This window comes from Blastococcus aggregatus (genome assembly GCF_900221005.1).
Lineage (GTDB): Bacteria > Actinomycetota > Actinomycetes > Mycobacteriales > Geodermatophilaceae > Blastococcus > Blastococcus aggregatus.
In genome coordinates this window covers 170,686-227,578 of record NZ_OBQI01000005.1, presented here as the reverse complement: position 1 = coordinate 227,578, position 56,893 = coordinate 170,686, and the positions used below count along the sequence as shown (strand labels likewise).

The window sequence follows — 56,893 nt, the reverse complement described above, 5'->3', positions numbered from 1 at the left end:
ACCGGAAGCCGCGCTTCGACCGCGACCTGCTGGAGCGCTACGGCAAGGGCCTCATCGCGACCACCGGCTGCCCCTCGGGCGAGGTCAACATGTGGCTGCGGGCCGGCAAGGAGGACAAGGCCAAGCAGGCCGCGGCCGACTTCCAGGACATCTTCGGGAAGGAGAACTTCTACGCCGAGCTGATGGACCACGGCCTGTCCATCGAGAAGAAGACCCGCCCGGCGCTGATGGCGATCGCCAAGGACCTCGGCATCCCGCTGCTGGCCACCAACGACCTGCACTACACGCACAAGGAGGACGCGCAGGCCCACGACGCGCTCCTGTGCATCCAGACCGGTTCGCGGCTGAACGAGACCAACCGCTTCCGGTTCAACGGCGACGGCTACTACCTGAAGAGCGCCGCGGAGATGCGCGCGCTGTTCCCCGGCGAGCTCTCCGTCGCCTGTGACAACACGCTGCTCGTCGCCGAGCAGTGCGAGGTGACCTTCACCGAGGGCGCCGACCTGATGCCCCGCTTCCCCCTGCCCGAGGGGGAGGACGAGACCTCCTGGTTCATCAAGGAGGTCGAGCGCGGCCTGCACAAGCGCTACCCGGGCGGCATCCCCGACCACGTGCGCAAGCAGGCCGACTACGAGACCGGGATCATCTGCCAGATGGGCTTCCCGGGGTACTTCCTCGTGGTCGCCGACTTCATCAACTGGGCCAAGGACAACGGCATCCGCGTCGGTCCCGGCCGTGGCTCGGCCGCCGGGTCGCTGGCCGCGTTCGCCATGGGGATCACCGACCTGGACCCGCTGGCCCACGGTCTGATCTTCGAGCGGTTCCTCAACCCCGAGCGCGTCTCCATGCCCGACGTCGACATCGACTTCGACGACCGCCGCCGCGGCGAGGTTATCCGGTACGTGTCGGAGAAGTACGGCGAGGAGCGGGTCAGCCAGATCGTCACCTACGGGACGATCAAGGCGAAGGCCGCGATCAAGGACGCCGCCCGCGTGCTGGACCGCCCCTACTCCGTCGGCGACGAGCTCACCAAGCTGATGCCCCCGGGTGTCATGGGCAAGGACATCCCCCTGTCGGGGATCTTCGACCCGGCCCACCCCCGGTACAAGGAGGCCGCGGAGTTCCGCGCCCGCTACGAGTCCGACCCCGGCGCCGCCGAGGTCGTCGACCAGGCCCGCAAGCTCGAGGGCCTGAAGCGGCAGTGGGGCGTGCACGCCGCCGGTGTGATCATCGGCCGGCACCCGCTGATCGACAGCATCCCGCTGATGCGCCGCGAGGCCGACGGCGCGATGATCACGCAGTTCGACTACCCGACCTGCGAGACGCTCGGGCTGCTCAAGATGGACTTCCTGGGCCTGCGCAACCTGACCGTCCTCGACGACGCGCTGCGCAACATCGTGCTCAACGGCAAGGAGCCCGTCGACCTCGACGAGATCAGCAAGGACCTCACGGACAAGGCGACCTACGAGCTGCTCGGCCGGGGCGACACCCTCGGCGTCTTCCAGTTCGACGGCGGCCCGATGCGCTCCCTGCTGCGGCTCATGCGGCCGGACAACTTCGAGGACATCTCGGCCGTCGGCGCGCTGTACCGGCCCGGGCCGATGGGTGCGAACTCGCACACGAACTACGCGCTGCGCAAGAACGGCCAGCAGGAGATCACGCCGATCCACCCCGAGCTGGCCGAGCCGCTCGAGGAGATCCTCGGCCAGACCTACGGCCTGATCGTCTACCAGGAGCAGGTCATGGCGATCGCGCAGAAGGTCGCCGGGTACTCGCTCGGCAAGGCCGACCTGCTGCGTCGCGCGATGGGCAAGAAGAAGAAGTCCGTGCTGGACGCGGAGTTCGTCGGCTTCGAGGCCGGCATGACGGCCAACGGTTTCTCCGGCGCGGCGATCAAGACCCTCTGGGACATCCTCGTCCCGTTCGCCGACTACGCCTTCAACAAGGCGCACTCGGCGGCGTACGGGCTCATCTCGTACTGGACGGCCTACCTCAAGGCCAACTACCCGGCCGAGTACATGGCGGGGCTGCTGACCAGCGTCCAGGACGACAAGGACCGACGGCCGGTCTACCTGGCCGAGTGCCGCCGGATGGGCATCAAGGTGCTCCCGCCGGACGTCAACGAGTCCTCCTGGGACTTCACCGCCGTCGGCACCGACATCCGCTTCGGGCTGGCCTCGGTGCGCAACGTCGGGACCAACGTCGTCGACTCGATCGTGAAGGCGCGCGAGGAGAAGGGGGCGTTCAAGGACTTCCCCGACTTCATGAAGAAGATCGACACGGTGGCCTGCAACAAGAAGGTCATCGAGTCCCTCGCCAAGGCCGGCGGCTTCGACTCCCTGGGCCACTCCCGCCAGGGCATCGTCGCGATCCACGCGCAGGCCGTGGACTCCGCGATGGGGCTCAAGCGCAAGGAGGCCGAGGGGCAGTTCGACCTGTTCGGCAGCTTCGGCGAGGGGGACGCCGCCGAGGACCCGTTCGGCAGCGCGCTGGACATCGTCATCCCGACGGCCGACTGGTCCAAGAGCGAGCGGCTGGTCTTCGAGCGCGACATGCTCGGCCTGTACGTCTCCGACCACCCGCTGCACGGGGTCGAGCACGTGCTGGCCCAGAACGCCGACACCGCGATCGCCGAGATCAACGCCGGCGGGGTCGAGGACGGCGCGAACGTCACGATCGCCGGCATCCTCACCGCCGTCTCGCCGCGCACCAACAAGCAGGGCGCGCCCTGGGCCATCGCCACGCTGGAGGACCTCGAGTCCGGCATCGAGGTGCTGTTCTTCCCCAAGACCTGGGCCGAGGTCTCGGAGAAGGTCGTCCGGGACCAGATCGTGGTGGTCAAGGGCCGGATCAGCCGGCGCGACGACCAGCCCTCGCTGTTCGGCTCCGAGGTGACGCTCCCCGAGATCACCGAGGGCCCGCGCGGCCCGGTCCTGGTGTCGATGGCCGCCGCCCGCTGCACGCCGCCGGTGGTGGAGCGCCTGCGCGAGGTGCTGGGCAGCCACCCGGGCACCACCGAGGTGCAGCTCAAGCTGGTCAACGGCAGCCGGGAGACCGTGCTCCGGCTCGACCAGGGGCTGCGGGTCCGCCCGAGCACGGCGCTCATGGGTGACATCAAGGCGTTGCTCGGCCCCACCAGCGTCGCGCTGCTGTGACCACCCCGCCGTCCGCGCCCGTCCTGCGCGCCCGCGCCGTGCCGCCGCCACCGTCGGCGCGCTGGCGGGGCCGCGAGGAGCTGCGGGCCGACCTGCGCCCGGCGGCCTGGCTGGTCCTGGCGCTGGCGGGGGTCGGCGTGCCGGCCGGGCTGGCCTGGTGGGCGCTGGCCCCGCGCGCGGACTTCCGGATCACCGAGGACGGGCCGGTGGTGATCGGCTCGCCGTCGTCGGAGCTGCTGGTGGCCGACGACGCCGTCTTCGTCCTGGTCCTCACCGTGGTCGGGCTGCTCGCCGGCGGAGCCGCCTGGAGGATGCGCCGGCAGCGCGGCGTGGCCCTGCTGGTCGCGCTCGCCCTGGGCGCGACCGCCTCCGGGGCGATCGCCTGGCTGGTCGGCGAGCTCATCGGCGAGGGGCCGACCCGGGAGCAGCTGGCCGACGTCGGCGGGACGGTCACCACCGGGCTCGACCTCGGCGCCACCGCCGCGCTGGCCGTCGCGCCGTTCGTGGCGCTGCTCGTCTACGTGCTGGGCGTGATCATCAACGCCGAGGACGGGCTGGGCCGTCCGGCGCCGGAGCCCTCAGCCGTGCCCGCACCGGAGGGCGCGGTACCGCCGGTCAGTTGACGGTCATGGGGGTGGCGAACCCCTGCAGCGGCGCCGGAACCGCGCCCAGCTCGCGCAGGAGCGTCAGCTCACGGCGCAGCAGCCGGGTCTCCGCGGCCAGCCGGCGACGGGTCGTCGACTCGGCGAGCAGCGCCTGCCGGTCCTCGGTCGTGAGCAGCGCCGCCGACGCCACCAACCAGGACAGCGCCGTGGGGTCGTCGGCCACGGCGGCGAGCAGCGCGGCGCGCTCGGCGTCCTCGCCGTCACTGCCGGCGCCGAGGTCGGCGACCTCGTCGACGTAGTCGGTGAACAGCTCCTGCACGCCCGAAGCGAGCAGGGCCAGCGACCCCCGCGCCACGGAGGCGACGACCTCGTCGAGGTTCTCGTCGCAGACCGGCACCCGGCCGGCGGCGGGGGCGGCTCCGCTGCCCGGGAGGACCAGGCCCTCCGCGTCCCCGGCGGCTTCCTCGGCCGCCTCCTCGTCGGCGAGCCACTCGACCTCGCCCTGCAGGTACGGCGGGTCCTCGCCGACGACGACGTCGCGCAGCCGGAAGCGCTCGCCGCCGACGGTGACCACGCGGAAGCCGCCGTCGGCCTGCGGGCGCACCATCTGCAGCCGCGCGACGCAGCCGATGTCGTAGAGCGCCTCCGCCGGCGCGACCCGTTCCACCTCCCAGCCCTGCCGGATGGCGACGACGCCGAAGAATCGGCGCTCGCTCTCCTCCGGGATCGCCAGCAGGTCGAGGACCAGCCGCCGGTAGCGCGGCTCGAAGACGTGCAGCGGGAGGACGACACCGGGGAAGAGGGGAGTGCCGAGCGGGAACAGCGGGATCAACTCACCCATCCCGGCAGCCTACGGGCCGCTGGCTACGCTGGAACTCCGTCCCACGCCCACCCTCGCTGAGCCGTACCCACCCTCCCGGAGGCCATCCCGTGCTCGCCCGCATCGACCTGCGCGGATCCGCGCTGCCGGGATCCCGGGAGCTCGCCGGCCTGCTGCCGCGCGCCGCGACCGACATCGACTCCGTGCTCGCGACGGTGCGCCCGCTGTGCGAGGACGTGCGCATCCGGGGCGCCCAGGCGGTCCGCGAGATCACCGCGCGCCTCGACGGCGTGGACAACGAGGACTTCGCCGTCCCGCAGGCCGCGCTGGACCGTGCGCTCGCCGAGTGCGACCCCACGCTGCGCGCGGCGCTGGAGGAGGCGATCGCCCGGGTGCAGAAGGTGCACGCCGATCAGCGCCGCACCGACGTCACCACCGAGGTCGTCCCCGGCGGCACGGTCACCGAGCGCTGGGTGCCGGTGCGCCGGGTGGGCCTCTACGTCCCCGGTGGGCTGGCCCCGCTGCTGTCCAGCGTGATCATGAACGTCGTTCCCGCGCAGATCGCGGGCGTGGAGTCGATCGCCGTCGCCTCCCCGCCGCAGCGCGACCACGGCGGCCTGCCCGACCCCGGAGTGCTGGCCGCCTGCGCGCTGCTCGGCATCACCGAGGTCTACGCCGTCGGCGGGGCGCAGGCCGTGGCGGTCTTCGGCTACGGCGCCGGCTCCTGCGAGCCGGTCGACATGGTCACCGGCCCGGGCAACGTCTACGTGACGGCGGCCAAGCGGCTGCTGCGCGGCATCATCGGTATCGACTCCGAGGCCGGCCCCACCGAGGTGGCGATCCTCGCCGACGAGACCGCCGACCCCGCCCACGTCGCCGCCGACCTGATCAGCCAGGCGGAGCACGACCCGCTGGCCGGCGCGGTGCTCGTCACCGACAGCGAGGCCCTCGCCGACGCCGTCCTGGCGCTGGTGCCGGGGCAGGTCACCGCGACCAAGCACTCCGACCGGATCAACACCGCGCTGCACGGCAGCCAGTCCGGGATCGTGCTGGTCGACGACATCGACACCGGGCTCCGCGTGGTCGACGCCTACGCCGCCGAGCACCTGGAGATCCAGACCCGCGACGCGCGCGCGGTCGCCGCGCGGGTGCGCAACGCCGGCGCGATCTTCGTCGGCGCGTGGTCGCCGGTGTCGCTGGGCGACTACTGCGCCGGCTCCAACCACGTGCTGCCGACGGGCGGCTGCGCCCGCTTCTCCAGCGGATTGAGCGTCCAGTCCTTCCTGCGCGGCATCCACGTCATCGAGTACGACGAGCAGGCGCTCGCGGGCGTGGCCGGGCACATCGACGCCCTGGCCGGAGCCGAGGACCTGCCGGCGCACTCGGCGGCGGTGCGGATCCGGCAGCGCCCATGACGTCGATGGACGAGCTCCCGCTGCGGCCGGAGCTGCGGGGCCGCACGCCCTACGGCGCTCCGCAGGTGCCGGCGACCCATCGCCTCAACACCAACGAGAACCCGCACCCGCTGCCGGACGAGCTGCTCGCCGACCTGGGGACGGCGCTCGGACACGCGGCACTGGAGCTCAACCGCTATCCCGACCGCGACGCCCGCGACCTGCGCGCCGACCTCGCCGCCTACCTCTCCCGCTCCGCGGGGACGGCGATCGAGCCGGCGCAGGTGTGGGCGGCCAACGGCTCGAACGAGGTGCTCCAGCAGATCCTGCAGGCCTTCGGCGGAGCCGGGCGGACGGCGCTGGGGTTCACGCCGTCGTACTCGATGCACCCGATCATCAGCGCCGGCACCGGGACGGGCTGGGTGGACGGGCACCGTCGCGAGGACTTCACGATCGACCGGGCCGCAGCCGTGGCGCAGCTGCGCGAGGTCGCTCCCGACGTCGTCTTCGTGACCAGCCCGAACAACCCGACCGGCACCGCGGTGCCGCTGGAGACGATCGAGGAGCTGTACGCCGCCACGGCCGGGATCCTCGTGGTGGACGAGGCCTACGCGGAGTTCGCCCGCACCGGCACGCCGTCGGCGCTCACGCTGCTCCCCGGGCGGCCGCGGCTGATCGTGAGCCGCACGATGAGCAAGGCGTTCGGCATGGCCGGGCTGCGGTTGGGCTACCTCGCCGCGGACGCCGCCGTCGTCGACGCGCTGCAGCTGGTGCGGCTGCCCTACCACCTGAGCTCGCTGACCCAGGCGGCCGCGCGGGCCGCGCTGGCGCACACCGACGCGCTGCTGGCGACCGTCGACGCGGTGCGGGAGGAGCGGGACCGGATCGTCGCCGCGCTGCCCGCGATGGGGCTGACCAGCGTGCCGAGCGACGCCAACTTCGTGCTGTTCGGCCGCTTCGCCGACGCCCCCGCCGCCTGGCAGGCGCTGCTCGACCGCGGCGTCCTGGTGCGCGACGTCGGGCTGCCCGGATGGCTGCGGGTCACCGCCGGCACCGCCGCCGAGACCGACGCCTTCCTCACCGCGCTGGGTGAGGTGGCGCGGGATCAGCGCATCTCTCTGGGAGACTGACGCCATGACCGCACCTGCACGCCGCACCGCCCGGGTGGAGCGCGCGACCAGCGAGACCAAGCTGGTCGTCGAACTCGACCTCGACGGCACGGGCACCAGCTCGATCAGCACGGGCGTGGGCTTCTACGACCACATGCTCACCGCGCTGTCGAAGCACAGCGGGATCGACCTCACCGTGCAGGCCGACGGCGACCTGCACATCGACGCGCACCACACCGTCGAGGACGTCGCGATCGCCCTCGGCCAGGCGTTCGCCGAGGCGCTGGGCGACAAGCGCGGCATCACCCGCTACGGCGACGCGACCATCCCGATGGACGAGGTGCTGGCACAGGCCGCCGTCGACCTGTCCGGGCGGCCGTACTTCGTGCACGCCGAGCCGGAGAACATGACGCCGATGATCGGGCCGGACTACCCGACGTCGCTCACCAAGCACGTGCTGGAGTCCTTCGCGTTCAACGCGCGGATCAGCCTGCACGTGCGGGTGCTCTACGCCGGCCGCGACGCCCACCACATCGTCGAGGGTCAGTTCAAGGCGCTCGCACGGGCGCTGCGCCAGGCGGTCGCCCTGGACCCCCGCGTCACCGACGTGCCCTCGACCAAGGGCGCCCTGTAACCGGTGGACTCCGGCCTCATCCTGATCGTGTTCGGGGGCTTCCTGCTCGGGGGCGCGTGGAGCGTCTTCCGCGCCGACTCCGAGACCGAGGGGCGGACGACGCCGCAGGTCGTCCTGGCCGTGGCGTTGCTGGTCGCGGCGCTGATGGCGACGGCGTCGGGCATCCTCCGCCTGGTCTGATCCCGGCCCGACCGTGGACGACGAGCAGCGCTTCCTGCGCATCGTGCTGGCCGACCCGACGGTCGCGGCGGTGCTGGAGCGGGCGCCCGCCCTGGGCGTGGAGGACTGGTGGCTCACCGCCGGCGTGCTGTTCCAGACGGTGTGGAACGAGCTGACCGGCCGCCCGGCCGGCTCGGGCATCCGCGACGCCGACCTCTTCTACTTCGACGAGGACACCTCGTGGGCAGCGGAGGACGCCGTCATCCGGGCGGGTGCGGGGCTGTTCGCCGACCTGGCCGTGCCGGTGGAGATCCGCAACGAGGCGCGGGTGCACCTCTGGTACGCCGAGCACTTCGGCGTCCCGGCGCCGCCGTTCCGCGACTGCGCCGACGCGATCGACCACTTCGCCGCGGTGTGCTGCTGCCTGGGTGTGACCGTCGACGCCGACGGCAGCCCGCGGGTCTACGCGCCGCACGGCTTCGACGACCTGTTCGGCCTCGTGGTGCGCCCGAACCGGCGCCTCGCGCCGCGGGAGGTCTACGAGACCAAGGCCGCACGCTGGCTGGGGGAGTGGCCCGAGCTCACCGTCCTGCCGTGGGGCGTCGAGCCGCGGGCCTGACGCCGGTGGCGTCCCGGGTCGGGCCCCGGGTGCCCGCTACGAGCGCGAGTTCGTGTGGTCGGTGCTCGAGCAGCGCTACGCCGCCGGCAGCGGGGCGGGGACACCTTCCTGTTGACCCAGGAGCTGCGGCAGGACGCGCGCCTCAGCCGCCGCGCCACGGTGTGGGAGCGGGCCGAAGGCGGACCGGCGCGCTCAGGCGCTGATCAGGAACGGTTGACCGATCAGGATCTCGGTGCCGTCGGGGCGCCAGGTGCGCCATCGTCCGTCGGGTTGTCGCTCTATGCGGAAGCCGTGGTGGACCTTGGTGTGGTGGCGTTCGCAGAGGAGGGCGCCGTTGTCCAGGCAGGTGTCGCCGCCGTCGATCCAGTGGATGACGTGGTGGACGTCGCACCAGTAGGACGGGGCGTCACACCCGGCGAAGACGCAGTGCCGGTCCCGTACCTCGATCGCCCGCCGCAGGTGCGGGGGGAAGAGGCGCTTGCTCTGGCCGACGTCGAGGGGCTGGCCTTCGGGGCCGATGACGATGCGGGTGACGTTGCCGTCGCAGGCCAGCCAGCGGGCCTTGGCCGCGGAGATGATCCCGCCGAAGGTCGTCCGACCGGCGCCGGCACCAGCGCCTGACGACGTGTCCATCAGGTCGTCGAGGTCGATCAGCACGCCGACGTGCGGCTTGTGCCCGCGGAGCATCGGCAACGAGCCGGAGGCCAGGGCGTTGTCGGCGAGCTGGACGAGGGCGTCGCCGGCCTGCCGGGCCCGGCTGCGGGTGTCCCCGGCGGGGCGGGAGGCATGCTGGATCGACTCGACCGCGGTCTGCACCTTCTCCCCACCGACAGCATCCAGCCTGCCGTGGATGGTCACTGTGCCGTCGGTGTGCTTGGTGAAGGTCAGCGATCGCTGCTCGGTGGGGTCGGGTTCGATGCCGTCTGGGTCCAGCCGCGCCAGGTAGTGCCCGACCGCTTGGCGCAGGTCGGCATGCGAGCGGGTCATCGCCACGTCGGTGAGCAGCGCGTCGATCGCGGCCACGTCTACGCCCTGGGCTTCGGCGCGAGCGAGATTCACGTCCGACACGACCGGGGCGAGCACCGTCACTACCTCCACGCTCACCGCACCGGCCGCCGCGGCTGCCGCCAGCACCGGCAGCCGCTCCAGGGTGCGGCCGGCGTGCACCAGGCGGCTCGATTCCCGCTGCGAGAGCCGGTGGTGCCCGCGCAGCCAGGAGGCCATCGTCGCTTTGCCGTCGCGCTCGGCTGCCTGCGTGAGTTCACCCTCGCGGACCGTGCGGGCGACCTCGGCATCCAACCGGTTACGAGCCACCACCAGCGACCCGGTCCGCTCGATCACCGCCGGCCCGAACGAGGACTTCAGATCCTCGGCGGCCAACGCCCGCAGAGCGCCGTCCAAGCACTCCCTCGGCGTCTCGCAACTGGTCGAACACATGTACGAAGGATACCGCTGCGCCAGTCGGCCCACCACCTGTTTCCCCAGCTCAAAGCCTTGTCCAGAGATGTTGGCAAGGCCTTGACTGCAGGCCGGCACCACGCCCGCGCGAGCTCCCTCGCGACGCGGGCGACGCCGGCAGCAGTTGGCACAGCGCCCCGCGGGCGCCGGCGTGGGCCGTCCCACGCAGTCGCGGGAATCACGGCGGGCGCCGCTGCGCTGGTCGGTAGCGTGGCAGGCGTGAAGAAGGTGGCGGTCCTCGACTACGGGTCGGGCAATCTGCGCTCGGCCGAGCGCGCGCTCGCCCGCGTGGGCGCCGACGTGACGGTGACCTCCGACGCGCACACCGCGCTGGAGGCCGACGGCCTCGTCGTCCCCGGCGTCGGCGCGTTCGCCGCCTGCATGGAGGGCCTCAAGGCCGTCGACGGGCCGCGGATCATCGACCGCCGCCTGGCCGGTGGCCGTCCGGTGCTCGGCATCTGCGTCGGCATGCAGATCCTGTTCGAGCGCGGCGTCGAGCACGGCCACGACGCGGAGGGCTGCGGCGAGTGGCCCGGCGTCGTCGAGCAGCTCCAGGCGCCGGTGCTGCCGCACATGGGCTGGAACACCGTCGACGTCGCCCCGGGCAGCGTGCTGTTCGAGGGCCTCGAGGGCGAGCGCTTCTACTTCGTGCACTCCTACGGCGTCCGCGACTTCACCCTCGGCCAGGACGAGGCGCCGTCCCCGCTGCCCAAGCCCAAGGTGACCTGGGCCGAGCACGGCGACCGGTTCGTGGCCGCGATCGAGAACACCGCGCTGTCGGCGACCCAGTTCCACCCCGAGAAGAGCGGCGACGCCGGTGCGCAGCTGCTCACGAACTGGCTGAACAGCCTCGACTGATCAGGGCAGCGCGAGCAGCCGGAGCGCCAGGAACCCCGGCCGCCGGGCGAGCTTGTCGTACTCCGCGGGCCAGCGCTCGCGCATGATCTCGGGCGCTCGCGGCTCGACGAGGCGCTGGATCACGAAGCCGGCATCCGTCGCGGCCGCGCAGAGGTCGGACAGCGGCTCGCGCCAGAACTGCACCTCGTGCCGCCCCGACAGCATCGACCAGGCGTCGGTCTCCAGGACCCGGTCGAAGTAGGACCCGCCCTTCCGCAGCCAGTCCGTCGTCGGGTGCTGGGTCGAGAGGACGACGGCGCCGCCGGGTCGCAGCACGCGACGCATCTCCGCGAAGGTCCCCCGGCGGTCGGCCACGTAGTGGATGGCGAGCGCGCAGAGCACCACGTCGACGGAGTCGTCGGGGTAGGGGAGCGGCTCCTCGAGCCGGGCGACGCGGAGCTCGGCGCGGTTCCCCACCCGCTCCCGGGCGAGCTCGACCATCCCGGTGCTGGCGTCGAAGCCGAGCACCTCGGCGCCGCGCTCGAGCAGCGCCTCCGCGTACAGGCCGGGCCCACACCCGGCGTCGAGCACCCGCAGCCCGGCGACGTCCCCGAGCAGCTCGAGCACGGTCGGCCGGTCGTAGTGGGCGTTGTAGGCGTTGTCCTCGGCGTGGGCCAGGAACTCGCCGGCCATCCGGTCGTAGGGGTGCCACAGCTCGTCGGTCACCCGCCGACCGTAGTGGCGCGGATCACCACCGGCCGCGGTGCACGACCTCGTCGACTCCGCGGCGGCCGCGCTTCAGCGACGGCGAGCGGCGGTCACCCTCGCCCGGGTAGCCGATCGACAGGCAGCCGACCGGCCGGTACTCGGCCGGCACGTCGAAGGCCGTGCGCAGCGCCGCGACCTTGTCCGCCGGGACACCGAAGAAGCAGGCGCCCAGCCCCTCGTCGACGGCGGTCAGCAGGATCAGCAGCGAGGCCATCCCGGCGTCGACGTCCCAGTAGGGCACCGGCCAGCGCGCCTCGTCGCGGTCGGTCCAGCCCTTGTCCGGCTCGGCGTACCGGTCCAGGTAGGCCTGCTTGTTCGAGAACGGGACGACCAGCAGCGGCGCCCGCCGCATCCGGGTCAGCCAGGCGTCGGGAGCGTCGGCGTCGGTCGTCGCCGTCCAGAAGCGGTCCCGTTCCTCGTCGGTCTCCAGCACGAGGAACGCCCAGCCCTGGCTGAAGCCGGCCGAGGGGGCCCGGATCGCGTGCGCCAGCAGCCGCTCGCGCACGTCGGGCGGCACGGGCCGGTCGGGGTCGTAGTCGCGCACCATGCGCCGCCGCCGGACCACCTCTGCGAACTCCACGCCGACAGCCTGCCGCAGGCCCCCGACGGCACCGCTCCTAGGCTGGTGGTCGTGCCGAAGCTGCAGCTCCTCCCCGCCGTCGACGTCGCCGACGGACAGGCCGTCCGCCTCGTGCAGGGGGAGGCCGGTAGCGAGACCTCCTACGGCGACCCGCTCGAGGCCGCCCTCCAGTGGCAGCGGGACGGCGCCGAGTGGGTGCACCTGGTCGACCTCGACGCCGCCTTCGGCCGCGGGTCCAACCGCGAGCTGCTGGCCCGCGTCGTCGGCGAGCTGGACGTCGACGTCGAGCTCTCCGGCGGCATCCGGGACGACGAGTCCCTGGCCGCGGCCCTGGCCACGGGCTGCCGACGCGTGAACCTCGGCACGGCGGCGCTGGAGTCGCCGGAGTGGTGCGCCCGCGCCATCGCCGAGCACGGTGACCGCATCGCCGTCGGCCTGGACGTGCGCGGCACCCGGCTGGCCGCCCGCGGCTGGACGAAGGAGGGCGGCGAGCTCTTCGAGACCCTCGCCCGCCTGGACGCCGAGGGCTGCGAGCGCTACGTCGTCACCGACATCACCAAGGACGGCACGCTCAAGGGCCCGAACCTGGAGCTGCTGCGCGAGGTCTGCGCCGCCACCCCGCGGCCGGTCATCGCCTCCGGCGGGGTCAGCTCGCTGGACGACATCCGCGCGCTGGCCGGCCTGAGCGCCGTCGGCGTCGAGGGCGCCATCGTCGGCAAGGCCCTGTACGCCGGCGCCTTCACGCTGCCGGAGGCGCTGCGGATCACCGAGGAACTCGCGTGAGCGTGACGCGGCTGGGCTCGGGCAGCCCGTGGGAGGCGGTCGTCGGCTACAGCCGCGTCGTCGTCCGCGGTGACACGGCCTGGGTCAGCGGCACGACGTCCACCGTGGACGGCGAGGTCGCGCACCCCGGCGACGCCGCCGCCCAGACCCGCCAGGCCCTGGCGATCATCGAGCAGTCCCTGGAGCGGGCCGGCTTCACGCTGAACGACGTCGTCCGGACCCGGATGTTCGTCACCGACATCTCCCGGTGGGAGGAGGTGGGACGGGTGCACGGCGAGGTCTTCGGCGACGTCCGGCCCGCCACGACGATGGTGCAGGTCGCCGCCCTCATCGACCCCGCGCACCTGGTCGAGATCGAGGCCGACGCCGTGCGGGGGGTGCCCGCGTGAGCCTGTCCGTGCGCGTGATCCCGTGCCTGGACGTCGACCAGGGCCGGGTGGTCAAGGGGGTCAACTTCGTCGACCTGCGCGACGCCGGCGACCCGGTGGAGATGGCCCGGGTCTACGACGCCGAGGGCGCCGACGAGCTCACCTTCCTCGACATCAGCGCCAGCTCCGGCAACCGGGAGACGACCTACGACGTCGTCCGCCGGACCGCCGAGAGCGTCTTCATCCCGCTCACCGTCGGCGGCGGGGTGCGCACCGTCGAGGACGTGGACAAGCTGCTGCGCGCCGGCGCGGACAAGGTCGGTGTCAACACCGCCGCCGTCGCCCGGCCGGAGCTGATCGCCGAGATCGCGCACCGCTTCGGCAGTCAGGTGCTGGTGCTCTCGGTCGACGCCCGCCGCGTGCGCGACGGTGCGGCCACCGACTCCGGCTTCGAGATCACCACCCACGGCGGACGCCGCGGCACCGGCCGCGACGCCGTCGAGTGGGTGGTGCAGGCCGCCGCGCTCGGCGTCGGCGAGGTGCTGCTCAACTCCATGGACGCCGACGGCACCCAGGCCGGCTTCGACATCGAGCTCATCCGGGCGGTGCGCCGCGAGGTGACGGTTCCGCTCATCGCCAGCGGGGGAGCGGGCAAGGTCGAGGACTTCCCGCCGGCGGTCGAGGCGGGTGCGGACGCCGTCCTCGCCGCCAGCGTCTTCCACTTCGGCAAGCTGCGGGTCGGCGACGTCAAGGCCGGGCTGGCCCGCGCGGGCATCCCGGTCCGGTAGGGGTCGACGCCCGGCGACCGGGCGAGCAGGGTGGGGAGCCCGACCCCGGAGCGCCCGCCATGCACCTGCACCGCATCAGCACGAACCTGAACGTCGACGACGCCACCACCGGCCACGAGTTCTACGAGGAGTTCCTCGGGCTGGAGAAGCAGTTCGACATGGGCTGGGTGGCCAGCTTCCGGTCACCGTCGAACCCGAGCATCCAGGTCACGCTCGTCGGCACGGACGCGACCGCACCCGAGCAGTCGTCGATGAGCGTCGCGGTCGCCGACGTGGACGCCGCCTATGCCGAGGCCCAGCGGCGCGGGTACGAGATCGTCCACCCGCTCACCCAGGAGCCGTGGGGCGTGCGCCGGTTCTTCGTCCGCGACCCGCACGGCGTGGTCGTCAACGTCGTGGGTCACGCGGACTGACACCGCTGGGGACCCGTCGTGCGATTCCGCTACAGCCTGACGACGAGGGCCACGCCCGAGCAGGCGTTCACGGCGTTCACCGACTTCGGGGAGCGCCGCCTCGACGTGTGGCAGAAGACCCTGGATCCGGCGAAGTACGAGGTGCGGGAGCGAGGTGAGAACTGGGCCGTGGTCCGCGAGGGCAGCGCGGGCGTGCGGATCTGGGTTCTCCTGCGCTACGAGTGGCAACCGCCGGGGACGGTCCGCTGGACGCTGCTGGACAGCGACCACTGTGCCGCCGGCCGAGGTGAGGTGAGGATCAGCCCCGGCCCGGACGGCGGCAGCCGGGTCGACGCCGAGATCGACCACCGGCGCCCGCGCGGGCTCCGGGGCCGGGCCATCCTGCTGGCGCAGCGGCTGATCGGCCCGGTGGCCTTCCCGCGGATGTGGCGGGCGGCGCTCGACCGGGTCGCCGCCGCGGGCGGCTAGGCGGTCAGGACGTCGTCACCCGCGCGACGTCCCGGCGGCCCGAGGCCCACAGCAGCAGCTCGAGCGGCTCGCCCTCGACGGTCCGCTCCCCGGCGCCGATGCGCGCCGCCACCTCCGGGCGGTCCGTGCGGCGCAGCACGACGCCGCCCCGGCCGGCACCGCGCCGCGCGTAGAGGGTCGCGGGCAGCCACAGCCGGTCCTGGACTGCGGCCGGCAGCTCGCGCGGCGCCCACCCCGGCTGCGCCCGCCGCACGTCCTCGTGGTGGATGGCGAACTCCGGGTCGTTCAGCCGGTCCAGGCCGGGCCACGTCAGCGGCGACCAGCGAGGCGGGCCCGTGCGGACGCGGTCGACCAGCTCCGCGTACGGCAGGCGCTCACGGGCGCCGTCCTCCACACGGTGCGACCAGCTGCCCAGGCGGCCCAGCCCCGGCAGCATCTCCAGCGCGTAGCCCGGCATCGCGTCGGGCCGCCGGTCGCGGACGGCGAGGTGGGCGGCCAGATGCGCGGTGCTCCAGCCGGAGCAGCAGGTGGGCGCGTCCGGGCCGAGTTCGTCGAGCAGGTCGGCCAGCGAGCGGCGCTCCTGGGCAGCGAGCGAACCGGCAGTGGCGGGGGAGGTCATCACCCGACGCTACCGACACCGCGTCGGCGGAATAATCCGAATTGCGTTCGGTTGCCGGGTGAGATCGCCGTAACATCCCAGAGCCGGAACCGAACCACCCCGAGGAGACCTGTGCCGCGCCGCCGTCGAGATGCCGTCGTGCGGCGAGGGATCCGGCACGTCGGCCGCGCCATCGCGCTGCAGCCCAGGATCTTCGCCGCCGCGCTGCTGGGCAGCAGCCTGTTCGCCGTCATGACGGTGGCCAGCGCCTACGTGATCGGCGAGATCACCGATCGCGTCATCCTGCCGTCCTTCGACGAGGGCAGCGCCTCGACCGCCGCGCTGGCCCTCGCCGTCGCGGCCATCATCGGCGTGGCCCTGCTGCGGATCGTCGGCATCATCGGGCGCCGCCTGCTGTCGGGGATCATGCAGTACCGGCTGCAGGCGCAGATGCGCCGCGAGGTGACCGGGCAGTACCTGCGTCTCCCGCTGTCGTGGCACCAGCAGCACCCCACGGGTCAGCTGCTCTCCAACGCCAACTCGGACGTGGAGGCGGCCTGGTTCTTCGTCGCGCCGCTGGCCTTCGGGCTGGGCGCGGTGATCATCATCGTGATCACCGGCGGGGCGATGGTCGCGACCGATCCGCTGCTGGCGCTGATCGGTGTCGTCATCTTCCCCCTGGTGTTCGTGATCAACGCGCTGTACTCGCAGGTGATGAGCCCGCGCCAGCAGCGGGCCCAGCAGCTGCGCGCAGAGGTCAGCGAGATCGCCCACGAGAGCTTCGACGCCGCACTGGTGGTCAAGACCCTGGGCCGCGAGGAGTCCGAGACCGAGCGGTTCAACGCTCGCGCCGGTGAGCTGCGCGACGGGCTCATCTCCGTCGGCCGGATCCGTGGACTGTTCGACCCGCTGATCGAGTCGCTGCCCAACCTCGGCACCCTGGCGGTCCTGCTGGTCGGTGCGCACCGGGTCGCCGACGGCGCGATCGACGTCGGCGAGCTGGTGTCCATCGCCTACCTGTTCACGCTCCTGGCCCTGCCCATCCGGGCGATCGGGTGGGTGCTCGCCGAGCTGCCGCGCGCGCTGGCGGGCTACGACCGGATCACCCCGGTCCTCGAGGCGACCGGCGAGACGCCGTACGGGCCGGAGGACGCGGCCACGGCGAGCGGCGGTGCGGCACTGGGACTGCAGGGGATCGGCTACACCTTCGCCGGGGTCGAGCGCCCGGCCGTCCGCGACGTCACCTTCGACGTCCCCGCGGGCGGGACCGTCGCGGTGGTCGGGCCGACCGGCTCGGGCAAGTCCACCCTCGCCGGGCTGCTGGTCCGGCTCGTCGACCCCGCCGACGGGACGGTCCTGCTGGACGGGCTCGACATCCGCAGCCTGCGCGAGGGACAGGTCAGCGACCAGGCCGCTTTCGTCGCCCAGCAGGCGTTCCTCTTCGACGACACGGTGCGCGGCAACATCACCCTCGGTGGCCCGTACACCGACGAGGACGTCTGGGCGGCGCTGCGGGTGGCCGCCGCCGACGACTTCGTGACCGCCCTGCCCGACGGCCTCGACACCCACGTCGGCGAGCGCGGCGCCTCCCTGTCGGGCGGTCAGCGGCAGCGCCTGGCGCTGGCCCGGGCGATCGTCCGCCGGCCGCGGCTGCTCGTGCTCGACGACGCCACCAGCGCCGTCGACCCCGCCGTCGAGGCCCGCATCCTCGACGCGCTGCGGGCCAGCGACGCCCCGGCGACCGTGGTGGTCGTCGCCTACCGCCAGGCGACCATCGCGCTCGCCGACGAGGTCGTCTGGTTCGAGCACGGCCGTGCGGTCGCGCGCGGCAGCCACGAGTACCTGCTCGGCGAGGTGCCGGGCTATGCCGACCTGGTGCGCGCCTACACCCAGGCCGAGGGGGTGCCGGCATGACCGTCACGCTGCCCGACGAGGACCGCCGCGAGGGCGCGATCCAGACGCTCCGCCGGGGCCTGCGGATGATGCCCGAGTTCCGGCGCGGGCTGCCTCTGACGGTCCTGCTCGCGGTGCTCGCCACCGCGGGGCGGGTCGTCGTCCCCATCGCCGTCCAGCAGGTCCTCGACCGCGGGATCGGCGCGGAGGGCGGTCCCGACCTGGACTTCGTCACCTGGGTCGTGCTCGGTTGCGCGGTGGTCGTCGTGCTGACCGCCGTGGCGGTCTACCGGATGAACCTGCGGCTGTTCCGCACCACCGAGACCGCGCTGGCCGGCCTGCGTGTGCGGGCCTTCCGCCACGTGCACGACCTGTCCGCGGTGCACCAGCAGGCCGACAAGCGCGGCGCGCTGGTGTCGCGGGTCACGAGCGACGTCGACCAGTTGTCGCAGTTCATGCAGTGGGGCGGCGTGCTCGGCCTGATCAGCTTCGGCCAGCTGCTCGTGGCCACGGTCGTGATGTTCGTCTACTCGTGGCAGCTGACGCTGGTCGTCCTGGTCTGCTTCGTGCCGCTGGGGATCGCGGTCCGCTGGTTCGCCGCCGAGCTGGCGGTGGTCTACGGCCTGGTCCGCGAGCGGATCGGCGACCTGCTGGCGGCCGTCTCCGAGTCCGTGGTGGGCGCGTCGACCGTGCGCGCCTACGGCGTGCGGGAGCGCACCGCGGAGCGCATCGACGCGGCGATCGACCGGCACTACCGGGCGGCGGTCGACGCGCAGCGGGTGGCCGTGGGGGTGTTCGTCAGCGGCGAGCTCGCCGCCGCGCTCGCCAATGCCGCGCTGGTCGTCGCCGGGATCTACCTGGGTCTCGCCGGTGACATCTCGGCGGGAACGCTGGTGGCCTTCCTCTTCCTGGTCACCCTCTTCGTCGCGCCGGTCCAGACCGCCAGCGAGGTGATCAACGAGGCGCAGAACGCGCTGGCCGGGTTCCGGCGGGTGCTCGACATCCTCGACACCGAGCCCGACGTGCGGGATCCGGCAACGGCCGCGCCGGAGAGCAGCCTGCACCTGCCCGACGGCGTGCTCGGCGTCCGCTTCGACCACGTGACCTTCCGGTACGCGCCCGGCGCCCGGAAGGCGCTCGACGACGTCGACCTGACCATCGCGCCGCGCCGGCGGGTGGCGATCGTCGGTGAGACCGGCTCGGGCAAGACCACCTTCGCCAAGCTGGTCACCCGGCTCATGGACCCGGTCGAGGGGCGGGTGCTGCTGGGGTCCGACGACGCCGGCTGGGTGCCGTTGTCCGACGTCGCCTTCGGGTCGCTGCGCGCGCGGGTCGTGATGGTGCCCCAGGACGGCTTCCTCTTCGACGCGACCGTCGCCGACAACGTCCGCTACGGCGCGCCGACGATCAGCGACGCGGAGGTCACGCGCGCGTTCGCCGACCTCGGCCTGACCGACTGGGTCGAGGGCCTGCCCCACGGCGTGACCAGCCCGGTGGGGCAGCGCGGTGAGTCGCTGTCGGCAGGTGAGCGCCAGCTCGTCGCCGTCGCCCGCGCGTACGTGGCCGACCCCGACCTGCTGGTGCTCGACGAGGCGACCAGCGCGGTCGACCCCGCCACCGAGCAGCGGCTGACCCGGGCGCTGGACACCCTCACCGCCGGGCGGACGACGCTGACCATCGCGCACCGCCTGTCCACCGCGGAGCGGGCCGACGAGATCCTCGTGGTGGACGCGGGACACGTCGTGCAGCGCGGCAGCCACGCCGAGCTGGTCGGCACCGACGGCACCTACGCGCGGCTGCACGCCTCGTGGCGCCGGTCGTCGGCCGGCGAGCCGGAACCGGTGGCCTGACCCCGGTCGGCCCTAGGCTGCGCCGCGTGTCCGTACCCGCCGCTGCCGCGACGCGGCTGCCGCCCGCCCTGGCGATCGTCGCCGCCCCGCTCGCCGTGCTCAGTGCGTTCGCGCCCGGGTTCTTCTTCCTGGTCGCGCTGGGCTTCTCCGGCGGGAACCTCTCCGGACTGGAGTGGCTGCTGCTGGTCGTGCCGCTCGGACTCTCGCTGGGCCTGCTGACGGGGGCGGTGCTGCTCCTGCTCGGCCGGTCCTGGCGGGTCGTCGCCGTGTCCGGCGCGGTGCTCGCCCTGCTGATCATCGGCGGCACGCTGTTCGGCGGCTGGGCCGAGGACGCGCTGGGCTTCGCGCTCGCGACCGGGCTGTTCCCGGCGGCCGCCGCGGTGCTGGCCTCGCTGCCCGGGGTGCGGGCGTGGGTCGCGGCACGGCGCGCGACGTCGTAGCACTGCAGTGTTGAACGCGAGGGGCCCAGGATCGCCGCTGTTCTGGGCCGCTCGCGTTCAACGCTCGGTTGCCTCAGCTCGACGACCTCTCAGCTGCCTGGACCGCGTTGCGGAAGAGCATCGCGACGGTGGTGGGCCCGACGCCGCCTACGCGCGGGGTGATCGCCGAGGCGACGTCCGCACATCGCTCGTCGACGTCGGGCAGCAGCCGTCGACCGGAGTAGCGCACCCCACCTCCGATGACCACGGCTCCGGGCTTGACGTGCTGCGGCCGGACGATGCCGGGCACGCCCGCGGCGGCGATGAGCACGTCGGCGCGGCGTGTGTACCGAGACCAGTCCGGGACGCCGGTGTGCACGACGGTGACCGCGGCGTTCGCGGTCGGGCGCTTCTGCGCGAGCAACGTGGCCAGCGGTCGCCCGAGGGTCGCGCCCCGGCCGAGGACGACGACCTCCCGTCCCGCGATCGGGATGTCGTAGTGCGCCAGGAGCGCCTCGATGCCCGCCGGTGTGCACGGCCGGGGAGCGGGTCGGCCGAGGGCGAGCCGCCCGAGGTTGAGCGGGTGCATGCCGTCCACGTCCTTGTCCGGATCGACCTCGGCGAGGGCGGCGTCGTAGTCGAGGGGTGACGGGACCGGGTGCTGGATCAGCAGCGCGTGCACCGCCGGGTCGGCATTGAGCGTGCCGATGACCCGGTGCAGGTCGTCCTGCGTGGCGTCGCCGGGGAGGTGGACGTGCGGGGACGCAAAGCCGAGGGACCGTGCCGTGCGCTGCTTGATCCGGATGTAGCCCGCGCTGGCGTCGTCGTCCCCGACGAGGACCGTTGCGAGGCTCGGCGTCACCCCGCCGGCGCGCAGGCGGGCCACGTCGGCGGTGATCTGCTCGAAGATGGCGTCCGCGCCGGGCTTGCCCGGCAGCATGCGGGCCGTGGTGGTCGACGGCTGGTCCATGGGCTCTCCTCCATCGGATGAAGCCCAGGCGCGCGGCGGACGTCGGTCGACGAGGCCGCTCCCCGGTGGTTCCCCACCTCGAGCGCCAGTCACGGCCCGCCCCCACGATAGCCGCGATGACGCACTCTGCGAGGTGGGTCGTGCCCGGTCCGGCGGCGCCGGGGCGCCGCGGCCCGCTAGCGTCGGGCCCGCTAGCGTCGGGCCCGTGAACCCGAACGGCAGGACCGAGGCAGACGTCGTCGTCGTGGGCGCGGGGCTCGCGGGGCTCGTGGCCACCGCCGAGCTGGCCGACGCCGGCAAGCGGGTCGTGCTCGTCGACCAGGAGCCCGAGGCGAGCCTGGGCGGCCAGGCGCACTGGTCCTTCGGTGGGTTGTTCCTCGTCGACTCGCCCGAGCAGCGCCGGCTGCGGGTGCACGACTCCCTCGAGCTGGCCCGTCAGGACTGGTTCGGCACCGCCGGCTTCGACCGCACCGAGGACCACTGGCCGCGCCAGTGGGCCGAGGCCTACCTGCAGTTCGCCGCCGGTGAGAAGCGGGCCTGGCTCAAGGAGCAGGGCGTCGGGTTCTTCCCGGTCGTCGGGTGGGCCGAGCGGGGCGGCTACACCGCCACCGGCCCCGGCAACTCGGTGCCGCGCTTCCACATCGTCTGGGGCACCGGCCCCGGCGTCGTCGCGCCCTTCCTCCGCCGGGTGCGCGCCGCGGTCGAGGCGGGCACGGTCGAGCTGCGGTTCCGGCACCGCGTCTCCGGGCTCGTCGTGACCGACGGCGCGGTGTCCGGCGTGCGCGGCGCCGTCCTCGAGCCCAGCGACGTCGCCCGCGGGGAGGCGAGCTCGCGCACCGAGGTCGGGGAGTTCGAGATCTCCGCGCAGGCCGTCGTCGTCACCTCCGGCGGCATCGGGGGCAACCACGACCTGGTGCGGCGCAACTGGCCGGCCCGGCTGGGGCCCGCGCCGCAGCGGATGCTGTCGGGCGTCCCCGCGCACGTCGACGGACACATGCTCGAGGCGACGCAGGCCGCCGGCGCCAGCGTGGTCAACGAGGACCGCATGTGGCACTACACCGAGGGCATCGCCAACCACTCGCCGGTCTGGGCGCAGCACGGCATCCGGATCCTGCCCGGGCCCTCGTCCCTGTGGTTCGACGCGGTCGGCCGGCGGCTGCCGGTGCCGCTGTTCCCCGGCTTCGACACCCTCGGCACGCTCGAGCACATCGGCACGACCGGGTACGAGCACACCTGGTTCGTCACCACGAAGAAGATCGTCGAGAAGGAGTTCGCGCTCTCCGGCTCGGAGCAGAACCCCGACCTCACCGGCAAGGACGTGAAGCTGCTGGTCAACCGGGCGCGCGCCGGGGTCTCCGCGCCGGTCCAGGCCTTCCTCGACAAGGGTGAGGACTTCGTCGTCGCCACCACGCTGCCCGAGCTCGTCGCCGGCATGAACCGGATCACCGGCGGGACGCCGCAGATCGACCTGGCCGACCTCGAGCGGGAGATCGTCGCCCGCGACCGGGAGATCGCCCACCCGTTCACCAAGGACCTGCAGGTCACCGCCATCCGCGGCGCCCGGAACTACCTGGGCGACAAGCTCATCCGGGTGGCCCAGCCGCACCGCATCCTCGACCCCGAGGCGGGGCCGCTGATCGCCGTCCGGCTGAACATCATCACGCGCAAGTCGCTCGGCGGGCTGGAGACCGACCTGTCCGCACGGGTGCTGCGGCCCGGGGGCGAGGTCTTCCCCGGGCTCTACGCGGCGGGCGAGGTCGCGGGCTTCGGCGGCGGCGGCATGCACGGCTACCGCTCGCTGGAGGGCACCTTCCTGGGCGGCTGCCTGTTCTCCGGGCGCACGGCCGGCCGCGCCGTCGCGGCGGCGCTGTGAGCGGGCAGGGGCGTGAGCATCGCAGCGAGGAACGAGCGAGGAGCGGAGCGGCCCGCGTGAGCGGACCGGTGTCACTGTGAGCGATCCCTGGTCGGACCCCGACCGGCCGGCCGCCCCGCCGTACGCGGGACCGCCGCGGACCGCCCCGCAGCCGCCGCCCTACGGGCAGCCGCAGTACGGCCCGCCGCAGCAGCCGTGGGGCCAGCCGCCGTACGGCCAGCAGCCCTGGGGTCAGCCGCCGTACGGGCAGCCGCCGTACGGCCAGCCGCAGTGGGGGCCGGGCCCGTACGGACCACCGCCGTGGGGCCCGCCCCGCCCGGTGGAGCGCACGCCCGGCCAGGTGATCGGCGCGGCGGTGCTGGCCTTCGTGCAGGCCGTCGTCGTGCTCATCGCCTCGCTCTACGTCTGGTTCTTCGCCTCGATCGCCGACATCGCCTCCAGCGGCCGGCCCGACGTCTACACCTCGGAGACCGCCCGGCGGCTGGCCACCGAGGGCACCGTGCTCGCCGTCGTCCAGCTGGTGTCGGTGCTCCTGCTGGTGGCGGGCGGGGTGATGGCGCTCAACCGGCGCACCCCCACGGGGTACCGCCTGCTGGCGGGCGCGCACGTGGTCCAGGTGGTGCTCGCGCTGTACTGGGCCGGCCGGCTGCTCGACGTCCTCGGCGACCTGCCGCGGGCCGACGGCGAGGGGTCGCTGGCGGCGTTCGCGCTGTTCTTCATGGTCGGCCCGGCGGTCTCCCTCGGCCTGCTGCTCAGCGGCGCGGCGCGGCGCTGGTTCACCGCCCCACCGCCCTGACCGACGGGCACGGCAGACTGGCGGCATGTCCGACGTCGCCTCTCCCGCGCTCGACCCCGAGGTCGCAGCCCTGCTGCGCCACGACCCCCTCGGGCTGGTGACCGCGGTCGTCCAGCAGCACGACACCCGCGAGGTGCTCATGGTCGCGTGGATGGACGACGAGGCGCTGCGCCGCACGCTGACCACCGGCCGGGCGACCTACTGGTCGCGCAGCCGGCAGGAGTACTGGGTCAAGGGCGAGACCTCCGGTCACCGGCAGTGGGTCCGGGAGGTCCGGGTGGACTGCGACGGCGACGCGCTGCTGGTCCTCGTCGACCAGGAGGGTGCGGCCTGCCACACCGGCGAGCGGACCTGCTTCTTCCGCGCGCTGCCGTCGGTGCCCGGTGTCCGCCCCGGGACGGCCGGCGCATGAGGTTCGGCGTCGCGACGCCGGCGCGCGAGGAGTTCACCTCCGACCGGCCGATGGTCCCCGTGGTCCGCAAGCTGCTGGCCGACAGCGAGACCGCCGTCGGCATCTACCGCAAGCTCGCCCGCAACCGCCCCGGCACGGTGCTCCTGGAGTCGGCCGAGCAGGGCAAGCGCTGGGCGCGCTACAGCTTCGTGGGCGCCCGCAGCGCCGGCGTGCTCACCGAGCGCGGTGGCGTCACGCAGTGGCTGGGGGAGGAGATCCCCGGGCTGACCGACGACCTGCCGGCCGATCCGCTCGCCGCCGTCCGCACGCTGGCCCGCCGGCTGCGGTCCCCGCGCACGCCCGGCCTGCCGCCGCTGACCGGCGGCCTGGTCGGCTACCTGGGCTACGACGTCGTCCGGCGGCTGGAGCGGCTGCCCGAGACCAGCACCGACGACCTCGGCATGCCCGAGCTGGCCATGATGCTGGTGACCGACCTGGCGGTGCTCGACCACGCCGACGGCACCGTGCTGCTCATCGCCAACGTGTTGTCCGGGGGTGGCGAGGGCGGGGGAGGTCGGAGCGGGGAGGGCGGGTACGACGACGCGATCGCCCGGCTGGACGCGATGGCCGCCGACCTCACCCGCGCCGTCCCGCCGGGGGTGGCCGTGCTGGGGGAGCCCCACGTCCCAGAGGTGACCAGCAACATGGCGCCCGGGGTGTACGAGGCCGGCGTCGAGCGGGTGCGCGAGCACATCCGGGCCGGCGACGCCTTCCAGGTGGTGCTCGCCCAGCGCTTCGAGGCCGCCACCACCGCCGACGCGCTGGACCTCTACCGGGTGCTCCGGGCCACCAACCCCTCGCCGTACATGTACCTGCTGCGGTTCGAGGGCCGGGAGACGCCGTTCGACGTCGTCGGCTCCTCGCCGGAGGCGCTGGTGACCGTGACCGGCTCCTCGGCCGTGGTGCACCCGCCAGCCGGCACCCGGCCCCGGGGCGCCACCCCGGAGGAGGACGTCCGGCTGGCCGAGGGCCTGCTCGCCGACCCCAAGGAGCGCGCCGAGCACGTCATGCTGGTGGACCTCGCCCGCAACGACCTGGGCCGGGTGTGCGTGCCGGGCTCGGTCGAGGTGCCGGACTTCATGCGGGTCGAGCACTACAGCCACGTGATGCACCTGGTCTCCACCGTCGCCGGCGAGGTCGCCCCGGAGCACGACGCCCTCGACGTCTTCGACGCGACCTTCCCGGCCGGCACGGTCTCCGGCGCCCCGAAGCCGCGCGCGATGGAGATCATCGAGACGCTGGAGCCGACCCGGCGGGCGCTCTACGCCGGCACGGTCGGGTACGTGGACGCCAGCGGCGACATGGACATGGCGATCGCGATCCGCACCGCCGTCCTGCACGACGGGCGCGCCTACGTGCAGGCCGGCGCGGGGGTGGTTGCCGACAGCGACGCCGCCACCGAGGAGGCCGAGACGCGGCACAAGGCGCGGGCGGTGCTCTCGGCGATCGCGATGGCCGAGGGGCTGCGGGAGCTCCCGTGAGCGCGCCCGGACGCAGGGAGCTCACCACCGCCGTCCTCGGCGCGGTGCTCGCCGGTGCGCTGGCCCTCTCGGCCGGTGGGCAGGCCTGGGCGGCGGTGACGGCCGAGCGCCGGGCGCCGCTGCCGCCGGTGTCGGCCGACCTGTCCGGCGCCGACGCCGCGCCGCTGGTCCCCGCCGCCGGGCTGGTCCTGCTCGCCGCTGCCGTCGCGCTGCTGGCGGTGCGCGGCGCCGGTCGCGTCGGGGTCGGCCTGCTCGCCGCCGTGGCCGGTGGGGCGCTGGCGTGGTCGGGGCTCCGTGCCCTGACCGGCGGTCTGGACGATGCCGGCGGCGACCTGCCCGGGCTGTCGGGCGGCACGGTCAGCGGCACCACCGCCGACGTGTCGACGACGTGGCCGCTGCTGGTCGTGCTGGCCGGGCTCGTGGCCGTGGCGACCGGCGCGTTCACCGTGCTGCGGGGCCGCACCTGGCCGGCCATGGGCCGCCGCTACGAGCGGACCGGTTCCGCGCCGGCGGCGGGGGCGGCTCCGGCCCGCCCGCGGACCGACGAGGACCGTGCGGTCGACGCGTGGAAGGCGCTGGACCGCGGCGAGGACCCCACCGATCCGCGCGACGTATAGCGGAACCGGGGAGAACCGCCCGCACCGCCCCCTGACCGGGACCGGATCGGCGTCGGCTCTAGAGTGAGCACACCGATCCGGCTGGTGAGGGGACGACGTGCGACAGGCAGTGGAGACGAGCAGCGGGTGCGCATCCGCGCCGGCAGGAGCGATCGCGTGACCGTTCTCGACGAGATCGTCGCCGGCGTCCGCGAGGACCTCGCCGCCCGCGAGGCGCTCATCCCCCTGGCCGAGGTCAAGGCCGCCGCCCTCGACGCCCGGCCCGCCCTGGACGCCCTGGCCGCGCTGCGCGCTCCCGGCGTCGGGGTCATCGCCGAGGTCAAGCGCCGCAGCCCCTCCAAGGGCGAGCTGGCCGACATCCCCGACCCCGCCGAGCTGGCCCGCCAGTACGCCGCCGGTGGCGCCCGGGTCATCTCCGTCCTCACCGAGCGGCGCCGCTTCGGCGGCTCGCAGGCCGACCTCGACGCCGTCCGCGCGGTCGTGGACGTGCCGATCCTGTGCAAGGACTTCGTGGTCAGCAGCTACCAGGTGCACGAGGCCCGCGCCCACGGTGCCGACGTCGTCCTGCTGATCGTCGCCGCGCTGGAGCAGAACGTGCTCACCGGGCTGCTCGAGCGGGTCGAGTCCCTCGGGATGACCGCGCTGGTCGAGGTGCACACCGAGGCCGAGGCCGACCGCGCGCTGGCCGCGGGCGCCGCGGTCATCGGCGTCAACGCCCGCGACCTCACCACGCTGGAGGTGGACCGCTCCACCTTCGAGAAGATCGCCCCCGGGCTGCCCTCGGAGGTGGTCAAGGTCGCCGAGTCCGGCGTCCGCGGCCCGCACGACCTCATCGGCTACGCCGCGGCCGGGGCCGACGCGGTGCTCGTGGGGGAGGGGCTGGTGACCGCCGGCGACGCCCGCCAGGCGGTCGCCGACCTGGTCACCGCGGGCGCCCACCCCGCCACGCCGCGCACCAGTCGCTGACCCCTGCGGCCGCTGCCGCGCTGACACGCGGGACACTGGAGGGCATGACGACGACCAGCCCCCCGCAGCCCGGAGATCTCTCTCTTCCGGCGCGTCCGGGCTGGCCCGACGCGACCGGTCACTTCGGCGTGTTCGGCGGCCGTTTCGTGCCCGAGGCGCTGATCGCCGCGCTCGACGAGCTGACGGAGGCCTACGAGGCCATGCGGGTCGACCCGGTGTTCCTCGAGGAGTTCGCCCGGCTGCAGCGTGACTACACCGGCCGGCCGAGCCCGCTCACCGAGGTGCCGCGGTTCGCCGAGCACGCCGGCGGCGCGCGGATCCTGCTCAAGCGCGAGGACCTCAACCACACCGGCTCACACAAGATCAACAACGTGCTGGGCCAGGCGCTGCTGACCAAGCGGATCGGCAAGACCCGCGTGATCGCCGAGACCGGCGCCGGCCAGCACGGCGTCGCGACGGCGACCGCCGCAGCGCTGATGGGCCTGTCCTGCACCGTCTACATGGGCGAGGAGGACACCCGCCGGCAGGCGCTCAACGTGGCCCGCATGCGGCTGCTCGGCGCCGAGGTGATCCCGGTGACCACCGGCTCCCGCACGCTCAAGGACGCGATCAACGAGGCGTTCCGCGACTGGGTCACCAACGTCGAGACGACGAACTACGTCTTCGGCACCGTCGCCGGCCCGCACCCCTTCCCGGCGATGGTCCGCGACTTCCAGCGCGTCATCGGTGACGAGGCCCGGGTCCAGGTGCTCGAGCGGGAGGGCCGGCTCCCCGACGCCGTCCTCGCCTGCGTGGGCGGCGGCTCCAACGCGATCGGCATCTTCACCGCGTTCATCGCCGACGAGGGCGTGCGGCTGCTGGGCCTGGAGGCCGGCGGCGACGGCGTGGACAGCGGGCGGCACGCGGCGACGATCACCGGGGGCACCCCCGGGGTCCTGCACGGCGCGCGCTCGTTCCTGCTGCAGGACGAGAACGGGCAGACCATCGAGTCGCACTCGATCAGCGCCGGGCTGGACTACCCGGGCGTCGGCCCCGAGCACAGCTACCTGCACGACATCGGCCGGGCCGAGTACCGGCCCATCACCGACGCCGAGGCGATGGAGGCCTTCGCGCTGCTGTGCCGGACCGAGGGCATCATCCCGGCGATCGAGTCGGCCCACGCGCTGGCCGGCGCGATGAAGCTCGGCCGCGAGCTCGGTCCGGACGCCCTGCTGCTGGTGAACCTCTCCGGTCGCGGCGACAAGGACGTCGAGACGGCGTCGGCCTGGTTCGGCCTCGGCGAGAACGGCGCGCCGACGGACGAGGACGACCGTGCCGTGGAGGCCGGCCGCGGGGCCGATCCGGGCCCGGGCATGGACACCGACCAGCAACCCACGGAGGGCGCGGTCAGCAACGACCGGGTCGTCGCAGGCCAGGACGCGGGTGAGACGGCATGAGCCGGCTGGCACAGCGGATCGCCGCCGCGAAGGCCGAGGGCCGGGCGGCGCTGATCGCCTACCTGCCCGTCGGCTATCCCGACGTCGACGCCTCGATCGCGGCGATGGTGGCCGCCGTCGAGGCCGGCGCCGACGTGATCGAGATCGGCGTCCCCTACAGCGACCCCGGCATGGACGGCCCGGTCATCCAGGAGGCCGTCGAGGTCGCCGTGCGGGCCGGCGTCGGCCTGCGCGACGTGTTCCGGGCGGTCGAGGCCGTGGCCGCCGCCGGTGCCGTCCCGGTGGTCATGACCTACTGGAACCCGATCGAGCGCTATGGCGTCGAGCGGTTCGCCACCGACCTCGCGGCGGCCGGGGGAGCGGGGCTCATCACCCCGGACCTCATCCCCGACGAGGCCGGCGCGTGGATCGCCGCGGCGGAGCGTGCGGACCTCGACCGGGTCTTCCTCGTCGCCCCCTCGTCGACCGACGTGCGGCTGCGCTCGACGACCGCGGCCAGCAGGGGCTTCGTCTACGTCGCCTCCACCATGGGCGTGACCGGGGCACGGGCCTCCGTGAGCGACGCGGCCCGGGTGCTGGTCGCCCGGACCCGCGAGGCGCGGCCGGACATCGCACTCTGCGTGGGGCTGGGCGTCTCGAACGGCGCGCAGGCCGCGGAGTTGGCCGCCTTCGCCGACGGCGTCATCGTCGGCTCGGCCTACGTGCGCGAGCTGCTCGAGGGCCGGGGGGCCGACGGCGTCCGCGCGCTCACCGCCGACCTCGCCGCCGGGGTCCGCCGGGCCGGGGTGCCGGCATGATCGTGCTGGCCTCGATCCCGAGCCCCTCGCAGGGCGTCTGGGAGCTCGGACCCGTCCCGCTGCGCGCCTACGCGCTGTGCATCATCGCCGGCATCGTGGCCGCCGCGTGGCTGACCGAGAAGCGCTGGATCGCCCGCGGCGGCGCCCCCGGCGACGTGCTGGACATCGCGACCTGGGCGGTGCCCTTCGGCATCGTCGGCGGGCGGATCTACCACGTGATCACCAGCCCGCGGCCCTACTTCGGAGAGGGCGGGGACCCGCTCAAGGCCTTCGCCATCTGGGAGGGCGGCCTGGGCATCTGGGGGGCCATCGCCCTCGGCGGGGTGGGTGCCTGGATCGCCTGCCGGCGCCGCGGCATCCCGCTGCCCGCGTTCGGCGACGCCCTGGCTCCCGGCCTGCTGCTCGCCCAGGCGATCGGGCGGCTGGGCAACTGGTTCAACCAGGAGCTCTTCGGCGGGCCGACCGACCTGCCCTGGGGTCTGGAGATCGACCGGGTGAACCGGCCGGAGGAGTACCTCGACGTCGCCACCTTCCACCCGACGTTCCTCTACGAGCTGTTGTGGAACCTGGCCGCCGCGGCGCTGGTCATCTGGGCCGACCGGCGCTTCCGGCTCGCCCACGGCCAGGCGTTCGCGCTCTACGTGCTCGCGTACTGCACCGGCCGGCTGTGGATCGAGCTGCTGCGCACCGATCCGGCGGAGACGTTCGCCGGGGTCCGGCTCAACGTGTTCACGGCGGCCGTCGTCGGGCTGCTGGCGCTGACCTACCTCGTGTGGCAGCGCGGCCGCCCCCGCGAGGTGATCACCCGCGGCGAGGAGTTCGCCGCCGCGGAAACCGCCTCGTCGGACGGCCCGCCGGCCCCCGCGCGCACGCCGGTGCCGGCCGACGAGGACCGCCGTGACGACGATCACCGGCCCGGGGGCGAGCGCTGAGAACGCCGTCCGGCGGCGGACCGGACATCGACCGCCGGGAACCTGCCGACCCGCCCCGAGAGGACGTTTATCACGCTGGGGCTCGTGTTGCGGCTGTGTACCCTTCCTGCGAACCCACCGGCGATCCCGGGGGGGTCGCCATCGTCGGAACCGGGCCAGCGTCGCCCCGCGCACGACAGCCCGTTCGGCCACCACCCGAGGGGCTCGCGAGCCGGTCGTCGGCCCGGGGTACGTCCCCCGCCGGTGGCCGCTCTCCCTCGCACGTGCCGCCAGCTACGCCACCCATGACCACCGGCCCGGGCCTCCAGCCCCGTCCGTCCCTCTCGCGAGGGCCGGATGCCGCCGACGACGGGAGTGACATGCCCGACCTCACCGCCCCCGCCGAGAAGCCCACCGTTCCCGGTGCGCAGGCCGCTCCGCGCGGCACCGCCGTCCCCTTCTCCGCCGTTCCCGCTGCCTCGGGTCTGTACGACCCGGCCAACGACAAGGACGCCTGCGGCGTCGCGTTCGTCGCCGACGCTCGTGGCCGGCGCTCGCGCGACATCGTCGCCAAGGGCCTGACCGCGCTGCACAACCTCGACCACCGCGGCGCCGCCGGCGCCGAGCCCAACTCCGGTGACGGCGCCGGGATCCTGACCCAGGTGCCGGACGCGCTGCTGCGCGCCGTCGTCGGGTTCGACCTGCCGCCCGCCGGCGAGTACGCCGTCGGCATCGCCTTCATGCCCGCCGACGACGCCGAGCGCGCCGCCCGCGTCGAGGAGGTCGCCCGCCTCGCCGCCGAGGAGGGCCTGACCGTCCTGGGCTGGCGTGACGTGCCGGTCGACCCCGAGGGCGCCGACCTCGGCCCCACGGCGCGCGCGGTCATGCCGCACTTCGCGCAGCTGTTCGTCGCCGAGACCATGGGCGCGCGCGCCGACGCCGAGGCCTTCGGCGGGAACGTCGAGTGCAACGGGGTCACCCGGCTCGAGCGGCGCTCCTTCGTGCTGCGCAAGCGCGCCGAGCGCGCGGCCGTGGACGCGGGCAGTTCGCTCTACATCGCCTCGCTGTCGTCCCGGACGATCACCTACAAGGGCATGCTGACCACCGACCAGCTGCCGCTGTTCTTCCCCGACCTGCGCGACGAGCGCTACGAGTCGGCGATCGCCCTGGTGCACAGCCGCTTCTCCACGAACACGTTCCCGAGCTGGCCGCTGGCCCACCCGTTCCGCTTCATCGCGCACAACGGCGAGATCAACACGATCAAGGGCAACCGCAACCGCATGCGGGCCCGCGAGGCGAAGCTGGCCACGGAGATGTTCGACGGCCCCGCCGGCCCGGCCTCCGAGCTGGGCCTGGACCGGATCTTCCCCGTCACCGCCAGCGACTTCAGCGACTCGGCGACCTTCGACGAGGTGCTGGAGCTGCTGCACCTGTCCGGCCGCTCGCTGCCGCACGCGGTGCTGATGATGATCCCCGAGGCGTGGGAGAACCACGACGAGATGGACCCGGCCCGCCGGGCCTTCTACCGGTTCCACTCCTCGATCATGGAGCCGTGGGACGGACCCGCCGCGGTCTGCTTCACCGACGGCACGCTCATCGGCGCCGTCCTCGACCGCAACGGCCTGCGCCCGGGCCGCTGGTGGCACACCAAGGACGACCTGGTCGTGCTGGCCAGCGAGGTCGGCGTGCTGGACATCCCCGCCGCCGACGTCGTCGCCAAGGGCCGGCTGCAGCCGGGCCGGATGTTCCTCGTGGACACCGCCTCCGGGCGGATCGTCTCCGACGAGGAGGTCAAGGGGGCGCTGGCCGCGGAGAACCCCTACGAGGACTGGCTGCACGCCGGCCTGGTGCACCTGCCCACGCTGCCCGAGCGCCGCCGGTCGCGGCCCAGCCACGAGTCCGTCGTCCGCAGGCAGGCGCTGTTCGGCTACACGGAGGAGGAGCTGCGCATCCTCGTCCAGCCGATGGCCGCCTCGGGCGCGGAGCCGATCGGCTCGATGGGTACCGACACGCCGATCGCGGCGCTGTCGGACCGTTCGCGGCTGCTCTACGACTACTTCGGCCAGCTGTTCGCGCAGGTGACCAACCCGCCGCTGGACGCCATCCGCGAGGAGCTGGTGACCAGCCTGGGCCGCACCTTCGGCCCGGAGCAGAACCTGCTCAAGGCCACCCCGGCCTCGGCCCGGCAGGTGTTCCTGCCCTTCCCCGTCATCGACAACGACGAGCTGGCCAAGATCCTGCACATCGACGACGACGGCGACCTGCCCGGCTACGCCGCCGTGCGGATCACCGGCCACTTCGACGTCAACGGCGGCGGCCCCGCGCTGGCGACGGCGATCGAGGAGCTGCGCACCAAGGTCTCGAAGGCGATCGCCGCCGGGGCGCGGATCATCGTGCTCTCCGACCGCGACTGCGACGAGAAGCGCGCGCCGATCCCGTCGCTGCTCATGACCGCCGCGGTCCACCACCACCTGGTGCGGGAGAAGACCCGCATGGAGGTCGGGCTGGTCGTCGAGTCCGGCGACTGCCGCGAGGTGCACCACGTCGCGCTGCTGCTCGGCTACGGCGCCGCCGCGGTCAACCCGTACCTGGCCTTCGAGTCGATCGAGGACCTCATCCGCGACGGCGCGCTGACCGGCGTGGAGCCGGCGCAGGCCGTGCGCAACATGGTGAAGGCGCTGGGCAAGGGCGTCCTGAAGGTCATGAGCAAGATGGGCATCAGCACCGTCGGCTCGTACACGATGGCGCAGATCTTCGAGGCCGTGGGTCTGTCCCAGGAGCTCGTCGACGAGTACTTCACCGGCACCTCGGCACCCCTGGGCGGCGTCGGCATCGACGTGCTCGCCGAGGAGGTGGCCATGCGCCACCGCCGCGCGTTCCCCGACAACCCCACCGAGACCGCGCACCGCCGGCTCGAGGTCGGCGGGGAGTACCAGTGGCGCCGCGAGGGCGAGGTGCACCTGTTCAACCCCGAGACGGTGTTCCTGCTCCAGCACGCGACCCGGTCCCGGCAGTACGACGTCTTCCAGAAGTACACCGACACCGTCGACGAGCTCAGCCGGGAGGCCGCGACGCTGCGCGGCCTGTTCGAGCTGAGGACCGGCGTCCGGCCGCCCGTGCCGATCGACGAGGTCGAGCCGGTCAGCGAGATCGTGAAGCGGTTCCAGACCGGCGCGATGAGCTACGGCTCGATCTCGCAGGAGTCGCACGAGACGCTCGCCATCGCCATGAACCGGCTGGGCGGCAAGTCCAACACCGGTGAGGGCGGCGAGGACCCGGACCGCTTCACCCCGGACCCGAACGGCGACCTGCGCCGCTCGGCGATCAAGCAGGTGGCCAGCGGCCGGTTCGGCGTGACCAGCGAGTACCTGGTCAACGCCGACGACATCCAGATCAAGATGGCGCAGGGTGCCAAGCCCGGCGAGGGCGGCCAGCTGCCCGGCGGCAAGGTCTACCCCTGGGTGGCGCGCACCCGGCACTCGACGCCGGGCGTGGGCCTGATCAGCCCGCCGCCGCACCACGACATCTACTCGATCGAGGACCTCAAGCAGCTCATCCACGACCTGAAGAACGCCAACGACCAGGCGCGGATCAACGTGAAGCTGGTGGCCGAGGTCGGCGTCGGCACGGTGGCGGCCGGCGTGAGCAAGGCGCACGCCGATCTGGTGCTGATCTCCGGGCACGACGGCGGGACGGGCGCGGCACCCCTGACCTCGCTCAAGCACGCCGGCTCCCCGTGGGAGCTCGGGCTGGCCGAGACCCAGCAGACGCTGCTGGCCAACGGCCTGCGCGACCGGATCACCGTGCAGGCCGACGGCCAGATGAAGACCGGCCGCGACGTGATCATCGCCGCGCTGCTGGGCGCCGAGGAGTACGGCTTCGCCACCGCTCCGCTGGTCGTCTCCGGCTGCGTGATGATGCGGGTCTGCCACCTCGACACCTGCCCCGTGGGCGTCGCCACGCAGAACCCCGAGCTGCGCAAGCGGTTCACCGGCCGCCCCGAGTTCGTCGTCACCTTCTTCGAGTTCCTGGCCCAGCAGGTGCGCGAGTACCTCGCCGAGCTCGGGTTCCGCACGCTGGACGAGGCCGTCGGCCACGCCGAGCTGCTCGACACCCGGCAGGCGGTGGGGCACTGGAAGGCCTCCGGTCTCGACCTGGCCCCGCTGCTGGTCGTCCCCGAGATGCCCGAGGGGACGCCGCGGCGCAAGGTGCGCGACCAGGACCACGGGCTCGACGTCGCGCTGGACCAGACGCTGATCCAGCTCTGCGAGGGTGCGCTGCTCGACGCGCAGCCGGTGAGCCTCGAGCTGCCGGTGCGCAACGTGAACCGCACCGTCGGCACGATGCTGGGCTCGATGGTCACCCGCCGCTTCGGTGGTCAGGGCCTGCCCGACGGCACCATCGACCTCACCTTCGGCGGATCGGCCGGTCAGTCGTTCGGCGCCTTCGTGCCGCGCGGCATCACCATGCGGCTCTACGGCGACGCGAACGACTACGTCGGCAAGGGCCTCTCCGGTGGCCGGATCGTCGTGCGGCCCTCCCGGGAGGCGACGTTCGCCGCCGAGGACAACGTCATCGCCGGCAACGTCATCGGCTACGGCGCGACGAGCGGCGAGATCTTCCTGCGCGGCCGGGTGGGCGAGCGGTTCTGCGTCCGCAACTCCGGGGCGCTGGCCGTCGTCGAGGGCGTGGGCGACCACGCGCTCGAGTACATGACCGGTGGCCGCGCGGTGATCCTGGGCGCGACCGGGCGGAACATCGCGGCCGGCATGTCCGGCGGCGTCGCCTACGTGCTCGACCTGGCCCGCCACCGGGTGAACGGCGAGATGGTCGACGTCGAGCCGCTGGACGGCGAGTCCGCGCAGTGGCTGCGCGACGTGCTGGTGCGCTACGCCGAGGAGACCGAGTCGCCGGTGGCCGGCGCGCTGCTGGCCGACTGGGGACGCTGGTCGGCGCAGTTCAGCGTGATCATGCCGCGGGACTACAAGCGGGCGCTGGACGCGCAGCGCATGGCCGAGGCCAACGGAACGGACGTCGATCTCGCGGTTATGGAGGCAGCTCGTGGGTGAGACGCGCTACGACACCGAAAGTCTCACGTCACTCGCGCAGGAGGAGGCAGCTCGTGGCTGACACCACCGGATTCCTGAAGTTCGACCGGGAGCTGCCGCCGCGGCGTCCCGTCGAGCTCCGCATCCGTGACTGGAAGGACGTCTACACGGCCCGCCAGAACGGCGAGGACCCGCTCTTCCCGACCCCCGAGGTGCGCAAGCAGGCGGCCCGCTGCATGGACTGCGGCATCCCGTTCTGCCACCACGCGTGCCCGGTGGCCAACCTGATCCCCGAGTGGAACGACCTGGCCCGGCGCGACGACTGGCACGACGCCATCGAGCGGCTGCACGCGACCAACAACTTCCCGGAGTTCACCGGGAAGCTGTGCCCGGCGCCGTGCGAGGGCTCCTGCGTGCTCAACCTGCAGGAGTCGCCGGTCGCGATCAAGCAGATCGAGTGGGAGATCATCGACCGCGCCTGGGACGAGGGCTGGGTCGAGCCGCAGTCGCCCACCGAGCGGACGGGCAAGAAGGTCGCCGTGATCGGGTCGGGGCCGGCCGGTCTCGCCGCCGCCCAGCAGCTGACCCGGGCAGGGCACGACGTCACCGTCTACGAGCGGGCCGACCGCATCGGCGGGCTGCTCCGCTACGGCATCCCCGAGTTCAAGATGGAGAAGTCCGTCCTGGACCGGCGGCTGGACCAGATGCGCGCCGAGGGCACCCGCTTCATCACCGGCGTCGAGGTCGGTGGACCGGCCGACGGCGACCTGTCCACCGAGCAGTTGCGCGCCGAGTACGACGCCGTCGTCCTGGCCGGTGGCGCCACCATCGGGCGCGACCTGCCCGCGCCCGGGCGCGAGCTGGCCGGCATCCACCTGGCGATGGAGTACCTGCCGCTGGGCAACCGGCAGGCGCTCGGCGAGCTGGACGACCCGCCGATCAACGCGGCCGGCAAGCACGTGGTGATCATCGGTGGCGGTGACACCGGCGCCGACTGCCTCGGCACCGCGCACCGCCAGGGAGCGGCCTCGGTCGCCCAACTGGAGATCATGCCGGCGCCGCCGGACCGGCGGGACCAGGACGCGAACCCGTGGCCGACCTACCCGATGATCATGCGGGTCTCCAGCGCCCACGAGGAGGGCGGCGAGCGGCTCTACTCGGTGAACACCGAGCGGTTCCTGGGCAACGAGGACGGCACCGTGCGCGCTCTGCTGCTGCACGAGGTCGAGCGGGTCGAGGGCCGGTTCCAGAAGATCGAGGGCAGCGAGCGGGAGCTGCCGGCCGACCTGGTCTTCCTGGCCATGGGCTTCACCGGCGCCCAGCGCGAGGGGCTGCTCGACTCCCTGGGCGTGGAGATGGACCAGCGCGACAACGTCGTCCGGGACGCCGAGTTCATGTCGACGGTCCCCGGCGTCTTCGTGGCCGGCGACATCGGCCGCGGTCAGTCGCTCATCGTGTGGGCGATCGCCGAGGGCCGGGCCGCGGCTGCCGCCGCGGACACCTGGCTCACCGGCGCCTCGGCGCTGCCCCGGCCGGTCACGCCGAACGCCGTCGCCCTGCGCTGAGGTCCGCCGGAGGCGGGGGATGTGACCCCCGCCTCTGGCGGCGCACGGCGTCCTGGGTCGACGCTGTCGCCTCGCGCTGCTGCCACTAGCGTTGCGGTCATGTCCCGCCGCGCCAAGATCGTCTGCACACTCGGTCCGGCCACGAGCTCCCCCGAGCAGGTCACCGCCCTCGTCGAGTCCGGCATGGACGTGGCTCGGCTCAACTTCAGCCACGGCGCGCACGCCGATCACGCCACCGCCTACCAGCGGGTGCGCGAGGCCTCCGACCGCACCGGGCACGCCGTCGCCGTCCTGGCCGACCTGCAGGGTCCCAAGATCCGGCTGGGCACCTTCGCCGCCGGGCCGGTCGAGTGGCCCACCGGCAGCCAGATCATCATCACCGTCGACGACGTCGAGGGCACCGCCGAGCGCGTCTCCACGACCTACAAGGACCTGGCCAACGACGTCTCCGTCGGGGACCGGCTGCTGGTCGACGACGGCAAGCTCGCGCTCACCGTGCTCTCCGTGCACGGCCCCGACGTCACCTGCCTGGTCATCGAGGGCGGGCCGGTGTCCAACAACAAGGGGCTGTCGCTGCCCGGCGTGGCCGTCAGCGTCCCGGCGCTGTCGGAGAAGGACGAGCTCGACCTGCGCTTCGCGCTGCGGCTCGGCGTCGACTTCATCGCGCTGTCCTTCGTCCGGCACGCCGACGACGCCGAGCTGGTGCGGGAGATCATGCGCCAGGAGGATGTCGAGGTCCCCGTCATCGCCAAGCTGGAGAAGCCCGAGGCGGTGGATCGGCTGGACGAGATCGTCGAGGCGTTCGACGGCATCATGGTCGCACGCGGCGACCTGGGCGTGGAGCTGCCGCTGGAGCAGGTGCCGCTGGTGCAGAAGCGCGCCATCCAGTCCGCGCGGGAGCGCAACAAGCCCGTCATCGTCGCCACCCAGATGCTCGAGTCGATGATCGTCAACTCGCGCCCGACCCGTGCGGAGGCCTCGGACGTCGCCAACGCGGTGCTCGACGGCGCCGACGCGGTGATGCTCTCGGGCGAGACCTCGGTGGGTGCCCACCCGATCGCCGCCGTCCGCACCATGGAGCGGATCATCGACGCGGTCGAGAGCGAGCACATGCCCGTGCCCGACGTCGTGCGCCGCTCGCGGTCGCGCTCCGGGGCGATCGTGCGCGCGGCCAAGGACGTCGGCGAGGCGCTGGACGTGAAGGCGCTGGCCACCTTCACGCAGACCGGCGAGACCGCGCGCAGGCTCTCCTCGCTGCACCCCCGGCAGCCGCTGCTGGCCTTCACGGTGGATCCGGCGGTCCGCAGCCGGCTCGCGCTCACCTGGGGTGTGGAGACGTTCCTCGTCCCGGAGGTCGCCCACACCGACGACATGGTCGCCCAGGTGGACTTCTCGCTGCTGTCGATCGGCCGGCTCAAGGTCGGCGACCGGGTGGTGGTCGTGGCCGGCAGCCCGCCCAACACCGTGGGCTCGACCAACCTGATCCGCGTGCACGAGGTGGGTACCGACTCATGACCGGCGGCGACGAGAACACCCAGGCGGCGGCGCTGATGTCCGTGCTGGCGCTCGAGGAGCGCGAGCCCGACCTGTACGTCGGGAAGACGCCGGACACGACGATGCAGCGCATCTTCGGCGGCCAGGTGGCGGGTCAGGCGCTCATGGCAGCCGCCCTGACCCTGCCGGAGGGGCGCACGGTGCACTCGCTGCACTCGTACTTCCTCCGCCCGGGCGACCCGAACGAGGAGATCCGCTACGCCGTCGAGCGGATGCGCGACGGGCGCACCTTCAGCACCCGCCGGGTGGTCGCCTGGCAGCGCCGCGGGGACAAGGACGCGGCGATCTTCGCGCTGACCGCCGACGCCTCCGCGGGGGAGGCCGCCTACGCCGAGCACGCCCTCCCGATGCCCGACGTCCCGGCCCCGGAGAGCCTGCCGACGTTCCTCGAGCTGCTGGCCTCCCGCGGCGAGGAGGCACGCGCCGCGATGAGCATCGGCATGGCGGTGGAGCAGCGGATGCTCGAGCACCCCTTCCACCGCCCGCCCAAGACCTACCCCGACACGAAGTCGTGGGCCTGGATGCGGGTGGCCGGCCGGCTGCCCGACGACCAGGCCGTGCACGCGGCCGCCCTCACCTTCGCCAGCGACCTGAGCCTGCTCGGTGCCGGCACCGCGCGCATGGGCGGCGGCTGGGGGAGGACGGCGGGCTCGAGCCTGGACCACGCGGTGTGGTTCCACCAGTCGTTGCGGGCCGACGAGTGGTTCCTCTACGAGACCGACAGCCCGGTGGCCTCCCACGGGCGGGCGCTGTGCTTCGGCCAGATCTGGGCCGCCGACGGCACCCACATCGCCACCGTCACGCAGCAGGGGCTCATCCGCTCGCTCTGAGGTCGAGCATCCCGGTGCCCGCCCGCGCTCACTCGGCGGGTGCGGGCTCCTGGGCGCTCTCGTCGTCGGCGGGCTGCACGGCCTGCCGGGCCTCGGCCGCGATGCGGTCACGCTCCGCCTGGCGGGCGGCGGCCTGCTCGGCGGCCTGGGTGGCGAAGTCGGCGGCCAGCCAGTCGTGGCCCTCGCGCAGCAGGGTCCACACCCGCTCGACGTGCGCTCGGGTCGTCGCCGGCGCGCCCACCGCGATCCGGAGGACGGCGCGACCCCCGACGGTGGTGTGGGTCAGGAACACCTCGCCGCCGTCGTTGAGCCGCTCGAGCAGGGTCATGGTGGCGACGTCGGCGTCGACCCCGGCCGGCCAGCGCGGCGTCAGGCAGACCAGCGACAGCGGGTGCGGGCTGAGCACGTCGAACCGCTCGTCGGCCTCGGCCCAGCCGGCCAGCTCCTGGGCGAGGGCGACCGAGGTGCGGATGTGCGCGCGCAGGCCCTCGGCGCCGTACCAGCGGAGCACGAACCAGAGCTTGAGCGCCCGGAAGCGCCGGCCGAGGGGCACCTGCCAGTCGCGGTAGTCGACGACGGTGCCGGCGTCGGTGGCGGCGTTGCGCAGGTACTCCGGGAGGATCGACAGGGCCCCGGTCAGGGCGGCGCGGTCGGCGACCCAGAAGAGGGTGGCGTCGAACCCGGTGAGCAGCCACTTGTGCGCGTCGGTGGTGTAGCTGTCGGCCCACTCCACGCCGTCCTGGAGGGCGCGCAGCTCGGGGACGACGGCGCTGACGCCGGCGTAGGCGGCGTCGACGTGCAGCCACGCGCCGTGCTTCTGGCAGATCGGGCCGATCGCGGCCAGCGGGTCCATGGCGGTGGTCGACGTCGTGCCGACGGTGGCGCAGACCAGCACCGGGGTGTACCCGCGGGCGACGTCGCGCTCCATGCGGGCGGCGAGCGCGGCGGGGTCCATGGCCAGGGCGCCGTCGACCTCGACGATGCGGACCGCGTCGCTGCCCAGGCCGGCGATGCGGACGGCCTTCTCCATCGAGGAGTGGGTCTCCCGGGAGACGTAGACGGTGGCCCGCTCGGGTTCGACGCCGCGGCGGACTGTCGCGCCGCCGCTGGCGCGGTGCAGGGCGGCGAGCAGCGCGACGAGGTTGGCGCCGGAGCTGGAGTCCTGGACGACGCCGCCGCCGGTGCCGGTGGAGCGGAAGGACGCGGGCAGCCCGAGCAGCTCGGCGAACCAGTCCATGACGTGCTGCTCGAGCTCGGTCGCGGCCGGGCTGGTCACCCACGACATGCCCTGGACGCCGAGGCCCGCCGAGACGAGGTCGCCGAGCACGGAGGGCCCGGAGGTGTTCGCGGGGAAGTAGCCGAAGAAGCCCGGGTGCTGCCAGTGCGTGAGGCCGGGGACCACGACGCGGTCGAGGTCGCCCAGCACGTCGGCGAACGGCTCGCCCCGCTCCGGGGGCGCGTCCGGCAGCGCGGCCCGCACATCGCCCGGCGCCACCGTCGAGCGCACTGGCAGGGACTCCACCCGCGCCCAGTAGTCGGCGATCCAGTCCACGACCTCGTGGCCGTGCTGCCGGAACTGCTCAGGAGTCATGTGCGGAGCGGGCTCGGTCACATGGCCACCGTATGCGGCAGGTCGAGCGGGGCCCGGAGGGTCCCCGAGGCATGTCGCGACGCAGGACGAAGACGCTGGAACGTGAGGCGCCCCGCGAGGCGCCGAGAGGAGCGGGGCCCGGAGGGTCCCCGACGATCGGCAGGGACACGCTCGCCGCAGCCGGGGAACGGCTCGTGGTGGCGGTGTCGTCCGGAGGACGACGATCAGGTCCAGTGCCCCCGGTGCGACTCGAACGCACACTGCGCGGGTTTTGAATCCGCTCCCTCTGCCGATTGGGGTACGGGGGCGTGCCGGTCGGGCCGGCAGCCGGATCAGCCTAGCGGGGGCCCGGTGGGGGCCGACGTGGCTAGGCTCGCCCTCGTGAGCAGCGCGCCGGCCAGGGTTCTCATCGCCGAGGACGAAGCACTCATCCGTCTCGATCTCAAGGAGATGCTCGAGGAGGAGGGGTACGAGGTCGTTGCCGAGGTGGGCGACGGGCAGCAGGCCGTGGACCGCGCCATGGAGCTGTCGCCGGACCTGGTGATCCTCGACATCCAGATGCCGGTGCTCGACGGGTTGTCCGCGGCGGAGCAGATCGCCTCGGCCCGGATCGCCCCGGTGATCGTGCTGACCGCGTTCAGCCAGCGCGAGCTGGTGGAGCGGGCGCGGGACGCCGGTGCCATGGCCTACCTGGTGAAGCCGTTCTCGAAGAACGACCTGGTGCCCGCGATCGAGGTGGCCCGTGGCCGGTTCGCCGAGATGGCCGCGCTGGACGGCGAGGTGCGCACGCTCGAGGAGCGGCTCGCGGCCCGCCAGGCGGTGGAGAAGGCCAAGGGCCGGCTGATGGCCGAGCGCGGGCTGACCGAGGCCGATGCGTTCCGCTGGCTGCAGCGCACCGCGATGAACGAGCGGACGTCGATGAGGGCGCTCGCGGAGCGGATCCTCACCGACGGCGTCCCCGCGGAGGCCGACCCGGCCTGACCGCCGAGTGTGCCGTCGCTATAGCGACTCCACCGGGGTGGTCACCTGTCGATCGTCGGCCCTCGGACCCCTGCGCCTACGAAGCAACGGGAGTGTCGTGGAGCCGCGCTGCGGCCTCCGATCCACCGCGGTCCGCGGGCATTCCCGGGCGCGATCACGAGACGGTCACGAATCGACCTCTGCCTCTCAACGTGGCACGGGGGGCGCCCTACTGTTTGCCAGCCGCTCCCACCGGGACGGCACAACGACCACCGGCGCGGCCGAACAGCGGCCCGCCGATCTGGCTCTGGAGGACATGTGCGTTTCTCGGTCAAGACGGGCGCGCCCCTGCTCGCCCTGGCGCTGGCACTCAGCGCCTGCGGCACCTCGGGCGGCGACGACGAGGAGGCCTCGAGCGGCGGTGGCGAGGCCGGTACCTGCGAGGACGTCGCGATCGGCTACTTCGGTGCCCTGACCGGCGCCGCGGCGAACCTCGGCATCAACATCCGCAACGGCGTCCAGCTCGCGGTGGACCAGTTCAACGAGGAGAACGCCGACTGCCAGGTGTCGCTGGAGGAGTACGACTCCGCCGGTGACCCCAACCAGGCGACCGGTCTGGCCACGCAGGCCATCGGTGACGACTCGGTCATCGGCATCGTCGGCCCCGCCTTCTCGGGTGAGTCCGACACGGCCGGCCCGATCTTCGCCGAGGGCGGGCTGCCGACCATCTCCGCGTCGGCCACCAACCCCGACCTGAGCCAGAACGGCTGGGACACCTTCCACCGCGTGCTGGGCAACGACGCCAGCCAGGGCCCGGCGGCGGCGACCTACATCGCCGACGTCATCAAGAGCGAGAAGGTGTTCGTCGTCGACGACGCCTCCGCCTACGGCGCCGGCCTGGCCGAGATCGTCGAGGAGAGCGCCGGTGACGCCGTCGTCGGCACCGACACGATCCAGACCGGGCAGACCGACTTCTCGGCGACCGTGACCGCCATCCGCAGCTCGGGTGCCGACTCGGTCTTCTTCGGCGGCTACTACGCCGAGGCCGGCCTGCTCGTGCAGCAGATGCGTGCTGCCGGTGTCGAGGCGACGTTCGTCGTCGCCGACGGCGTGAAGGACCCCGGCTTCATCGAGGCCGCCGGTGACGCTGCCGAGGGCACGATCATCACCTGCCCCTGCCTCCCCCCGGAGGAGGAGCAGGAGTTCTACGCCGCGTTCGAGGAGGCCTTCGGCGCTGCGCCGGCGACCTACTCGGCCGAGGCGTTCGACGCCGCCAACGTGATGCTCGAGGGAATCCTCGAGGGCAACACCGACCGTGAGTCGCTGCTCGAGTGGATCAACGACTACTCGGGTGAGGGCATCACGAAGACCATCACCTTCGACGAGGACGGCGAGCCGGAGAACATCTCGGTCTGGGCCTACAAGGTGGAGAACGGCGAGATCGTCGCCGACCAGGAGATCGAGACCAACTGATCTCCCGCTGACCCACAGGGCGCGGCCGGGCTCTCCTCGCTGAGGAGACCCGGCCGCGCCTACCTCTGCCGCTCGGAGGCCCAGTGTCCTTCCTGTTCAACAACTTCGTCGAGCTGACCGTCACCGGTCTCGTGCTCGGCGCCGTCTACGGCCTCGTCGCGCTCGGCTACACGCTCGTCTACGGCGTGCTCCAGCTGATCAACTTCGCCCACTCCGAAGTCTGGATGTTCGGCAGCTTCGCCGCGGTCTGGGTCACCGTGGCACTGGGCGTGGCCCCCGGCAGCGCGATGCCGGTCGTCATCGGTGTCCTGCTCCTCGCCCTGCTCGCCGCGATGACCGTGAGCGGTGGTGTGGCCCTGCTCCTGGAGCGGGTGGCCTACCGCCGGCTCATCCGGCTCGACGCCCCCAAGCTGGTCGCGCTCATCAGCGCCATCGGCGCCAGCTTCGCGCTGGCCGAGATCATGGGTCTGCGTGACCGCGTCGCCGGCTGGATCGGCCTGCGCGACACCCTGGACCCCTACGTCCGCTCGGCGCGCGACAACACCCGCTTCCAGAACCCCCTCGAGACCGAGGGCCTGTTCACCGTGGGCGGGTACACCGTCAGCAACGTCGACGTCATCATCATCGTCAGCGCCGTGCTCATGATGGTGGCGCTGGACCAGTTCATCCGCCGCACCCGCACCGGCCGCGGCATCCGCGCCGTGGCCCAGGACTCCGAGGCCGCGGCGCTCATGGGCGTCAACCGCAACCGGATCATCCGCGCGACGTTCCTCGTCGGCGGGATCATGGCCGGTGCGGCGGCGCTGCTGTACCTGATGCGCTTCGGCGTCACCCGCTGGAACGCCGGCTTCCTGCTCGGCGTGAAGGCGTTCACCGCGGCCGTCCTGGGCGGCATCGGCAACGTCCGCGGGGCGCTGCTCGGCGGCTTCGTGCTCGGCCTGGCCGAGAACTACGGTTCGGCCCTGATCGGTTCCGAGTGGCGCGACGTCGTCGCGTTCCTGCTGCTGGTCGTCATCCTGCTGTTCCGCCCCACGGGGCTGCTCGGCGAAAGCCTGGGGAGGGCCCGCGCATGAGTGAACCGCACATCCCCTTGCGCGAGGGCTCCACGGCCGGCGGGGTGCCGGCCTCGACCGTCGGCCAGACCGACGACATGGGGCGCAACCGCTTCGGCTGGGACCGGCTGGCGCTCTCCCGCCGGGTGACCGCGCTGCCCCGGCCCGCGAAGTGGGCGCTGATCGGCCTGTTCGTGGTGCTGCTCTACCTGCTGCCGCTGCTGGAGATCCCGATCCTCAGCACGCCCGACACCGACTTCGGCGCCGTGCTCTTCACGGTGGCCAGCTACGTGCTGGTCGCCCTCGGGCTCAACGTCGTCCTCGGCTACGCGGGTCTGCTGGACCTCGGGTACGTCGGCTTCTACGCGGTCGGCGCCTACACGGTGGCCGTGCTCGGATCGCTCCAGGCGCAGTTGTCCTGGTGGCTGCTGATCCCGCTCGCGGTGGTGATCACCACGATCTCCGGCATCCTGCTCGGTGCCCCCACCCTGCGGGTGCGGGGTGACTACCTGGCGATCGTGACTCTCGGGTTCGGCGAGATCATCCGGCTGACCGCGCTCAACACGGAGTGGCTGGGCGCGGCCAAGGGCATCACCGGCGTGCCGCGCCCGCCGAGCGTGGAGCTGTTCGAGCTGCCGCACCTCCAGTGGGAGGGCGCGACGGCGGTCATCGACCTCGACGACAAGACGAAGTTCCTCGTCTTCGGCGTGGCCGACCAGGCGCCGTACTACTGGCTCGCCCTCACGGTGATCTTCATCGTGCTGGGAGCCGACCGGATGCTGCGGCTGTCCCGCGTCGGTCGTGCGTGGGAGGCGACCCGGGAGGACGAGGACGCCGCCGAGCTCATGGGCGTCCCGACGTTCAAGTTCAAGCTGCTGGCCTTCGCCTGTGGCGCGTTCATCGGCGGCCTCTCCGGCGCCCTGTTCGCCTCGCGGCAGGGCTTCATCAACCCGGAGTCCTTCCAGCTGCTCCTGAGCATCCTGTTCGTCGCCGCCGTCGTCGTCGGCGGTGCCGGCAACCGCTGGGGCGTCATCATGGGCGCGATCGTGGTGGCCTACCTGCCGGAGCGGTTCCGCGGCTTCGAGGAGTGGCGGCTGCTGGTCTTCGGCATGGCCCTGCTGATCCTGGCCAACTTCCGGCCCCAGGGGCTCATCCCACCGCGGCGCACCAGACGTGCCCAGGCCGTCGACGAGCAACTCGACGCACTCGAGGAGGGGACCGATCGTGTCTGAGATCCCCGTGGCCGGGCAGCCCGCCACCGGCGAGGGTGCCGCGCTGCTGTCGGTCGACGACGTCAGCATCCAGTTCGGTGGCCTCAAGGCGCTGGACCACGTGAGCTTCGACGTGCGCGAGGGCGAGATCCTCGGGCTCATCGGACCGAACGGGGCCGGCAAGACCACCTGCTTCAACGTGATGACCGGCGTCTACCAGCCCACGTCCGGCGAGGTCCGCTTCGCCGGCTCCCCGCTGGGCCGGCGCAAGCGGTTCGCGATCACCCGCCTGGGCATCGCGCGCACCTTCCAGAACATCCGGCTGTTCGGCAACATGACGGCGCTGGAGAACGTCCTGGTCGGCGCGGACGCCCATCACCGCACGAACGTGATCGACGCGCTCTTCCGCTCCCCGCGGCACCGCCGCGAGGAGCGGGAGGGCGAGGAGACCGCCCGCGAGGTGATGAAGTTCCTCGGCCTGGAGCGGCGGGCCGACGAGCTGGCGCGCAACCTCTCCTATGGCGAGCAGCGCCGGCTGGAGATCGCCCGGGCGATGGCGACCAAGCCCCGGCTGCTCTGCCTGGACGAGCCGGCCGCCGGGTTCAACCCGGCGGAGAAGGCCCAGCTCATGGACCTCATCCGGCGGATCCGCGACCGTGGCCTCACCGTGCTGCTCATCGAGCACGACATGAGCCTGGTCATGGGTGTCAGCGACCGCGTCGCCGTCCTGGAGTTCGGCCGGAAGATCGCCGAGGGCGTTCCGGCCCAGATCCGCAACGACCCGGCGGTCATCGCCGCCTACCTCGGCACCGAGGTCGACGATCTCGACGACGAGGAGGCGAACCTCTGATGCTGCTCGAGGTCGAGGGGCTGTGCGTCAACTACGGGCGCATCGAGGCCATCCGGGACATCACGTTCTCCGTCGAGCAGGGGTCGGTGGTCACCCTCATCGGGGCCAACGGCGCCGGCAAGACGACGACGCTGAAGACGCTGTCGGGGCTGCGCAAGGTGCGGGCCGGCTCGGTCCGGTTCCAGGACCGGGACATCACCCACATGGCCTCGCACGAGCGCGTGCCGCTGGGGATCAGCCAGTCACCCGAGGGCCGGCGGATCTTCCCGGGCATGACCGTGGTCGAGAACCTGGACATGGGCGCCTACGCGCGCGCCGACCGGGCGAAGACCCGGACGGCGGACCTGGAGCGGGTGTTCACGCTCTTCCCGCGGCTGCTCGAGCGGCGGGACCAGGCGGCCGGGACGATGTCCGGCGGCGAGCAGCAGATGCTGGCGATCGGGCGGGCGCTGATGTCCCACCCGACGCTGCTGCTGCTGGACGAGCCGTCCATGGGCCTGGCGCCGAAGCTGATCCAGCAGATCTTCACGATCATCAAGGAGATCCGGGAGCAGGGCACCACGATCCTGCTGGTCGAGCAGAACGCCGCCCAGGCGCTCAAGATCGCCGACCGCGCCTACATCCTGGAGACGGGCGAGGTGGTCCGCACCGGGACCGGTGGCGAGCTGGCCGCCGACGACAGCGTGCGGGCGGCCTACCTCGGCGGCGACGTCTGACCCGCTGAACCGGCCCGTCGGGGCCCGGACGTCTCCGGACGTCCGGGCCCCGACGCGTTTCCGGGCCGCCTCCCCGGCTGGCACCGCCCGGGCCGTTCGCTCACCGTCCGGTCGCATCTCGCACCGCGCGTCCCGCGCGTCACACGAGGCGGCGCGCCGTCGTCACGGCCCGTATCAGGCGGTGCACTCTGCGGTCAATTCGCAGGGGGAGGCAGCTGTGCCAGGATCCGCATCGCGGTCCACGGTCGTCACGCGCGTGGCTCGTCCCGACGACCTGTCGGTGATCCTCGAGCTGGTCCGCCAGCTCCGGGTGGAGTCGCACACCGAAGAGGTGCTGACCGGGCACCCGCCCGTGCACGCCGCCGGTGCGGGCTTCCGGCGCCTGCTCGAGGACGGCGGCCACCGCGTCGTGCTCGCCGTCCTGCCCGGGCCCGACGGGGACGCGGACGCCGGGGTCGGCGTCGGGCTGGCGGTGCTGGGCCTGGATCCGCTGTCGCTCGTGCTGGGCACGCCGCAGGTCACCGTCGACACGTTCGTGGTGCACCGGGAGCACCGGCGCGCCGGCGTCGGTGCCGCCCTGCTCGCCGCGGCGGCGACCTACGCGCGGGCGAACGGTGCGGCCTACGTCGTCGCCGCCGTGCCGCAGGAGGCCGACCGGCAGCGCTTCTTCGCGCGGATGGGCTTCGCCCCGTTGACCACCCGGCGCATCGCCTCGGTCAACACCCTCGGCCGCTCGCTGGCCGCCTGGCAGCGCCGCCGGCTGGGGATCCTGCCCCTGCCGCGGCGGGTGCCGGCCATGGCCCGGCGGCGCAGCCTGCCCCCGCTGCCCTCGACTACTGCGGGCCGCTGAGCGTCATGCAGGTCAGCCGGGCGGTCGCCGTCGGCCGGCCGTCGTCGTCGGTGACCTGGATGAGGAAGGTCGACAGCGTGCGGCCGCGGCGGACCGGCGTGCACACCGCCGTCACCGTGCCCGACGTCGCCGCCCGCAGGTAGCTCGCGTTGAGCTCGATGCCGACCACCTGCTTGCCCGCGCCGGCGCCGATCGCCGCGGCCACCGAGCCGATCGTCTCCACCAGGGCGCAGGTCGCTCCGCCGTGCAGCAGGCCGAACGGCTGCTCGTTGCCCGCCACCGGCATGGTCGCGACCAGGCGGTCGGGGGTGAAGTCGACGATCTCGATGCCGAGCTTGTCGTCCAGCGGGCTGCGCATGCTGCCGGGCAGCCATTCAGGAGGAGGAGTGGTCACCCCGGCACCGTAGCCACCGGCCCTGCGGGTCGGCCGGTCCCGGGTGTCGGTGCCCGCACCTAGGATCGACGGCGATGTCCGCTCCGGTCTCCACCTCAGCGCCCGCCGTCCCCACGATGCCGGGGGTCCGTCCGCGGCTCCTGCTCCTCGACGGGCACTCGCTGGCCTACCGCGCCTTCTTCGCGCTGCCGGTCGAGAACTTCTCGACCACCACGGGGCAGCCGACCAACGCCGTCTACGGCTTCACGTCGATGCTGATCAACATCCTGCGCGACGAGCAGCCCTCGCACCTCGCCGTGGCGTTCGACGTCGGCCGCAAGACGTTCCGCAGCGAGATCTTCGCCGAGTACAAGGCCAATCGCGCCGAGAGTCCGACCGACTTCCGGGGCCAGGTCAGCCTCGTCCAGGAGGTGCTCGGCGCGCTGCGCGTCCCGGTGATCACCGCTGAGGGCTACGAGGCCGACGACGTCATCGCCACGCTCACCGTGCAGGCGGTCGAGCAGGGGATGGACGTGCTCATCGCCACCGGCGACCGGGACGCGCTGCAGCTGGTCAACGAGCACGTGACGGTGCTCTACCCGCGCAAGGGCGTCTCGGACATGACCCGGTTCACCCCGTCCGCGGTCGAGGAGAAGTACGGCCTGACCCCGACGCAGTACCCGGACTTCGCCGCGCTCCGGGGCGACCCGAGCGACAACCTGCCCAGCATCCCCAGCGTGGGGGAGAAGACCGCCGCGAAGTGGATCCGCGAGTACGGCTCGCTCGCCGAGCTCGTCGACCAGGTCGACACCGTCAAGGGCAAGGTCGGGGAGAAGCTGCGCGAGCACCTCTCCTCGGTGATGCAGAACCGCCGGCTCACCGAGCTCGACCGGGTCGTGCCGCTGGAGATCGGTCCGCAGGACCTCGCCGTCCAGGCGTGGGACCGCAACGAGGTGCACACCCTCTTCGACAACCTGCAGTTCCGGGTACTGCGCGACCGGCTGTTCGCCACGCTCACCAGTGCCGAGCCCGAGGTCGAGGGCGGTTTCGACGTCGAGCTCGACGAGCCGGCCGCCGGCGGGCTGGGGGAGTGGCTGGACGCGCACACCCGCACCGGGCACACCGGGGTGATCTTCCGCGGCACCTGGGGTCGCGGCACCGGCGAGCTGACCGGCCTCGCGCTCGCGGCGGGCGACGGGCACGCCACGTTCGTCGACCTCGGCCCCGAGCTGGACGCCGCCGACGAGCAGGCGCTGGCCGCCTGGCTCGCCGATGCCGCGGTGCCCAAGGTCGTGCACGAGGTCAAGGGGCCGCTGCTGGCGATCTGGGCCCGCGGCTGGGAGGTCGCGGGCATCACCAGCGACACCGCGCTCGCCGCCTACCTGGCCATGCCTGGGCAGCGCTCCTTCGACCTCGGCGACCTTGCCGTGCGCTACCTGCGCCGTGAGCTCAAGGACACCGCGGAGCCCGAGGGCCAGCTCACGCTGGACGGGCTCGGCCCGTCGGAGGACGACGTCGCCCGCGAGGCCGCGCACGCCGACGCGCTCAAGGCCGTGGCGGTCAACGACCTGTCCGAGGCGTTGGAGACGGTGCTGGGGGAGAAGGGCGGCGACGCGCTGCTCGGCGGCATCGAGCTGCCGCTCACCCGGGTGCTGGCCGCGATGGAGTACCGGGGCATCGCCGTCGACCTGGACTTCCTGCACGACCTGCAGAAGGAGTTCGCCGACGGCGTCGCCGCGGCCGCGGCCGAGTGCTACGCGGTGATCGGCCGCGAGGTGAACCTCGGCTCGCCCAAGCAGTTGCAGGCGGTGCTCTTCGACGAGCTCGGGCTGCCGAAGACGAAGAAGAACAAGACCGGGTACACCACGGACGCCGATGCGCTGACCTCGCTGCTCGCCTCGACCGGGCACCCCTTCCTCGAGCACCTGCTCCGGCACCGAGACGTCACCCGGCTCCGCACCGTCATCGACGGCCTGATCCCGATGGTCGACGACGCCTCGCGGATCCACACCACGTTCCAGCAGACGATCGCCGCGACCGGCCGGCTCTCCTCGACCGACCCGAACCTGCAGAACATCCCGATCCGCACCGCGGAGGGCCGGCGCATCCGGCAGGCGTTCGTCGTCGGGCAGGGCTACGAGTCCCTGATGACGGCGGACTACAGCCAGATCGAGATGCGGATCATGGCGCACCTCTCCAAGGACGAGGGGCTGATCGAGGCCTTCATGTCGGGGGAGGACCTGCACTCCTTCGTCGCCTCCCGGGCCTTCGACATCCCGATCTCCGAGGTCGACCCGGAGATGCGCCGCCGGATCAAGGCGATGAGCTACGGCCTGGCCTACGGGCTGAGCGCCTACGGGCTGTCCGGGCAGCTGCGCATCTCCGTGGAGGAGGCCCGCGAGCAGATGCACGCTTACTTCGAGCGCTTCGGCGGCATCCGCGACTACCTCGACGGCGTCGTGGACGACGCCCGGCAGACCGGCTACACCGAGACGACCCTGGGTCGGCGGCGCTACCTGCCCGACCTCACCAGCGACAACGGGCAGCGCCGGCAGATGGCCGAGCGCATGGCGCTCAACGCACCCATCCAGGGTTCGGCGGCCGACGTCATCAAGGTCGCGATGCTGAACGTGGAGAAGGCGATCGCCGCCGAGGGGCTGCGCTCGCGGATGCTGCTCCAGGTGCACGACGAGCTCGTGTTCGAGGTCGCGGCGGGGGAGCGGGAGACGCTGGAGGCGCTGGTGCGGCGCGAGATGGCCGGCGCTGCCGAGCTGTCGGTCCCGCTCGAGGTCTCGGTCGGCTCCGGCCGCACCTGGGACGAGGCCGCGCACTAGGGATGGTGCCCGGGGAGCTCGCGGCCCGGTCGCTGACCTACGGCCCGGCCGGGGTGACGGCGCCGGGGGAGCAGCAGTGGTCGGCGCCCGCCGGGCGCCGAGCCTACGAGCGGTCCGTGTTGGTCGGCCAGGGCGACGAGTGCTGGGGGCAGGCGAAGGCGGCGCTGCTCTCCTGGGGGGTGAAGACCCGCAGTGGCTTCGCGGTCGAGCCCGCGTCCGGGGCCGACCCGGGCGTGCGGAACGGCGCCGACTACTGGCTCCTGGCCGCTGTCGGCCCGCTCCGGATCCGGGAGCCGGCCCGCGTGATCGCGGTCGTCGACCGGCCGGACCGCTGCGGCTTCGCCTACGGCACGCTGGAGGGTCACCCGGTCTCGGGCGAGGAGGCCTTCGTGCTGCACCGTGACGAGGACGGTGTCGTCCGGCTGACGCTGCGGTCGGTGACCGCACCCGGCTCCGGTCGATGGCGCCTGGCCTTCCCCGCAGTCCTGGTGGCCCAGCGCCGGTACCGCCGCCGGTACGCCCGCGCCCTGGCCGAGGGCTGAGGCCGTGACGACGACCCCGGTCGCGCACCGCGGACCTCGACGCAGAGTCTGACCCTCGACTAGAGGCCCAGAGCTGCGTCCCGGACCGCCCCGTCGAGGCGTTGCCAGCCGTGCAGCACCCGCCCCGTGACGGCGTCGAAGCGGAAGAAGCTGCCCTGGCCGGGCTGGTCGTAGCGGCGGTCGACGGGCACGCCGAGCAACGAGCACAGCAGGAGCGCACCGACCGCGCCGTGGGCGACGACCGCGACGTCCCCCGTGGCGCCCGCCACCGCCCGCTGCACCGCGGCCACGAAGCGCCGCTGGGCGTCGACGGCCCGCTCCCATCCCCGCACGCTCTCCTCCGGGCGGGCGAAGAACGCGTCGGCCACTGCCTCGAACTCCTCGGGCCGGAGGTAGCCGGTCGAGGACCGGTCGTTCTCGCCGAGCTCCTCGTCCACCCCGACCGGGAGCCCCGCCGCGTCCGCCAGCACCTCGGCGGTCTGCAGCGCCTTGCGCTCCGCGCTGCTGACCACACCGGTCAGCGTCGGCACCCACGGCTGCGCCACCAGATGGGTCAGACGGGCGCGACCGGCGGCGGACAGGCCCCACTCCGGAACCGGCACGGCGGGGTCGACGGCGACCTCGGCATGTGTCACCACGTAGATCTGCACGCCGGCAGTCGATCGTGCGCCGGCTGCCGGCGGCAGGTCCGAGCCCCTGCGGATCAGCTGCCCTGGTTCACCGGTGTGATGTCGTCGGCGACCAGACCGTGCGCCTCGCGGTGCACCGCCGCTGCCGCGTCAGCATCCGGTGCCTCGACGAGGCAGAACACCTTGCCGCTGGCCTCGTCGAACCAGTACTGCTTGTAGTCCACGCCGTACCGCGCCTGCACCTCGAGGTCTCGCTGGTGCGCCCCCTGGACCGCCTCGGCGGTGAGCCCCTCGACGTGGTTGTGCACGTCCATGAACAAGGCCATGTCTGCTCCCTCGGGGAGGTGGCCGGCTCCGGGCGGGCCGGCCGACGGGCCCAGTGTCCCCGCGTCGGGGCGCTGCGGACAGACCGATCGGCGCGATGCGTCAGGCGGGCGTGCTGCAGACCAGGATCAGCGTGCCCGGGACGAGGGCGCCGCGCTCGGGGGACCACTGACCCCAGGTCTGGGTCCGGCCGGGCGTCCACTCCGGCTCGACCAGGTCCTCGAGCACCAGCCCCGCGCCGACGACGGCCCGCGCCCAGTCGCCGACCGTCCGGTGGTGCTCGACGTAGACCGTGCTGCCCGAGCCGTCGGTCTCGACGTAGGGCCGCCGGTCGAAGTAGGACGAGGTGACCTGCAGGTCCTCGGGGTCGGGGGAGTCCGGGAAGGGCCAGCGCATCGGGTGGTTCACCGAGGCGACGAACCGGCCGCCCGGCCGCAGCACCCGCGCCACCTCGGCCAGCACGGCCCGCGCGTCGGCGACGAAGGGCAGGCCGCCGAACGCGGAGCACGCGAGGTCCATCGACGCCGTGGCCAGCGGCAGCGCACCGGCGTCGGCCTGCAGCAGCGGGACGGCGAGGCCGGTGGCCCGGTTCAGCTCGACGGCGCGGGCGAGCATGCCCGCGGAGACGTCCAGCGCCACGACGTCGGCGCCCTCGCCGGCCAGCCAGCGCGCGCAGGGCGCCGAGCCGCAGCCGATCTCGACCACGCGCCGCCCCGCGACGTCCCCCAGCAGCCGGGCGTCGGCCTCGCGCAGACCCTCCGGGCACCAGAGGAAGTCGGCGTCGCCGAGGTCCGAGCCGTGCTCGGCGAGGTAGGCGGGCGCGGCGGCGTCCCACCAGTGCCGGTTGGCGCGGGCCGACTCGTCCTGGCCGGCCGGGCGGCGGGCCACACCGCCGGCCGCGGGGTAGCCGTCGCTGCCGAGGGGCAGCCCGCTCCGGGGCGGCGTGGATGCGCTCATGACACGCCGATGGTGACACGCCGCCGGGGTGGCAGAGGGGCGCGCACCCAGGTGGACCCGGACGTGCCCACGTCCGTACCATGAGGAATGCGCCAGAGGTCTGTCGTGGTTTTCCCCACACGGAACGCCAGAGTCGGCTCTCCCCGCTGAACACCCCGTGGCCCCGAGGCCACGGGTTCCCCTGTCCCTACGCATAAACCGTCCGGAGCAACCAACCACATGACCTCCACTCAGGTCCGTCCTTCCAGCACCCCCCAGGTCGCCATCAACGACATCGGTAGCGCCGAGGACTTCCTCGCCGCCATCGACGCGACGATCAAGTACTTCAACGATGGCGACATCGTCGAGGGCGTCATCGTCAAGGTCGACCGGGACGAGGTGCTGCTGGACATCGGCTACAAGACCGAGGGCGTCATCCCCTCGCGCGAGCTCTCCATCAAGCACGACGTCGACCCCAACGAGGTCGTCAAGGTCGGCGACGAGGTGGAAGCCCTGGTTCTCCAGAAGGAGGACAAGGAAGGGCGGCTGATCCTCTCCAAGAAGCGCGCACAGTACGAGCGCGCCTGGGGCACGATCGAGGCCAAGAAGGAAGCCGACGAGGTCGTCACCGGCACCGTCATCGAGGTCGTCAAGGGCGGCCTCATCCTGGACATCGGTCTCCGCGGGTTCCTCCCGGCCTCGCTGGTCGAGATGCGCCGCGTCCGCGACCTCCAGCCCTACGTGGGCCGCGAGCTCGAGGCGAAGATCATCGAGCTCGACAAGAACCGCAACAACGTCGTGCTCTCGCGTCGCCAGTGGCTGGAGCAGACCCAGTCCGAGGTCCGCAGCGAGTTCCTCAACAAGCTCGCCAAGGGCCAGGTCCGGACGGGTGTCGTCTCCTCGATCGTCAACTTCGGTGCCTTCGTGGACCTGGGCGGCGTCGACGGCCTGGTGCACGTCTCCGAGCTGTCCTGGAAGCACATCGACCACCCGTCCGAGGTCGTCGAGGTCGGCCAGGAGGTCACCGTCGAGGTCCTCGACGTCGACCTGGACCGCGAGCGGGTCTCGCTGTCGCTGAAGGCGACGCAGGAGGACCCGTGGCGTCAGTTCGCCCGGACCCACCAGATCGGGCAGGTCGTCCCGGGCAAGGTCACCAAGCTGGTTCCCTTCGGTGCGTTCGTGCGCGTCGACGAGGGCATCGAGGGCCTGGTGCACATCTCCGAGCTGGCCGAGCGCCACGTGGAGATCCCGGAGCAGGTCGTGCAGGTCGGCGACGAGCTCCTGGTCAAGGTCATCGACATCGACCTGGACCGTCGCCGCATCTCGCTCTCGCTCAAGCAGGCCAACGAGGGCGTCGTCGGCGACGAGGAGCAGTTCGACCCGGCCGCCTACGGCATGTCGGCGTCCTACGACGACCAGGGCAACTACATCTACCCCGAGGGCTTCGACCCCGAGACGGGTGAGTGGCTCGAGGGCTTCGACGAGGCTCGCGAGACCTGGGAGCGCCAGTACGCCGAGGCTCAGGCCCGCTTCGAGGCGCACCGCAAGCAGATCGCGGCGGCCAAGGAGGCCGACGCCGAGGCTGCGGCCGGTGGCAGCTACTCCAGCGACGACGCTGCTGGTCCGGACGCCCCGGCCAGCACCGGCGGCACGCTGGCCAGCGACGAGGCCCTGGCCGCGCTGCGGGCCAAGCTCGCCGGCGGCGAGTAAGCAGGAACAGCTCTGAACCACCGAGGCCCAGAACCGGACAGGTTCTGGGCCTCGGTGGTTCACGCCCCGCCGTGGGCAGCGCGCACGCGAAAGGCCCCGTGGACGGCGTCCACGGGGCCTCTACGCGTGGGTCAGAGGCTGAGGATGATCGCGAACGCGGTGCGCGGACGACCGCCGTTGCCGGCGAGGAACGTCCAGGTGTGCCGCCCGGCGGGGGGAGTCTGCACCAGCCAGCGCAGGAAGGCGTTGCGCGGTCCGCTCTGAGGGCGCTGGAACGCCATGCGCTCGCGCACCGCGGGGATGTCCGCGCACGGCACACCCGCGGGGGAACCCGTGCGGTGCCGGCCGGCGCCACGGGAGGTGGCGCGGGTGGACGGGGAGTCAGCAGCGGGCCTGTGACGCGACATGGTGGGGTCCTGCCTCTCTCGGCGGGGGAAGATCGCCGTGGCCGAAGTTAGTGCTGTGACTGGTGGGACTCGTGCGACGCGCCGAGGGCCCTGGCCCGTGTTACCTGTCCGTGATGTTCCGCGCGTCCTGTCGCTACTCTGCGCACATGCTGCGGATCGGACTGACCGGTGGGATCGGCTCGGGGAAGAGCACGGTGTCGGCGTTGCTGGCCGCGCGCGGGGCGGTCGTCATCGACGCCGACCGGATCGCGCGGGAGGTCGTCGAACCCGGGACCCCGGGCCTGGCCGCCGTCGTCGAGGCGTTCGGGAACGGCGTCCTCGCCGCCGACGGCTCGCTGGACCGCCCGGCGCTGGCCGCCGTCGTCTTCTCCGACCCCGCGGCCCGGGCGCGGCTGGACGCCATCGTCCACCCGCTGGTGCGCGACCGGGCCGTCGAGCTGGCCGCCGGCGCACCGGCGGACGCCGTCCTCGTCAACGACGTCCCGCTGCTGGTCGAGACCGGCCAGGCGGGCTCCTACGACCTCGTGCTCGTCGTCGAGGCCGGGCTGGACATCCGGCTGGCGCGGCTGGGGGAGCGCGGGCTGCCCGAAGCCGACGCCCGCGCCCGCATCGCGGCGCAGGCGACGGACGAGCAGCGCCGCGCGGCGGCCGACGTCGTGCTGGACAACAGCGGGACGCGCGAGCAGCTGGCCGAGCAGGTGGAGCGCTTCTGGGTGGAGCGGGTCGAGCCTGCCCGCGGTTAGCCGCCCGTCGTGGACGAGCCGGCGCACCTGACGGCGGCGCGGAGCGGCTACGACGCCGTCGCCGGCGAGTACGCAGAGACGTCCGCGCCGAACTCGCGCAGGCCCCGCTGGACCGGGCTCTGCTGGCCGGGTTCGCCGAGCTGCACCTGGACGTGCGCGGCATCGATCTGTCCTCGGCGATGGTCGACCTCGCACGCCGTGAGCATCCGCACCTCGGCTTCGACGTGGGGGAGATGGGCAGCCTCGACCGGCGGGACGGCGAACTGGCCGGCGTGGTCTCTTGGTACTCGCTCATCCACGTGCCCGGACCGGACCGGGGGGCGGTGCTCGAGGAGTTCCACCGGGTGCTCCGGCCGGGGGGTACGTGCTGATCGCGTTCCAGGTCGGGGACGACACCCTGCACCTCACCGAGGCGTTCGGCCGGGCGGTGTCGCTGGACTTCCACCGGCTCCAGCCGGACGACGTCGCAGGGCTGCTGGACGGCGCGGGGTTCGACCCGGCCGCCCGGATGGTCACGGCCCCGGAGCCCACCAGCGCGGCGGCCCCGGTGCCGCAGTGCGTCCTCATCGCCCGACGGGCGCCGTGAGGGCTGCGCGGCCCGGGAACGAGAGAACCCCAGGAGCCTGATCGGCGTCCTGGGGTTCTTCGGTGGGCGATACTGGGATCGAACCAGTGACCT

At 73.1% G+C, this 56,893-nt stretch carries 54 protein-coding genes, 2 tRNA genes and 1 riboswitch (2 of these 57 running past the window's edge); of the genes, 42 read left to right on the top strand and 14 right to left on the bottom strand.

The genetic code is table 11. The features are described 5' to 3' along the window. Together dnaE and CRP29_RS16800 are read left to right on the top strand one after the other, a co-directional pair. On the top strand, positions 1-3,155 hold the 3' portion of the coding sequence (gene dnaE / locus CRP29_RS16805; protein ID WP_097196209.1) for a DNA polymerase III subunit alpha. Its footprint begins 406 nt before the window's first position; the window shows 3,155 of its 3,561 coding nt (coding positions 407-3,561); its start codon lies beyond the left edge, outside the window; the stop codon is at positions 3,153-3,155. After that, positions 3,152-3,778, top strand: coding sequence for a DUF2567 domain-containing protein (locus CRP29_RS16800; protein ID WP_097196208.1), 627 nt, complete (start codon positions 3,152-3,154; stop codon positions 3,776-3,778). The genes dnaE and CRP29_RS16800 overlap by 4 nt, the downstream gene beginning before the upstream one ends. Here the strand turns inward: CRP29_RS16800 and CRP29_RS16795 are convergent. Beyond that, a complete protein-coding gene (locus CRP29_RS16795) occupies positions 3,771-4,601 on the bottom strand; it encodes an LON peptidase substrate-binding domain-containing protein (RefSeq protein WP_097196207.1) in 831 nt (276 codons plus the stop codon). The genes CRP29_RS16800 and CRP29_RS16795 overlap by 8 nt on opposite strands. Positions 4,602-4,690: 89 nt before the next feature. On the opposite strand from CRP29_RS16795, the gene hisD reads away from it, so the two are divergent. From hisD to CRP29_RS16775, 5 genes are read left to right on the top strand one after another with little or no spacing between them, the layout of a single operon-like run. Further along, positions 4,691-5,995 carry a histidinol dehydrogenase gene (hisD, locus tag CRP29_RS16790; protein WP_097196206.1) on the top strand — a complete coding sequence of 435 codons (1,305 nt, stop codon included), beginning with the start codon at positions 4,691-4,693 and terminating at the stop codon, positions 5,993-5,995. After that, positions 5,992-7,104, top strand: coding sequence for a histidinol-phosphate transaminase (locus tag CRP29_RS16785; protein ID WP_097196205.1), 1,113 nt, complete (start codon positions 5,992-5,994; stop codon positions 7,102-7,104). Before hisD ends, CRP29_RS16785 begins: the two co-directional genes overlap by 4 nt. Before the next feature lie 4 nt (positions 7,105-7,108). Beyond that, a complete protein-coding gene (gene hisB / locus CRP29_RS16780) occupies positions 7,109-7,717 on the top strand; it encodes an imidazoleglycerol-phosphate dehydratase HisB (RefSeq protein ID WP_097196204.1) in 609 nt (202 codons plus the stop codon). Positions 7,718-7,720: 3 nt separating this feature from the next. Next, positions 7,721-7,897 carry a hypothetical protein gene (locus CRP29_RS22865; protein WP_176523015.1) on the top strand — a complete coding sequence of 59 codons (177 nt, stop codon included), beginning with the start codon at positions 7,721-7,723 and terminating at the stop codon, positions 7,895-7,897. 13 nt (positions 7,898-7,910) lie between these two features. After that, positions 7,911-8,495 (top strand): nucleotidyltransferase family protein, encoded by a 585-nt coding sequence (locus CRP29_RS16775; protein WP_097196203.1) that lies wholly within the window; start codon positions 7,911-7,913, stop codon positions 8,493-8,495. A 192-nt stretch (positions 8,496-8,687) separates the two neighbouring features. Here CRP29_RS16775 and CRP29_RS16770 read toward each other — a convergent pair whose 3' ends face one another. Beyond that, the gene (locus CRP29_RS16770; RefSeq protein WP_097196202.1) at positions 8,688-9,932 is read right to left on the bottom strand and encodes an HNH endonuclease signature motif containing protein; all 1,245 of its coding nucleotides are present in this window, start codon (positions 9,930-9,932) and stop codon (positions 8,688-8,690) included. A gap of 240 nt (positions 9,933-10,172) precedes the next feature. Here CRP29_RS16770 and hisH point away from each other — a divergent pair, with 240 nt between their 5' ends. After that, positions 10,173-10,811 carry an imidazole glycerol phosphate synthase subunit HisH gene (gene hisH / locus CRP29_RS16765; RefSeq protein WP_097196461.1) on the top strand — a complete coding sequence of 213 codons (639 nt, stop codon included), beginning with the start codon at positions 10,173-10,175 and terminating at the stop codon, positions 10,809-10,811. Here the strand turns inward: hisH and CRP29_RS16760 are convergent, their stop codons facing one another. Then, complete coding sequence (locus tag CRP29_RS16760; RefSeq protein WP_217991635.1) at positions 10,812-11,516, bottom strand: class I SAM-dependent methyltransferase; 705 nt, start codon at positions 11,514-11,516, stop codon at positions 10,812-10,814. It abuts the gene before it with no gap. Positions 11,517-11,538: 22 nt separating this feature from the next. Further along, positions 11,539-12,138, bottom strand: coding sequence for a nitroreductase family protein (locus CRP29_RS16755; protein WP_097196201.1), 600 nt, complete (start codon positions 12,136-12,138; stop codon positions 11,539-11,541). A 51-nt stretch (positions 12,139-12,189) separates the two neighbouring features. On the opposite strand from CRP29_RS16755, the gene priA reads away from it, so the two are divergent. The 5 genes from priA to CRP29_RS16730 are packed head-to-tail and all read left to right on the top strand — an operon-like array spanning position 12,190 to position 14,958. Next, entirely contained in the window at positions 12,190-12,921 is a 732-nt protein-coding gene (priA, locus tag CRP29_RS16750) for a bifunctional 1-(5-phosphoribosyl)-5-((5-phosphoribosylamino)methylideneamino)imidazole-4-carboxamide isomerase/phosphoribosylanthranilate isomerase PriA (protein WP_097196459.1), read from the top strand. Then, positions 12,918-13,310: a RidA family protein gene (locus CRP29_RS16745; RefSeq protein WP_097196200.1), complete on the top strand. Its 393-nt coding sequence runs from the start codon at positions 12,918-12,920 to the stop codon at positions 13,308-13,310. Before priA ends, CRP29_RS16745 begins: the two co-directional genes overlap by 4 nt. Next, a complete protein-coding gene (hisF, locus tag CRP29_RS16740) occupies positions 13,307-14,077 on the top strand; it encodes an imidazole glycerol phosphate synthase subunit HisF (RefSeq protein ID WP_097196199.1) in 771 nt (256 codons plus the stop codon). Before CRP29_RS16745 ends, hisF begins: the two co-directional genes overlap by 4 nt. A 59-nt stretch (positions 14,078-14,136) precedes the next feature. Beyond that, positions 14,137-14,490 (top strand): VOC family protein, encoded by a 354-nt coding sequence (locus CRP29_RS16735; RefSeq protein ID WP_097196198.1) that lies wholly within the window; start codon positions 14,137-14,139, stop codon positions 14,488-14,490. Between the two features lie 18 nt (positions 14,491-14,508). Further along, the gene (locus tag CRP29_RS16730) at positions 14,509-14,958 is read left to right on the top strand and encodes an SRPBCC family protein (RefSeq protein ID WP_097196197.1); all 450 of its coding nucleotides are present in this window, start codon (positions 14,509-14,511) and stop codon (positions 14,956-14,958) included. Positions 14,959-14,962: 4 nt separating this feature from the next. On the opposite strand, the gene CRP29_RS16725 is transcribed toward CRP29_RS16730, so the two are convergent. Continuing rightward, positions 14,963-15,577, bottom strand: coding sequence for a TIGR03085 family metal-binding protein (locus tag CRP29_RS16725; RefSeq protein WP_097196458.1), 615 nt, complete (start codon positions 15,575-15,577; stop codon positions 14,963-14,965). A gap of 138 nt (positions 15,578-15,715) precedes the next feature. Between CRP29_RS16725 and CRP29_RS16720 the strand changes: the two genes are divergently transcribed. From CRP29_RS16720 to CRP29_RS16710, 3 genes are read left to right on the top strand one after another with little or no spacing between them, the layout of a single operon-like run. After that, entirely contained in the window at positions 15,716-17,470 is a 1,755-nt protein-coding gene (locus CRP29_RS16720; RefSeq protein WP_245852914.1) for an ABC transporter ATP-binding protein, read from the top strand. Then, positions 17,467-19,299: an ABC transporter ATP-binding protein gene (locus CRP29_RS16715; RefSeq protein WP_097196196.1), complete on the top strand. Its 1,833-nt coding sequence runs from the start codon at positions 17,467-17,469 to the stop codon at positions 19,297-19,299. The genes CRP29_RS16720 and CRP29_RS16715 overlap by 4 nt, the downstream gene beginning before the upstream one ends. A gap of 26 nt (positions 19,300-19,325) precedes the next feature. Next, positions 19,326-19,739, top strand: a complete 414-nt coding sequence (locus CRP29_RS16710) for a hypothetical protein (RefSeq protein WP_141437157.1) — start codon at positions 19,326-19,328, stop codon at positions 19,737-19,739. Between the two features lie 73 nt (positions 19,740-19,812). On the opposite strand, the gene CRP29_RS16705 is transcribed toward CRP29_RS16710, so the two are convergent. Further along, complete coding sequence (locus tag CRP29_RS16705) at positions 19,813-20,688, bottom strand: bifunctional 5,10-methylenetetrahydrofolate dehydrogenase/5,10-methenyltetrahydrofolate cyclohydrolase (protein ID WP_097196194.1); 876 nt, start codon at positions 20,686-20,688, stop codon at positions 19,813-19,815. 15 nt (positions 20,689-20,703) lie between these two features. Further along, positions 20,704-20,791, bottom strand: a riboswitch (ZMP/ZTP riboswitch). A 102-nt stretch (positions 20,792-20,893) separates the two neighbouring features. Here CRP29_RS16705 and CRP29_RS16700 point away from each other — a divergent pair. From CRP29_RS16700 to CRP29_RS16640, 13 genes are all read left to right on the top strand, one after another. Continuing rightward, positions 20,894-22,561: an FAD-binding dehydrogenase gene (locus tag CRP29_RS16700; protein WP_097196193.1), complete on the top strand. Its 1,668-nt coding sequence runs from the start codon at positions 20,894-20,896 to the stop codon at positions 22,559-22,561. Between the two features lie 76 nt (positions 22,562-22,637). Continuing rightward, complete coding sequence (locus CRP29_RS22860; protein ID WP_097196192.1) at positions 22,638-23,357, top strand: hypothetical protein; 720 nt, start codon at positions 22,638-22,640, stop codon at positions 23,355-23,357. 25 nt (positions 23,358-23,382) lie between these two features. Further along, a complete protein-coding gene (hisI, locus tag CRP29_RS16690) occupies positions 23,383-23,769 on the top strand; it encodes a phosphoribosyl-AMP cyclohydrolase (protein ID WP_097196191.1) in 387 nt (128 codons plus the stop codon). Then, positions 23,766-25,289: an anthranilate synthase component I gene (locus tag CRP29_RS16685; RefSeq protein WP_097196190.1), complete on the top strand. Its 1,524-nt coding sequence runs from the start codon at positions 23,766-23,768 to the stop codon at positions 25,287-25,289. The genes hisI and CRP29_RS16685 overlap by 4 nt, the downstream gene beginning before the upstream one ends. Further along, complete coding sequence (locus CRP29_RS16680; RefSeq protein WP_097196189.1) at positions 25,286-25,906, top strand: Trp biosynthesis-associated membrane protein; 621 nt, start codon at positions 25,286-25,288, stop codon at positions 25,904-25,906. Before CRP29_RS16685 ends, CRP29_RS16680 begins: the two co-directional genes overlap by 4 nt. A gap of 156 nt (positions 25,907-26,062) precedes the next feature. Then, positions 26,063-26,872 carry an indole-3-glycerol phosphate synthase TrpC gene (trpC, locus tag CRP29_RS16675; RefSeq protein ID WP_097196188.1) on the top strand — a complete coding sequence of 270 codons (810 nt, stop codon included), beginning with the start codon at positions 26,063-26,065 and terminating at the stop codon, positions 26,870-26,872. Positions 26,873-26,916: 44 nt separating this feature from the next. Then, entirely contained in the window at positions 26,917-28,308 is a 1,392-nt protein-coding gene (gene trpB / locus CRP29_RS16670; protein ID WP_097196187.1) for a tryptophan synthase subunit beta, read from the top strand. Beyond that, positions 28,305-29,105: a tryptophan synthase subunit alpha gene (gene trpA / locus CRP29_RS16665; protein ID WP_097196186.1), complete on the top strand. Its 801-nt coding sequence runs from the start codon at positions 28,305-28,307 to the stop codon at positions 29,103-29,105. The genes trpB and trpA overlap by 4 nt, the downstream gene beginning before the upstream one ends. Next, a complete protein-coding gene (gene lgt, locus CRP29_RS16660; protein ID WP_097196185.1) occupies positions 29,102-30,037 on the top strand; it encodes a prolipoprotein diacylglyceryl transferase in 936 nt (311 codons plus the stop codon). Before trpA ends, lgt begins: the two co-directional genes overlap by 4 nt. Positions 30,038-30,396: 359 nt before the next feature. After that, on the top strand, positions 30,397-35,085 hold the full coding sequence (gene gltB, locus CRP29_RS16655) for a glutamate synthase large subunit (RefSeq protein ID WP_217991633.1): 4,689 nt from the start codon (positions 30,397-30,399) through the stop codon (positions 35,083-35,085). 53 nt (positions 35,086-35,138) lie between these two features. After that, positions 35,139-36,629: a glutamate synthase subunit beta gene (locus tag CRP29_RS16650; RefSeq protein WP_097196184.1), complete on the top strand. Its 1,491-nt coding sequence runs from the start codon at positions 35,139-35,141 to the stop codon at positions 36,627-36,629. A gap of 99 nt (positions 36,630-36,728) precedes the next feature. After that, the gene (gene pyk / locus CRP29_RS16645; protein WP_097196183.1) at positions 36,729-38,144 is read left to right on the top strand and encodes a pyruvate kinase; all 1,416 of its coding nucleotides are present in this window, start codon (positions 36,729-36,731) and stop codon (positions 38,142-38,144) included. Continuing rightward, entirely contained in the window at positions 38,141-39,013 is an 873-nt protein-coding gene (locus CRP29_RS16640; protein WP_097196182.1) for an acyl-CoA thioesterase, read from the top strand. The genes pyk and CRP29_RS16640 overlap by 4 nt, the downstream gene beginning before the upstream one ends. A 28-nt stretch (positions 39,014-39,041) precedes the next feature. Here the strand turns inward: CRP29_RS16640 and CRP29_RS16635 are convergent, their stop codons facing one another. After that, complete coding sequence (locus CRP29_RS16635) at positions 39,042-40,625, bottom strand: pyridoxal-dependent decarboxylase (RefSeq protein ID WP_245852911.1); 1,584 nt, start codon at positions 40,623-40,625, stop codon at positions 39,042-39,044. A gap of 213 nt (positions 40,626-40,838) precedes the next feature. Then, positions 40,839-40,912: transfer RNA gene (locus CRP29_RS16630), tRNA-Leu, on the bottom strand. 73 nt (positions 40,913-40,985) lie between these two features. Here CRP29_RS16630 and CRP29_RS16625 point away from each other — a divergent pair. The 7 genes from CRP29_RS16625 to CRP29_RS16595 all read left to right on the top strand — a co-directional run bounded on the left by CRP29_RS16625 (position 40,986) and on the right by CRP29_RS16595 (position 47,716). After that, a complete protein-coding gene (locus CRP29_RS16625; protein WP_097196181.1) occupies positions 40,986-41,585 on the top strand; it encodes an ANTAR domain-containing response regulator in 600 nt (199 codons plus the stop codon). A gap of 297 nt (positions 41,586-41,882) precedes the next feature. Beyond that, on the top strand, positions 41,883-43,037 hold the full coding sequence (locus CRP29_RS16620) for a branched-chain amino acid ABC transporter substrate-binding protein (protein ID WP_097196180.1): 1,155 nt from the start codon (positions 41,883-41,885) through the stop codon (positions 43,035-43,037). Between the two features lie 83 nt (positions 43,038-43,120). After that, positions 43,121-44,110: a branched-chain amino acid ABC transporter permease gene (locus tag CRP29_RS16615; RefSeq protein WP_245852908.1), complete on the top strand. Its 990-nt coding sequence runs from the start codon at positions 43,121-43,123 to the stop codon at positions 44,108-44,110. Further along, the gene (locus tag CRP29_RS16610) at positions 44,107-45,321 is read left to right on the top strand and encodes a branched-chain amino acid ABC transporter permease (protein WP_217991632.1); all 1,215 of its coding nucleotides are present in this window, start codon (positions 44,107-44,109) and stop codon (positions 45,319-45,321) included. The genes CRP29_RS16615 and CRP29_RS16610 overlap by 4 nt, the downstream gene beginning before the upstream one ends. Beyond that, the gene (locus tag CRP29_RS16605; protein WP_245852905.1) at positions 45,314-46,150 is read left to right on the top strand and encodes an ABC transporter ATP-binding protein; all 837 of its coding nucleotides are present in this window, start codon (positions 45,314-45,316) and stop codon (positions 46,148-46,150) included. The genes CRP29_RS16610 and CRP29_RS16605 overlap by 8 nt, the downstream gene beginning before the upstream one ends. Continuing rightward, positions 46,150-46,866 (top strand): ABC transporter ATP-binding protein, encoded by a 717-nt coding sequence (locus CRP29_RS16600; RefSeq protein ID WP_176523014.1) that lies wholly within the window; start codon positions 46,150-46,152, stop codon positions 46,864-46,866. Before CRP29_RS16605 ends, CRP29_RS16600 begins: the two co-directional genes overlap by 1 nt. 256 nt (positions 46,867-47,122) lie before the next feature. Beyond that, on the top strand, positions 47,123-47,716 hold the full coding sequence (locus CRP29_RS16595) for a GNAT family N-acetyltransferase (protein WP_176523013.1): 594 nt from the start codon (positions 47,123-47,125) through the stop codon (positions 47,714-47,716). On the opposite strand, the gene CRP29_RS16590 is transcribed toward CRP29_RS16595, so the two are convergent. After that, positions 47,700-48,110: a PaaI family thioesterase gene (locus tag CRP29_RS16590; protein ID WP_097196176.1), complete on the bottom strand. Its 411-nt coding sequence runs from the start codon at positions 48,108-48,110 to the stop codon at positions 47,700-47,702. The genes CRP29_RS16595 and CRP29_RS16590 overlap by 17 nt on opposite strands. Before the next feature lie 74 nt (positions 48,111-48,184). Here CRP29_RS16590 and polA point away from each other — a divergent pair, with 74 nt between their 5' ends. After that, entirely contained in the window at positions 48,185-50,923 is a 2,739-nt protein-coding gene (gene polA, locus CRP29_RS16585; RefSeq protein WP_097196175.1) for a DNA polymerase I, read from the top strand. 5 nt (positions 50,924-50,928) lie between these two features. Then, positions 50,929-51,465 (top strand): DUF1990 domain-containing protein, encoded by a 537-nt coding sequence (locus CRP29_RS16580; protein ID WP_217991631.1) that lies wholly within the window; start codon positions 50,929-50,931, stop codon positions 51,463-51,465. A 59-nt stretch (positions 51,466-51,524) separates the two neighbouring features. Here CRP29_RS16580 and CRP29_RS16575 read toward each other — a convergent pair whose 3' ends face one another. From CRP29_RS16575 to CRP29_RS16565, 3 genes are all read right to left on the bottom strand, one after another. Next, the gene (locus CRP29_RS16575; RefSeq protein WP_097196173.1) at positions 51,525-52,115 is read right to left on the bottom strand and encodes a histidine phosphatase family protein; all 591 of its coding nucleotides are present in this window, start codon (positions 52,113-52,115) and stop codon (positions 51,525-51,527) included. A gap of 53 nt (positions 52,116-52,168) precedes the next feature. After that, positions 52,169-52,420 carry a DUF4242 domain-containing protein gene (locus CRP29_RS16570; protein ID WP_141437156.1) on the bottom strand — a complete coding sequence of 84 codons (252 nt, stop codon included), beginning with the start codon at positions 52,418-52,420 and terminating at the stop codon, positions 52,169-52,171. 100 nt (positions 52,421-52,520) lie between these two features. Then, positions 52,521-53,375 (bottom strand): class I SAM-dependent methyltransferase, encoded by an 855-nt coding sequence (locus CRP29_RS16565; RefSeq protein ID WP_097196172.1) that lies wholly within the window; start codon positions 53,373-53,375, stop codon positions 52,521-52,523. A 219-nt stretch (positions 53,376-53,594) separates the two neighbouring features. Between CRP29_RS16565 and rpsA the strand changes: the two genes are divergently transcribed. Continuing rightward, the gene (gene rpsA, locus CRP29_RS16560; protein WP_091985976.1) at positions 53,595-55,064 is read left to right on the top strand and encodes a 30S ribosomal protein S1; all 1,470 of its coding nucleotides are present in this window, start codon (positions 53,595-53,597) and stop codon (positions 55,062-55,064) included. Between the two features lie 131 nt (positions 55,065-55,195). Here the strand turns inward: rpsA and CRP29_RS16555 are convergent, their stop codons facing one another. Continuing rightward, entirely contained in the window at positions 55,196-55,471 is a 276-nt protein-coding gene (locus CRP29_RS16555; protein ID WP_097196171.1) for a hypothetical protein, read from the bottom strand. A 146-nt stretch (positions 55,472-55,617) separates the two neighbouring features. Here CRP29_RS16555 and coaE point away from each other — a divergent pair, with 146 nt between their 5' ends. From coaE to CRP29_RS23065, 3 genes are read left to right on the top strand one after another with little or no spacing between them, the layout of a single operon-like run. Then, positions 55,618-56,214 carry a dephospho-CoA kinase gene (coaE, locus tag CRP29_RS16550; protein ID WP_097196170.1) on the top strand — a complete coding sequence of 199 codons (597 nt, stop codon included), beginning with the start codon at positions 55,618-55,620 and terminating at the stop codon, positions 56,212-56,214. Continuing rightward, positions 56,181-56,585 carry a class I SAM-dependent methyltransferase gene (locus tag CRP29_RS23830; protein WP_281256816.1) on the top strand — a complete coding sequence of 135 codons (405 nt, stop codon included), beginning with the start codon at positions 56,181-56,183 and terminating at the stop codon, positions 56,583-56,585. The genes coaE and CRP29_RS23830 overlap by 34 nt, the downstream gene beginning before the upstream one ends. After that, a complete protein-coding gene (locus tag CRP29_RS23065) occupies positions 56,579-56,800 on the top strand; it encodes a hypothetical protein (RefSeq protein ID WP_217991629.1) in 222 nt (73 codons plus the stop codon). Before CRP29_RS23830 ends, CRP29_RS23065 begins: the two co-directional genes overlap by 7 nt. A gap of 63 nt (positions 56,801-56,863) precedes the next feature. Here CRP29_RS23065 and CRP29_RS16540 read toward each other — a convergent pair. Beyond that, positions 56,864-56,893: transfer RNA gene (locus CRP29_RS16540), tRNA-Val, on the bottom strand (it continues 42 nt past the right edge of the window).

What these genes read in the sequence shown, in the direction of transcription:
- CRP29_RS16795 (WP_097196207.1), bottom strand. Translation starts at nt 4,601, where the DNA reads ATGGGTGAGTTGATCCCGCTGTTCCCGCTCGGCACTCCCCTCTTCCCC.
- CRP29_RS16785 (WP_097196205.1), top strand. Translation starts at nt 5,992, where the DNA reads ATGACGTCGATGGACGAGCTCCCGCTGCGGCCGGAGCTGCGGGGCCGC.
- hisB (WP_097196204.1), top strand. Translation starts at nt 7,109, where the DNA reads ATGACCGCACCTGCACGCCGCACCGCCCGGGTGGAGCGCGCGACCAGC.
- CRP29_RS16770 (WP_097196202.1), bottom strand. Translation starts at nt 9,932, where the DNA reads ATGTGTTCGACCAGTTGCGAGACGCCGAGGGAGTGCTTGGACGGCGCT.
- CRP29_RS16735 (WP_097196198.1), top strand. Translation starts at nt 14,137, where the DNA reads ATGCACCTGCACCGCATCAGCACGAACCTGAACGTCGACGACGCCACC.
- CRP29_RS16725 (WP_097196458.1), bottom strand. Translation starts at nt 15,577, where the DNA reads ATGACCTCCCCCGCCACTGCCGGTTCGCTCGCTGCCCAGGAGCGCCGC.
- CRP29_RS16715 (WP_097196196.1), top strand. Translation starts at nt 17,467, where the DNA reads ATGACCGTCACGCTGCCCGACGAGGACCGCCGCGAGGGCGCGATCCAG.
- CRP29_RS16705 (WP_097196194.1), bottom strand. Translation starts at nt 20,688, where the DNA reads ATGGACCAGCCGTCGACCACCACGGCCCGCATGCTGCCGGGCAAGCCC.
- hisI (WP_097196191.1), top strand. Translation starts at nt 23,383, where the DNA reads ATGTCCGACGTCGCCTCTCCCGCGCTCGACCCCGAGGTCGCAGCCCTG.
- CRP29_RS16685 (WP_097196190.1), top strand. Translation starts at nt 23,766, where the DNA reads ATGAGGTTCGGCGTCGCGACGCCGGCGCGCGAGGAGTTCACCTCCGAC.
- trpB (WP_097196187.1), top strand. Translation starts at nt 26,917, where the DNA reads ATGACGACGACCAGCCCCCCGCAGCCCGGAGATCTCTCTCTTCCGGCG.
- trpA (WP_097196186.1), top strand. Translation starts at nt 28,305, where the DNA reads ATGAGCCGGCTGGCACAGCGGATCGCCGCCGCGAAGGCCGAGGGCCGG.
- lgt (WP_097196185.1), top strand. Translation starts at nt 29,102, where the DNA reads ATGATCGTGCTGGCCTCGATCCCGAGCCCCTCGCAGGGCGTCTGGGAG.
- gltB (WP_217991633.1), top strand. Translation starts at nt 30,397, where the DNA reads ATGCCCGACCTCACCGCCCCCGCCGAGAAGCCCACCGTTCCCGGTGCG.
- pyk (WP_097196183.1), top strand. Translation starts at nt 36,729, where the DNA reads ATGTCCCGCCGCGCCAAGATCGTCTGCACACTCGGTCCGGCCACGAGC.
- CRP29_RS16640 (WP_097196182.1), top strand. Translation starts at nt 38,141, where the DNA reads ATGACCGGCGGCGACGAGAACACCCAGGCGGCGGCGCTGATGTCCGTG.
- CRP29_RS16610 (WP_217991632.1), top strand. Translation starts at nt 44,107, where the DNA reads ATGAGTGAACCGCACATCCCCTTGCGCGAGGGCTCCACGGCCGGCGGG.
- CRP29_RS16600 (WP_176523014.1), top strand. Translation starts at nt 46,150, where the DNA reads ATGCTGCTCGAGGTCGAGGGGCTGTGCGTCAACTACGGGCGCATCGAG.
- polA (WP_097196175.1), top strand. Translation starts at nt 48,185, where the DNA reads ATGTCCGCTCCGGTCTCCACCTCAGCGCCCGCCGTCCCCACGATGCCG.
- CRP29_RS16570 (WP_141437156.1), bottom strand. Translation starts at nt 52,420, where the DNA reads ATGGCCTTGTTCATGGACGTGCACAACCACGTCGAGGGGCTCACCGCC.
- CRP29_RS16565 (WP_097196172.1), bottom strand. Translation starts at nt 53,375, where the DNA reads ATGAGCGCATCCACGCCGCCCCGGAGCGGGCTGCCCCTCGGCAGCGAC.
- rpsA (WP_091985976.1), top strand. Translation starts at nt 53,595, where the DNA reads ATGACCTCCACTCAGGTCCGTCCTTCCAGCACCCCCCAGGTCGCCATC.
- CRP29_RS16555 (WP_097196171.1), bottom strand. Translation starts at nt 55,471, where the DNA reads ATGTCGCGTCACAGGCCCGCTGCTGACTCCCCGTCCACCCGCGCCACC.
- coaE (WP_097196170.1), top strand. Translation starts at nt 55,618, where the DNA reads ATGCTGCGGATCGGACTGACCGGTGGGATCGGCTCGGGGAAGAGCACG.